This window comes from Clostridium tanneri, assembly GCF_033659955.1.
Lineage (GTDB): Bacteria > Bacillota > Clostridia > Clostridiales > Clostridiaceae > Clostridium_AM > Clostridium_AM tanneri.
Genome location: NZ_JARUJP010000001.1, coordinates 173,015 through 230,685, shown reverse-complemented (window position 1 = coordinate 230,685; position 57,671 = coordinate 173,015). Strand labels below are relative to the sequence as shown.

Genomic DNA, 57,671 nt, shown 5'->3' with positions numbered 1-57,671 from the left:
AGAATAAAGAGGGATTTACAAACTATGAGTATGAAGGAAATAGAAAATTTGGAGTATATACTACAAACCAATCTACAACTTGGAAAATATTTGCTTCATTAAATGAATCCGAACTTACTAAGGATACAGGTGAAATAAAATTTTTGACTTTTATATTGGTACTTATAACATCAGTATTGAGTGCACTTCTGTCTATTCTTATAAGCAGAACAATATCTAATAATATAAATAAATTAAGTCATTCTATGAATGTAGCTTCAGGAGGAGATTTAGTCACTCTAGCTGACGTGAAATCAAAGGATGAACTAGGAAAACTATCAAAGGATTTTAATTTGATGACAAAGAACATAAGAGAAATGATGGTAGGAGTGGAGAATTCATCAAAAGTTGTACTTGACACATCCTCTAATCTAAGTGCTATGTCAGAGGAAACTACTGCTTCTGTTGAGGAAATATCAAGGGCTATTGAAGAAATTTCTCAAGGTGCAACACAGCAAGCTTCAAGTACCCAGGAAGTAGCTTTTGGAATGGAGCAGTTAGCACAAGGCTTAGATAACATTGCTGAAGCTACAGAGGAAATGAACGAGCTATCTAGTAATGCACAGGAGCTTAGCAACAAAGGATTACAAATGGTTCAAGTTCTTGCTGATAAATCAGATGAAACTAAGGTTTCGGCAGTAACTGTTACAGAAATAATAGAAGATATGAATGTAAGTACACAAGAAATTAACAAGATTTCTGATACTATTACACAAATTACTGATCAGACAAACCTCTTATCTTTAAATGCAAGCATAGAGGCTGCACGTGCAGGAGAGGCTGGTAAGGGATTCGCTGTTGTAGCAGATGAAATTAGAAAATTAGCGGAACAGTCAAGAAAATCTACTGACGAGATAAAGGTTATAGTAGAAGCTATTAAATCAAAGTCTTCAACAGCAGTAAAGGCAATGGAAGAAGCAAGTACTATGATAACAGATCAAGGTAAGACTGTTGAAGAAACCACAGAAATATTTAATGAAATCTATCGCTCAATAAATAATTTAATCTCTATGGCAGGTCAGATAAGAAGTAGTATTTTAACTATTAATGATCAAAAAGGTGTTATTGTAAATCAAGTAGAGAGTATATCTGCTGTTTCTGAAGAAACTGCTTCTTCTACAGAGGAAGTAAATGCTTCTATAGAAGAAATCACCGCTATGATGTGTGAATTTACAAAAAATGCTACGGAACTTCAAAGCTTATCTCAAGGCTTGGAAAAGGAGTTAGGCCAGTTTAGGATAAAATAATTCAATAGTAAATTAAGTAAGAAAAATTATTATAATTATTAAAGTTTATTTTGACCTAGAAAAGTAACAGTTCTAGGTCTTTTTGATGTATTTTAAAGGTAGAGACAAATAGTAAAAGCTGTTGACATAAATTTGAAAATATGTTATATAAAAAAATAGAACTTAGCACTCAAGAGAAGACAGTGCTAATAATTATCATGGGAGGAGAGATTTACTTGGAAACAAAACAGTTTAAGGCAGAATCTAAAAGACTGCTGGATCTTATGATTAATTCAATCTATACCCATAGGGAAATTTTTCTAAGAGAGCTCATTTCTAATGCCAGTGATGCAATTGACAAGGTTTACTATAAAGCATTAACAGATGACTCCTTGAGCTTTGATAAAGATAACTATTATATTAGGGTGAGCTGTGATAAGGAAAATAGAATATTAAAGATTTCAGACACCGGTATTGGCATGACAAAAGAGGAATTAGACGACCACCTAGGGGTTATAGCAAAAAGTGGGTCTTTAAAATTTAAAAAAGAAAATGAATTAAAAGATGGATATGATATAATTGGACAGTTCGGTGTAGGATTCTATTCTGCCTTTATGGTAGCTGACACTGTTACTGTTATAAGCAGAGCCTTCGGAAACGATGAAGCATACAAATGGGAATCTAAAGGAGTAGAGGGCTATACTATAGAATCTTGTGAAAGAAACTCCTTTGGCACAGATATTATACTTAAAATAAAAGAAAATACAGAAGATGAAAATTTTGATGAATATCTAGAAGAATATAGACTAAAATCAATTATAAAGAAATACTCTGACTTTATTAGATATCCTATAAAAATGGATGTTACTAGAAGTAGGCTTAAAGAAGGCAGTGAAAAAGAGTATGAGGAATACACAGAGGAACAGACTGTAAACAGTATGGTTCCTATATGGAGAAAGAATAAGAATGAGCTCACAGAGGAGGATTATAACAATTTCTACTCAGAAAAGCACTACGGCTTTGATAATCCAGTAAAGCATATTCATATTAGTGTAGATGGAGCAGTAAGTTATAACGCAATCCTATTTATTCCAGAAAAAATGCCATACGATTTCTATACTAAAGAGTATGAAAAAGGATTGGAGTTATATTCAAATGGTGTTTTAATAATGAACAAGTGCTCTGACTTGCTGCCTGACTATTTCGGGTTTGTAAAAGGAATAGTAGACTCAGAAGACTTATCTCTTAACATATCTAGAGAGATGCTGCAGCATGACAGGCAGTTAAAACTTATTGCTAAAAACATAAAAACTAAGATAAAAAATGAATTAGAAAATCTATTGAAAAATGAAAGAGATAAGTATGAGGAGTTCTATAAATCCTTTGGAAGACAATTAAAGTATGGTATATATAGTGACTTTGGCAGTAACAAGGATATCTTACAAGATCTATTGATGTTCTATTCATCAAAGGAGAAAAAGATGGTTACCTTAGAAGAATATGTTTCTAGAATGCCAGAAGAACAAAAGTATATTTATTATGCTTCAGGAGAGTCAAATGAAAGAATAGAGAAAATGCCTCAAACAGAACTTGTATTAGACAAAGGATATGAAATTTTATACTTTACTGATGATGTAGACGAGTTTGCTGTACGAATGATAATGAAGTATAAAGATAAGGAATTTAAATCTGTATCTAGTTCTGATTTAGGTATAGAAGTAGAAGAAAAGGAAAATGCAGATAACAAAGAGAGCAAAGAGCTCTTTGAAAGTATGAAGAGTATTTTATCAGGTAAAGTAAAAGATGTTAGAGCATCAAAAAGATTGAAAAATCATCCGGTATGTTTATCAAACGATGGTGAACTTACAATTGAAATGGAAAAGGTACTAAACTCAATGCCTAATAACCAAAATATAAAGGCAGATAAAGTTTTGGAAATAAATGTAAATCATGACGTATTTGAATCCTTAAAGGAAGCTTATGAAAATGATAAGGATAAGTTAAATTTATATACAGATTTATTGTATAATCAAGCGTTACTTATTGAAGGATTACCAATAAATGATCCATTAGAGTTTACAAACAATATATGTAAGATAATGAAATAGAGAAAAAGCCACTTTCAAAAGATACTCATTGAAAGTGGCTTTTTTATGTTTATTTATTGAATTAGGTTATTCAGTTATAAGTTGTATTATATGATATGTTGTTGCAGGACTGTAATATAATCTTATGTAGATATAATTTTAAAATAAGTTGGGCTTTATTTTAAAAAATAAATGAAATATTCTAATAAATGTGTCATAATTAAGTATAAAAACTAATTGATTAGCTACATAAACAGGAGGAGATACTTTGAACTTTAAGGACAATTTTAAGATATTAATTGTAGATGATGAAGTGGACTATCTAAATTCAATGAAAAAGTTATTAGATGAAAAAAATTATAATTCAGAAATAGTCCTATCAGGAATAGAAGCTGTGAGAAAGCTTAAACAGGAAAGTTACAATTTGGTAATTACAGGACTAAGAATGCCAGAAATGAATGGAATTGAACTTACTGAAAAGATAAAAAAGGATTTTTCTAATATAGAAGTAATAATCTTAACAAGTTACGGCTCCATTGAGACAGCGGTGCAAGCAATGAAAAAAGGAGCCTTCAGCTACTTTGTTAGAGATAATGGTGCGGAAGAGTTATTAATGGAGATTGAAAAAATCAAGAAGTTCTGGAAGTTAAAATATGAGAATGAATTTTTAAGAAACCAGCAAAATAGTACAAGTTATATTTTGCAAACTTACAATGAAAAATACAAAGATGTACTAAATATAGTAAGAAAGGCAGCACAAAGCAATGTGAATATACTTATTACTGGTGAATCAGGTGTAGGAAAAGAGGTTTTAGCCAGATATGTTCATGAAATAAGTGAAAGAAGACAACAACATTTTGTTGCTGTAAACTGCCAAGCCTTATCAGAAAATTTGTTAGAATCAGAACTTTTTGGACACGAGAAGGGGTCCTTTACTGGTGCACTTGAAAGAAGAATAGGAAGATTTCAGCAGGCTAACGGAGGAACATTATTCTTAGATGAGATTGGAGAAATGCCTGTAAATGTGCAAATAAAACTTTTAAGGGTTTTAGAGTCTAGAACTATTGAGATGCTTGGAAGTAATAAAAGCATAAATGTAGATATAAGACTTATCTCTGCTACCAATAAAGACCTAGAAAATGCAATTATAGAAGGCGTTTTTAGGGAGGATTTATTTTATAGAATTAACACCATAATATTAGAAGTACCTCCTCTAAGAGAGAGAAAAGAAGATTTAAATATGCTTATAGAATTTTTCTTAAGAAAGTGTGAGAAAGAACAAAAGAAAAAGATAGTTAAGGTAGAAAAGGATGTTATAGAATTTTTACTGTCATACAACTATCCTGGGAATATAAGAGAACTGAGAAATATAATTGAGAGATTAGTTGTCTTATCTGAAAATGGTGTTATAAGGTTTGAGGACTTGCCCCAAAGGAAAAAAACTACTATAAGTGATGTTAGCAAAGTGGAGGATGTAGTATCCTTAAGAGACTTTAGAAAAGATATTGAGAAAGATTATATTGTTAAGATTTTAGATAAATGTGAGGGAAATATATCAAAAGCAGCAGAATGCCTTCAAATAAGCAAAAGACAATTATTTAATAAGATTGCTGAGTACGACATAAAGTAAAGTTTCATTATTTAAGATTATTATAAAGTGAATTTTTTTTCACGGTAAAAGTGAAAAAAAATTCACTTTTATTTATGCAAAAAAATACATAGCCATCAAAACAATAGGTAAAATCTATATTCTAAAGTTTTATTTATAGTGAAAGAGTAGTGGCACGGAAATTGCTATTATAATATAGTGAAAACACAAATAAAACAAATAAAAAAATATAAACAAGGGGGAGACTACAATGGAAAAATCAAAAGAAAACACAACTGCTCTAAAAAGGGATATCAATATGATGCAAGCTACATTGCTTGTAGTTGGTATAGTTATAGGTAGTGGAGTTTTTTTCAAGCCATCAGCAGTTTTTAAGAATGCAGGAGCGCCAGGTCTTGGAATACTTGCTTGGGTAGTTGGATGTATAATAACTGTAACAGGGGCACTTACTATCGCAGAAATAGGCTCAGCTATACCAAAGGCCGGTGGACTATTTGCTTATTTAAAGGACCTATATGGAGAAAAATGGGCGTTTTTACTTGGATGGATGCAAACTGTTATTTATTATCCAGGAATGAGTGCTGCATTAGCAGTAGTTTTTGCAACACAATGCACAAGTTTTATTGATATATCACCAACAGGACAAAAAATTGTTGCAGTAGGGATAATTGCCTTTTTAACTGCTGTAAACCTTATTTCAGCAAAATTTAGTGCTAAATTTGCATCTTTATTTACAATAGGAAAACTAGTACCAATAGGTGTCATTATTATTGCTGGTCTTGCAATGGGAAAGGTTCATGACTTTACTCCACTTACAACATCAGCTAGTACTGGAGCAGGATTTGGAGCTGCATTACTTGGAGTTTTATTCGCTTACGAGGGATGGATTGCTGTAGCGAATATGGCAGGAGAAATGAAAAACCCTGCTAAAGACTTACCTAAAGCAATAATACTTGGATTAACGATTATTACTATAGCATATCTAGGTGTTAACCTAGCTATAATAAACACAATGCCAGTAGAACAAGTTGCTGCATCACAAAAAGCAGCTACAGATGCTTCTGTTATATTATTTGGACCAATAGGTGCAAAACTTATTGCAGCTGGGATTTTAATATCTATTACTGGATGCTTAAGTGCATTTATAATGACTGGTGGAAGAATGCCTTATGCTATGGCTGCAGATAATTTATTTGTATTTAAAGGTTTCTTTGGCAAGTTAAGTGAAAAGTCAGCTACACCTGCAAATGCAGTTATATTCCAAAGTGTACTTGCGGCTGCATATGCTTTATCTGGTTCTTTCGAAGCTTTAACTAACTTGGCTACTTTTGCTATGTGGTTATTCTTTATTCTTGGTATAGCTGGAGTATTTGTATTAAGAAAAAAATTCAAACATTTAATAACAGAAAACTCATATAAGGTTCCACTATATCCAATAGTTCCTTTAATAGGTTTAGTTGGAGCGTTATATGTTGTTATAAGTACTTTATTAACAGGAACAATGAATGCATTGTTTGGAATAGGACTTACTTTAATAGGATTGCCTATTTATGCACATATTAAGAAATCTCAAGTTAACGAAAAAATCTCATTAGATGCCTAAATATAGATTTGTTACTAGCCAAAAAATACTTTCTAGAAATAGAAAGTATTTTTTGCAATTATCTTACTAACTGGCCGAGTAAAAAAAGCATGATTTTATTCACCATAATTTTGTTCATAGATTTAGATTTTTTTACAATAAATAAAATTTGCATAATAAATATATTACTAATATAATAGTTATAGACTTTAATTTACCTTCATAAACACCTTTCAGCAGAGGAGGGTGTTTTTTGATGTGTTATAGTTGCTGTAGGGTGAATAAGTTTTAGATAATAAATAATTAGATTACGTATTAGTTATAAGTAAATGTTTATATATAAAAAATAGAATGGTAGGTAAATAGTATGCTTTTAATGAAAACTATAGAGTATTCTCAAATTGATGAAGATAAGAATGATGGTAATTGTGTTTTAATTGATGTAAGAAGCCCAGAAGAATTTACGAATTCCACTATACCTGGAGCAATTAATATACCTCTCTTTGATGATGAAGAGAGAAAGAGTATAGGCACTACTTATGTGCAGGAAAGTGTTGAAAAGGCTAAAAAAATGGGAGTAGAGGCAGTTGCAAAGAAGCTGCCTGCAATATATGAAAAAATAAATGAACTTCACAAGAAATATAAATCATTAGTATTCTTTTGTGCAAGAGGTGGTATGAGAAGTGGATCTATAGTTTCTCTTTTAACTGCATTAGGGTTAAGGGTTTATAAGTTAGAGGGTGGATATAAGGGATATAGATCCTATATAAACAAGAAGTTGCCAGAGGTAATGGAAGAGATAAGGTTTGTAGTAATTCATGGTAATACAGGTATGGGAAAAACTAAGATGTTAAAAACCTTATCAGAACAAGGGTATGATACCTTAGATTTAGAAGGTTGCGCAAATCACAGAGGTTCTCTCTTAGGTAGTGTAGGACTTGGAGAACAGTATAGCCAAAAACAGTTTGAAAGTCTTGTTTATGAAAGCCTAAAGAAAAGAAAAAGTAACTTAGTCTTTGTGGAAGGTGAAAGTAAAAGAATAGGCAAAATAATTATGGCTGATTTCATTTTTTCAAAGATGGTAGAGGGAAAGCATATAAGGGTAACCGGTGATATAGACTTTAGAGTAAAAAACATCACAGAGGATTACGTTGAAAGTGGTAATTCTGAGCTTATAGAAGCTCTAAATAAGCTCAGAAGATATATTAGTGACAAAAATATTGATAAGTATATAAGTGAAGTAGAAGCTTTTAACTATGATTGGGTAATTAAGGAGTTAATGGTGAAATATTATGATCCAATGTATGAAAATAATAAATATGATTGGGATTTAACTTTAGAGGTTCAAAGTATAGAGGAAGCTTGCAGTAAGATAATCCAGTGGAGCAGAGAGCTTATTGACTTAAGTGTTAAGGAAGCTGCACTTACTGTGGAATAATTGATACCTGTCTACTTTTCAATGATATATTAAAATTTTGCAAAGGCAAGACATAAAGGTAGTCCCTCTTATATAAACTCTGCATATAAAGATAGTAACAAGGTATTTGCAGTAATATATAAGGAGGGAGAATTATGACTTATATAGTTATTCAATATGTTTTTGTTGTTCTTTTAGTTGTTGGAGTTGGATATCTTTTATACCTTTTAAAGGAAAAGGGGCATAAGTTTAATGAAGATTATTTCGGCATAACCCACAGCATATTGAACTCCCTGGGACAGGAAGAAAGAACACCAGATAACGTAAAAAGCATATTAAGATTAGTTTCAAAAGCTGTAACCTATGTGGAAGATAACTATAAAAATGAGGATAATGCCATAAAAGAAGATAAGGCTCTACAGCTTGCAAAGGAAGCAATGACAGAGTTGAATTTTAGAAGAGTCATTGATGATGACAATATAAGATGTATTATAAGGATAGCTGCAGCATTGTTAACAAAAAAGGAATAGGATGGCCACAGAAATGCTAACAAGATATATCTAGGAAAAAAGTTTATCATCTAAAAAACCAAGCTAAACTCATATTTATAAGGGGTTTAGCTTTATTTTATTTTAATAATTATTTAGCTTATAAATTTGAAAACTAGCTGATTCTACTGTATAATCAATGAAAGTCTGGAAAGTACCAATTTTAATTTATGAGAACATTTGTTTTTGATTTTTTTTTCTGTTATAATAGTGACAAAATGGATAAATTAAATATTATTTAACAAACTGAAATTAAGTTTAAAATCTTTCATATAAAAACTTAATAATGTTTATATAATTATTTAAATGACTAATCTAAAAAGTTTGGAGGACGGTTATGGAACAAAGAGAAGAACAAGTGCAGGTTTATGATGTCACAGCCTTAACTTCCTTAGAAAAATTAGAGCCTGTCCGAATAAGACCAGGGATGTACATAGGTTCTACAGGAAGCAAAGGTCTTCATCACTGCATATGGGAGATATTGGATAACGCTATTGATGAAATATCCAATGGCTTTGGAGATAAGGCAACAATTATATTAAACAAGGATAAAAGTGTAACTGTTATAGATAATGGCAGAGGAATACCCACTGGAATACACCCTACAAAGAAAAAGTCTGGTGTAGAAATGGTTTTTACAGAGCTTCACACCGGAGGAAAATTTAATAATGATATTTATAAAACCTCTGGAGGACTTCACGGAGTTGGAGCAGCAGTAGTTAATGCTCTTTCAAAGTGGCTGGAGGTTGAGGTAAAGCAAAATGGCAAAATTCATAGACAGAGATTTGAGTATGCTTATGATAAAACTGTCAAAAGAGAAATGCCGGGAACACCGATAACTACCCTTAAAGTAGTAGGAGAAACAGAAGAAACTGGCACAAAGATAACCTTTATGCCAGATAAAGAGGTTTTCGGAGCTTCAGAATTTAAGTTTGAAGTAATAGATGAAAGACTTCAAGAGCTGGCTTTCCAAAATAAAGGTATAAGGCTAAAGCTTATTGATACTAGAAAAGATGAAACAGTGGAGAAGGAGTATCATTCAGAAAGAGGGCTTTTAGATTTTATAGACTATTTAAACGAAAGTAAAACTGTTCTTCACAGTCCACCGATACTCTTTGAAGGTGAAAGAGAAGTAAATGGTTTAAATATGTATGGAGAGGTCTGTATTCAGTTTACCGACTCTACTACAGAATATATAGCTAGTTATGTAAATAATATTCCTACCACAGAATCAGGGACTCACGAAAGCGGATTTAAAACTGGTATGACTAGAGCTTTTAAGGAATGGGCTAAAAAGCTCAATCTAGTTAAGGAAAAAGATAAGGAATTTGAAGGCGATGACTTAAGAGAAGGTATGACAGCCATAGTCAGAATTAAGATAAGCAATCCTATATTTGAAGGTCAAACGAAAACAAAGCTTGGAAATACAGAAGCCTATACCATGATGAATGATTTGGCTTATACTAAATTTTCAGAGTGGATAGAGGATAGTAAGGATACCGCAGCAAGTATAATAAATAACGCAGTGGAAGCAGCAGCAAGACGGGAGAAGATAAAAAAGATAAATGAAGCAGAGAAAAAGAAAATAGGAAAAGGTACTGCACCACTTGCAGGAAAAATAGCAGTATGTACCTTGAAAGATCCTTCTGTATGTGAATTTATTGTAGTTGAGGGAGATTCAGCGGGGGGGTCTGCAAAACAGGCTAGAGATAGAAGGTTCCAGACAATTATGCCTTCTAAAGGTAAGATTATGAATACAGAAAAGCAAAAGCTGGAGAACGTACTTGGCAGTGAAGAACTTAAGATATTCAATACAGCTATAGGTACAGGAGTATTGGATAACTATGATGAAAGTGATTTGAAGTATGATAAGATAATTATAATGTCAGATGCGGATGTAGACGGGTACCACATTAGAACATTATGGATGACATATATATACAGGTATATGAGACCATTGATTGCAAATGGGCATCTTTATTTAGCTCAACCACCACTATACAAAGTGTATAAACAGGCAAAGGGTAAAGAAATACTAAAATATGCTTACAGTGATGATGAGTTAGAAAAGGCAATGAAAGAAGTAGGAAAAGGTGCATTACTTCAAAGATACAAAGGCCTTGGGGAAATGAATGCAGAGCAGCTTTGGGAAACTACATTAAATCCTGAGACAAGAACTCTACATCAAATAACCATAGAAGATGCAGCAAAGGCAGAAAAAATGGTGTCATTGCTTATGGGAGATGTGGTAGCACCAAGAAAAAGTTATATGTATAAATACGCAGAGTTTTAAAGGGAGGAATTAGTATAATGGCGAAAAAGCAGACAGTAATTCCACGTGATAATAATATAGTAAAAGTTTCTATTGAAGAAGCTATGCCAGAGAACTATCTTCCTTATGCAGTTGAAGTAGCTAAAGACAGAGCACTTCCAGATGTAAGGGATGGATTAAAGCCAGTACATAGGAGAATAGTATATGGTTCCTATATGCTTAAGGCTTTTCCAGATAAACCTTACTACAAGTCAGCAAGAATAGTAGGGGACATATTAGGTAAATATCATCCACATGGAGATACATCAGTATATGATGCCATGGTTATATTAGCTCAAGATTTCAATACAAGAAAACCATTGATAGATGGACAAGGAAACTTTGGAAGTATGGATGGAGATAGTGCTGCGGCAATGCGTTACACTGAAGCGAGACTTACACCTATTGCAATGGAAATGATAAGGGACATAGAAAAAGGAGTAGTTAATATGGTAGATAACTACTCTAACTCAGAAAAAGAACCTGAGGTTTTGCCAGCAAGGTATCCTAACCTTCTTGTAAATGGAGCCTTTGGTATAGCGGTAGGACTTGCCACCAATATACCACCCCATAATTTAGGTGAAGTAATAGATGCAACTATTGCAGCAATTGATAACCCAGAGCTAAACACCAAGGAACTAATGGAGTACGTAAAGGGACCAGACCTTCCTACAGGGGGGATTTTAATAGGAAAGAATTCTTTAATTTCTGCCTACGAAACAGGAGAAGGAAGGGTTACTTTAAGAGCAAAAACTTTAATAGAGAAACTAGAAAACGGAAGAGTTGGAATAGTTATAACAGAGTTTCCTTTTAGAAGAAGCAAGGCAAAGCTTCTTCAAATTATTTCAGAAATGACTGCAGATAAAAAACACTCAAAAGCATTGGAAGCTATTTCTGATATTAGAGACGAATCGGATAGAACTGGAATTAGAGCAGTAATAGAGTTTAAGAAATCTGCTGATGAGGAAACTGCTGATAAGGTTCTTAAATACCTATTTAAGAGAACGGATTTACAGTGTAATATTTCCTTTAATATGGTTGCAATAGCGGAAGGAAAACCTCAGACCTTGGGGTTAAAGTCAATACTACAGCACTACATAAATCACCAAAAGATAGTTGTTACAAAAAGATCCGAAAGAGAATTGCAGATAGCTGAAAAAAGATTTCATGTAATTGAAGGATTCATAAAAGCCATAGGAATAATGGATGAGATTATAGAAACTATAAGGGCTTCAAAATCTAAAAAAGATGCAGCTAACAACCTGATGGAAAAATTCAGCTTTACTGAAGTTCAAGCAGAGGCAATATTAGAGCTTATGCTTTATAGGCTTACAGGACTTGAAATTGTAGCCTTTGAAAAGGAATATAAAGAACTAGAGAAGGAAATAAGAAGACTTAACAAAATACTAGGAAGTGAAAAAGAACTTCTAAAGGTTATAAAAAAAGAGCTGCTGGAAGTAAAAGAAAAATATGCTGATAGTAGAAAAACAGCTATAGTTGAAAATGATGAAGAAGCGAAGATTGATATAGAAGAGCTTATAGTAGAAGAGGATATAGTAGTAACTATGTCTAATGAGGGTTTTATTAAAAGAATTCCACTGAAGACATATAACCGTTCTAATGTGGAAGTGGAGGACATAGAATATAGAGAAGGGGATTATAATAAACTCCTTATAAATTCAAATACTAAGGATATTTTAATGTTCTTTACCGATAAAGGAAATATGTATCAGCTTAAAGGGGTAAATATTCCTGAATTTAAGTGGAAGGAAAAGGGAGAAAGGTTAGACTCCTTAATAAGAGGTTTGGATTTAACCCAGGAGAGAATTATAGCAGTTCATCCTATTTCTAGCTTTTCAGATGAGAAAGATTTTATGTTCTTTACCAGCACTGGGGTTATGAAAAAGACGAGTATAGATAAATTTATAACAAACTATACAAAAATTATGGCCCTTAAGCTTAAAGCAGAGGAAAACTTAATAGATGTTAGGTTATTTGATAAAAATAGGGATGAAAGATTTATAAATGTAATCACTGAAAAGGGATTGTATTTTACTGTAGAAGAGCCAAAAATTGAGTCTGTAGACAGAAATATAATAGGTACTCAGCTATTTGCCTTACCTTCAAAAGATAGAGTAGTTAAGATAGAATTTGTTGCTGAAGCTCTTCATAGAAGCTTTAGTATATCTATAGATAAGTTAGGTGTAATTAAGGTTTCTGAAAGGCAGCAATCTGGCAGAGTAATTAGCACTTTAACCAACACAGCAAGTAGAATTTTAATTTTTTCTAAGGACGGTATGGTATACTCAATACCAGCAGTGATGCTTCAAAATTTAGATAAAAAAGGTATAAGTATAAACGAGCTTTGGGAGGATATAGACAGAAAGAACATAATAAATATGCTTTCAGTAGATAACTTTAATGAAGCCTCAAGTATTTACTTTTTTACAAGTAAGGGTATGGTAAAGAAAACAGCCTTAAGTGAATTTGACGGAGACTACTTAAAAACTTTATGCTATAAATTTAAAAGTGATAAAGATACTTTAATAGGTATTAAGTATGTTAAGAATGGCGAGGAAGAGGTTGTTTTAATAACTAAAAAGGCTATGGCTATAAGATTTTCGGGAGAGAGCGTAAGTTATATGGGTAAAATTGCATCAGGGGTAACTGGTATAAGCCTTAAGGATGACGATGAAGTAATTTACGCTGATATACTTCAGAATGAAAAGGATAAAGATAGGGTATTTATGCTAAAGTCAGAAAAAGGTAGTGAAGGAAAGATAAGTATTAAGGAACTTAAGATTCAGAATAGAGCAGGAAGAGGAAAAAGCTTAATGCTTGTAGTTATGGATGATGTAATAACCGAAATAAAGTTATAATATTAATATGAAATTGTTAAAAAGTTAACCAAATTTTCAGATAAAAAACTGTTGCAAATTGTAGAACAGGTAATTATAATTAAACTATAATGTTAATATTGAGGCAGAGAATTAGAGAGCCGCATTTAAAAGGGTATGTTAGTGTACTTTTTTAAGTGTGGCCTTTTGTGCTAGTACAAGCCTTAAAAATTGGTCTTAATGTAATCGATTACCAATATTTTCATTAAAAATTAAATATATATTTTGGGAGGGAATGTTATGTCAAGTTTAATGGCGGAGTTCATTGGAACAATGATCCTGATACTTTTAGGAGATGGAGTTGTAGCAAACGTCTTACTTAAGAAAAGTAAGGGAGAAAATAGCGGATGGATAGTTATAACAACTGGCTGGGCTTTAGCGGTAATGATACCAGCGTTCATATTTGGAAGTGTAAGTGGTGCACACTTTAACCCAGCACTTACAATAGCTTTAGCGGCTATAGGTAAATTCTCATGGGCTCAAGTTCCTGGCTATATAATAGCACAAATGTTAGGAGCAATTGTTGGAGGAGCTTTAGTATGGTTAACTTATCTTCCTCATTGGAAGGAAACAGAGGACAAGGGTGCAAAGCTTGGAATATTCTGCACAGGTCCTGCTATTAGAAGCTATGGAGCTAACTTTTTAACAGAAGTAATTGCAACAGCGTTATTAGTATTCGCTATATTAGGAATAGGTACACAAAAACCAGCTGAGGGACTATCAACTTTTGTTGTAGGTGGATTAATTTGGGCATTAGGTTTATCCCTAGGAGGACCAACAGGATATGCATTAAACCCAGCTAGAGATTTAGGTCCAAGAATAGCTCATGCTATATTACCAATAGCAGGAAAAGGAGATTCTGATTGGGCATACTCTTGGGTTCCAATTTTAGGACCAGTTGTAGGAGGCGTTTTAGCAGCACTAGCATTTGTAGCAGTGTTTTAGTAAACAAATTACCTAAAATTATTACATCAGCATCATACCCTTGCAAGAAGATTCAAAAGTGATAAAATTATAGGATATACTAAAGATAGAATATAATTAAAAGGGGTGCTGAATATGAATATGTTAAGAGAAATGTTGATGGAAAATCCCATCATAGCAGCTATAAGAGATAACAAAGAGTTAGAAAAGGTTTTTAAAAGTAAAGCAAGTATAGTTTTTGTACTATACGGTGACATTTTAACTATTCCAAAGATATGTCAACGTCTTAAGGAAAATAAAAAAACTGTATTTATTCATGTGGATCTTATCGAGGGGCTAAGAGGAGATTCTGCAGGAATCAAATATGTGAAGGAATATGTCAAGCCGGATGGAATAATAAGTACTAAAACTTCAAATATCAAATATGGCAATGCACTAGGAATGTACACTATACAAAGAATTTTTGTTATAGATTCACTTTCTTTAAAAACAGGGATAAAAAACATTCTAGATATAAAGCCTAATGCAGTAGAAGTAATGCCTGGGGTTGCAAGTAAAATAATAAGCTTTTTAAATAAGGAAGTTAGGACTGATATTATAGCAGGCGGCCTTATTAAAAATAAGAAGGATGTTATGGATTCCCTTGCAGCAGGAGCTATTGCTATATCTACTACTGAACAGGAGTTATGGGAATTATAAGTATTTTAAATTGTTTTAAAAATAGTAACTGAGTATTATTGCTATAAAAGGTTTAGGTGTTGATTTCTTCTTTATTAAGTTTTGTATAGGGATTATTAGAAATCAACACTGATAAAATAAGTGAAAACGTTATTAATATTGGAGGGTGTAAAATGGCAAAATATATTATGGCATTAGACCAAGGAACAACTAGTTCAAGATGTATCTTATTTAATGAAAGAGGTTTAGTTGTTAGTTCAGCACAAAAAGAGTTTAAGCAAATATATCCAGAAGCTGGATGGGTAGAACATGATCCAATGGAAATATGGGCAACTCAGTTCAGCGTGGCAACAGAAGCATTATTTAAAGCTAATATAAGTGCTGAGGATATTTCAGCCATAGGTATTACAAACCAAAGGGAAACTACAGTAGTTTGGGACAGAAGAACAGGCCTACCAGTTTATAATGCAATAGTATGGCAGTGTAGAAGAACAGCAGGCATTTGTGATGAGTTAAGGGAAAAAGGTATAGATAAAGTTATTAAAGATAAAACTGGTTTGATTTTGGATGCATATTTTTCAGCTACTAAAGTAAAATGGATACTTGATAATGTACCAGGAGCAAGAAGAGAAGCTGAAAAAGGAAATCTTGTATTTGGTAACGTAGATACATGGCTTATTTGGAACCTAACAAAAGGAAAAGTTCATGTGACAGACTATACAAATGCATCAAGAACAATGCTATTCAATATACATGAATTAAAGTGGGATAAGGAACTATTAGAGATTTTTGATATACCAGAATCAATGCTTCCAGAAGTAAAACCTTCAAGCTGCGTTTATGGAGAGACTGATCATGCATTATTCAACACATCAATTCCAATAGCAGGAGATGCAGGAGATCAACAAGCTGCATTATTCGGACAAACTTGCTTTAAACCAGGAACAGCTAAAAATACTTATGGTACAGGATGTTTCCTTCTTATGAACACAGGAGAAAAAGCAGTTGAGTCTAAGAATGGACTTTTAACAACCATAGCTGTTGGTATAGATGGAAAAGTTGAATATGCCCTTGAAGGAAGTATATTTATTGGAGGAGCTTCTATTCAATGGTTAAGAGATGAGCTTAGAATGATAAAATCAGCATCTGAGACAGAAAAATACTGTACAGCTGTAGAAGATACAAATGGAGTTTATATGGTTCCAGCCTTCGTTGGAATAGGTGCACCATACTGGGATCAGTATGCTAGAGGAACTATTGTTGGTTTAACTAGAGGAACTAAAAAGGAGCATTTTATAAGGGCTACGGTAGAATCATTAGCATATCAGACTTATGATGTATTAAAGGCTATGCAGGAGGATTCGGGAATAGAACTTAAGGCATTAAAGGTAGATGGAGGAGCATCAGCAAACAACTTCTTAATGCAGTTCCAATCTGATGTATTAGGAGTACAGGTAGATAGACCAGAGGTTATTGAAACTACTGCATTAGGTGCAGCTTATCTTGCTGGTATTGCTGTAGGATACTGGAAGGATAGAGATGAGGTAGCTAAGAACTGGGCTATATCTAAGAATTTTGAGTCAAATATGGCTGATGAAAGAAGAGAAGAATTATTAAAAGGATGGCATGAAGCTGTTAAGAGATCTATGGGATGGGCTAAATAATAGTCTGTGATGTGGACGTAACTTAGGGGGATACCTTAAGTTACGTCCTTTTTGTTTTTAGGTTTAACAAGAGTTTTGTAATTAATTAACTATTTTATGATATGCTTAGTATATATTAAATAACATAGTGAATGGAGGTTTCAGCATGGAAATTAATTTCAGCCAGTTTATCGTCACAATTGTTAACTTTGCTATACTAATTGGTATAATATTTATTATAGTAAAAGTAGTTAAGTCTATAGTAAATATTTCTAATTCTGTAGCTAATATAGAAAAAAAGCTAAATAGCATATTACAATTGCTAGAAAAGGAAAAAATATAACTTAAAAAGGAGAGATCTACATGAAAAAGGCAATAGTTTTACTAGCAAAGGGTTTTGAGGAAGTGGAAGCTCTTACGGTAGTAGATGTTTTAAGAAGAGGAGGAGTACACTGCATTACCTGTTCAATAAATGAGGATGCTGAAGTTCTAGGTTCCCACAGCATACATGTAAAAGCTAATAGCCTATTAGAAAAGGTTGATTTCCACAAATATGATGTATTAGTTATTCCAGGAGGTATGCCTGGAGCTGCTAATCTTAGAGATAGTGAAAAGGTAACTGAGCTTGTTAAGAAGTTTAATAGTGATAATAAAATCATAGCTGCAATATGTGCAGGACCAATAGTTCTAGGTAGAGCAGGAGTATTAACTGGCAAGAAAGTTACATCTTATCCTGGCTACGAAGGAGAACTAGGAGATATAAGATATTGTGAAGAGATTGTAGTTCAAGATGGCAACATTATAACTAGTAGAGGACCTGCAACTGCTATGGATTTTTCCTTTAAAATATTAGAGAACTTAACAGATAAAGAAACTGTAGAACAGCTTAAAGAAGCTATGCTCATAACTTTTGTGCAGAACAAGCTAATAAATGAATAATAGAAAACATTAATTGTAAAGTTTTGAAAATGCTGATAATAGATCTATAGCTAGAAACTTTGATTAAGATTTATAAAGAACAAACCTATACCTTTAATTGGAGATAACTGACTTAAAACAAGCTAAAAACATAAAAAATAGGATTATGAAATAAATTTAGGATGGTATATAATCATTCCATACCTTAAAAGTTTATAAAAAATTAATATTTAGAGGTGTGGAAAATGGAATTTAAATTAGGAAGACTACTCATAGGCAGAACCTTAAAAACGGAAGAATTGAAGGATGAAAAGTTCAATAAGTTTTGGGGGCTGCCTATTTTATCTAGTGATGCTATATCTTCAGTAGCTTATGCAGGAGAGGAAATCTTGTGGGTACTTGTACCTATTATAGGGCTAATGTCATATAGATATATGTTCTATGCTGCTCTATGTATAGTATTTCTTATGTTTATGTTAGTATTTTCTTATAGACAAACTATAGACAGTTATCCAAATGGTGGAGGGGCTTATATAGTTGCTAAAGAAAATCTGGGAACAGTGCCAGGGCTGGTTGCTGGCGGAGCACTTACTATTGACTATATATTAACCGTTGCGGTAAGTACCAGTGCAGGAACGGCAGCAATAACATCTACTTTTCCGGCATTATTAACCCATAAGATCTCCATAACCTTAGGACTTATATTGCTTATGACCATAGGAAACCTTAGAGGAATAAGAGAATCTTCAAAAATCTTTGGTATTCCTACCTACTTTTTTATGATTTCGGTACTAGCTATGATAGTTACAGGGGTTGTTAAAGTATTTGTATTTGGCTATACTCCTCAAACCTTATATGAAGTTCCTAAGGTGACAGGGGATATAACAATTATACTATTTCTTAAAGCATTTGCTTCCGGGTGTACTGCTTTAACAGGTATAGAAGCTGTAAGTAACGGTATACCAAGCTTTAAAGAGCCAGCACAGAAAAATGCAAAAATAGTTTTAGGCTTACTTGCATCTATTGTTTTAATGATATTTGGCGGATTATCTTATTTAGCTACCTTATATCACGCAGTTCCAAATTCAGAGGTTACAGTTATTGCTCAAATAGCTGCTCAGGTATTTGGTACAGGTTTTATGTTCTATGTAATCCAGGCAACTACTGCAATAATATTAATAATGGCAGCAAACACTGCCTTTGCAGGACTTCCATTACTTTTAGCTCTTATGGCTAAAGATGGCTTTGTACCAAGACAGTTTACAAAAAGAGGTAAGAGACTAGGATTTTCTAATGGTATTATAGTTTTAGCAGTTTTAGCATCTATCCTAGTAATACTATTTAGAGGAGATACGCACCTTCTTATGCCTCTATATGCTGTAGGTGTATTTGTATCCTTTACCTTATCTCAAACTGGAATGTTTACTAAGTGGGTTACAGAAAAGAAAAAGGGCTGGAGACATAAGGCCTTTGTAAATGGGCTAGGGGCATTGGTGACTTTTATCACTGTAATAATAATTGGAGTAACAAAGTTCTTTCATGGAGCATGGATTGTGTGTATATTAATACCTATATTTGTGACTACAATGTTAAGGATTAGGGCTCACTACATCCATGTTGCTGAACAGTTAAGGCTTACTGTTTATGAAAGACCAAAGGCAGTAGATTTAGCGGAACAAAAAAGATATGTTATAGTTCCTATAGATACTTTAAATAAGTCTTTTTTAAAGGCATTAAACTATGCCAGAACTATGTCAGAAAATATAATTGTCTTCCACGTATCTGTAGATGAAGAGTGTACAGAAAAACTTCTTAAAAAGTGGGAGGAATATGGAGTAGGTATCCCTATAGTTGTTAAAAAGTCTCCATATAGAAATATAGTTGGACCTTTAGTTAAGTTTATAGAGTCTGAAGAATATGCAGCAGGACCGATGGATACAATAACCGTTGTAATGCCGCAGTTTGTAGTTACAAAGTGGTGGGGAAATATACTTCATAATCAAACAGCACTACTGGTTAAAACCATGCTGCTTAGAAGGAGAAATATTGCCATGGTTACTATACCTTATATAATAGAAGAATAAGGTTTTACTAAAAAGTAAACAAATATGTAACAGTGACGACACAAATATGTAACAATTATCATTTATAATAATAAGTGACCTAGGTAAGCAGCTTAGGAAAAACAATATAATGAGTCCCCTTGTTATATAGAGAAGATAAGCACTGGTATAGATACTGGTGCTTATTTTATTTTTGATTTAGAGAGGTGGAAATGAATTTGAATAAATACACATTAGATAATGGAGTGAAATTAATTTATGAACATCGTCCAGCAGGTATAACATCCTTTTGTATAGGTTTTAATGGTGGAGCTATAGAGGAGACTGATGAATTTCCATTAGGAACTGCTCATGCTGTAGAGCATATGGTATCAAAAGGAACAAAAACAAGAAGTGAAAAAGAAATAAATAACCTATGCGACAAAATATTTGGCTTTGAGAATGCTATGACCAACTTTCCCTATGTTATATATTATGGAACTTCCCTATCAGAGGATTTTAAAGCAGGTTTTGAACTTTATTCAGATATAGTTTTAAATCCTGCTTTTAGAAAAGATGGTTTTAAAGAAGAGATGAACATTATATTAGAAGAACTTAAGGAGTGGAAGGATGACATATATCAGCATTGTGAAGACAGCCTTCTTTATAATGCCTTCAGTAATAAGAGAATAAAAAATTTGATAATAGGAACTGAAGAAAGTGTGAAGTCTATTACCTTAAAGCATATAAAAGATTTTTATCAAAAGTATTATGTTCCAGAAAATTGCGTTATAAGTGTATGTTCTTCTTTAAGCTGTGAGCAGATATTGTCAGTGGTAAAAGAATATTTTGGACAGTGGTTAGGAAAAAATGAGGTAATCTCTACAAATATAGATAAGAGTAAAAGTAACATAAAGATGGAAAGGAATATGGCAGGGATATTTGAAGAAAAATCAGGATCTATAGGAGGAGCTAAAATTCAGTACTTATTTAATATTGAAGAACTAGAAGAAAATGAATTAAAGGCTTTAACTTTGTTTAATGCTGCCTTCGGAGAGGGAACAAGCAGTGTACTTTTCGAGGAGATAAGAACAAAAAATGCTCTTGCCTACGATGTAGGGAGCTACATAAAAAACGAAAGAGGAATTAAAATTTTCACCATTAATCTAGGAACTTCAGAGGATAAAGTGCAAAAGGCCTTGGATATTATAGGTAATAAGATTGAAGAATTAAAAAAATTAAAGGGATATTTTAACGAAGAGAGAATAAAAGAATTAAGCAAAAATATCAAGCTTAAAAGACAGCTTAAACTGGAAAAGTCCATTCAGCTATGCAAAGAGCTTACTACCTATGAGCTTATGTATGGTAGAGCAGAAAGGATTTATGAGGAGGTTGATGGATTACAAAGTATTAGTGAGGAAAATATACTAGAGGTTATAAGAAAGGTATTAATAAATCCAACTATACAAATTATAACAAAAGGTTAAAGGGCTAGGTGATTATAATAGTTCCTTGGAACAGAGTTATAACAAAAATAATATTATAGTAATACATTGTAAATTGTTATAAAACCTGTAAAATTGGATAAAACTATTATTTAAAAATACAATAAAAAGGGGCGAATAAAAATGAAAAAGATATTAACTATTGAGGGAATGAGCTGTATGAAGTGCGTAAGACAGGTTCATGATGCATTGGTAGAGCTCCCTGGGGTAACCTCAGTAAACATAGATTTAAGAACAGAAACTGCATTTGTAGAAAGCAGAACCAGTATAGATGATAATAAAATTAAAGAGGCAGTGGATGACACTGGTTATGAAGTAACAGATATAGAGAAAATATAAATAGTAGTCTTTGGCAAATGGGGCATTTGCCCCAATTAATTCTGCATTTCAGCAGCCTATAATCTACACAGATTTACTTTACTTTTCCTACTGCAGCTAAATAGATAGTGAATTCATTGTTTCCATCTACACCAATTAGTCTATCCATTTGATCTTGGTCATAAGCAGCTATAGCACAGGTACCAGCATTTATGGACTCTGCTGCAAGGTAAATATTTTCGCACACATGACCAGCATCTATAGCAATAAGTTTAGCGGAAGCTACGCTATATCTCCACTCCATTCTGTAAGGAATAGTAGACCATATAAAAGTTACTGCACTGTTTGATACAAACTTTTGGTTTAAAACAGCAGAATTAAGCTTATCTGCAAGGTCAGTGTCAGAGTATAAAAATAGTAGCTTATGTTCTAAGGGTAAGTATCTATAAATTCCATTTTCCAAGCCTTCTACGTTTAATACTGCCAGATAAGTCTCAAAGGAATGTCTAGCACCAGCAGAAGGTACTGTTCTTAAAGTTGCATAACCTTTATTTACTATTTTCTTAACTCCCTGAGCGCTCCATAGAAGATAGGATAATTCTTCTATAGTTAAAGTATCTTCTGAAAAAACTCTTCTACTTTTTCTGAATTTTAAAGAATCCAAGATGCTCATAGAACCACACTCAAAGGCATCAGCAGAAACTAAGTCTATTAATTTAGGTGAGGCTGGACAGCTCTTTTGAACAGCTGGTTGAGGTAATTCCTTATCCTGGTCTGTTTCAATCTGTTTTAATTCTTCAAAGGCATCTGCTTTTAAAAAATTTTTTAAAGTTTCTTTACTCATAGGTACCATCCACCTTTCTATTTTATTATTTACTAGTAATACATATTATATTTGTATTATACCACTATAGTAATAAATTTCCATATTATAAATAAAAAGATGATTTATTTATTAATCAATATTATTATTAACATGGTATAATATTTACGGAAAGAGGTGATACATAAAATGGCTAGATGGATGTTAAAACAAAGAGCTGTTAACATAAAAAAGCTTTCTGAAGCTACTGGAATAAGTGAAACATTAGTAACTATATTAGCGAATAGAGATATAAAAACTGAAGAAGAAATAATCAAATTTATGAATCCCAGTATAGAAAACCTACAAAATCCCCTTCTCATGAAGGATATGGATAAAGGAACTGGTATAATAAAGGATGCTATAGAAGAGGGAAAAAAGATAGTTGTTTATGGAGATTATGATGCAGATGGCATAATTAGTACATATATTTTATACTCAGCACTTTTACGTTGTGGGGCAGAGGTAAAATATCATATACCGGATAGAATTATGGAGGGCTATGGAATAAATAGTGATAGTATAAAAACTTTAAAGGAAGAAGGATATGAAGTAATTATTACCTGTGATAATGGTATATCTGCCATAGAACAGGTTAAGTTTGCTAAAGAACTTGGAATGACAATAGTAATTACCGATCATCATGATATTCCTTTTATGGTTAAGGATAATGGTGAAAGGGAATTTACCATACCAGAAGCAGATGCAATAATAAATCCTAAGCAACAGGATTGTAAATATCCCTTTAAAATACTTTGCGGAGCTGGTGTAGCTTTTAAGTTTGTGCAAGTTTTATATGGCAAAATGGGAATAGATAAAAGGGAGGCCTATAAATTTATAGAGTATGCAGCTATAGGAACTATCTGTGATGTAGTTGATTTAATTGGAGAAAATAGAATTATTGCTAAAAGTGGACTTGGATTATTAAATTCTACTAGTAATATAGGAATAAAAGCACTTATAAAAGAAAATTCTTTAGAAAATAAAAATATAGTATCCTATCATATAGGTTTTGTTATAGGACCTTGTATAAATGCTACAGGAAGACTAGATAGTGCAGCCTTAGCCTTAAAATTACTATTATCGGAAGATGAAAAAGAGGCGCAGGATCTTGCAAAGAAGCTTCGTCAGTTAAATATAGAAAGACAAAATATGACGGTAGATAGCGTAAATCAAATCATCGATATGATAGAAAATTCTAATATGAAAGATGATAAAGTTTTAGTTGTATATAAGCCTGATGTTCATGAAAGTATAGCAGGTATAGTTGCAGGAAGGTTAAAAGAAAGATATAGTGTACCGGCCATAGTTCTTACACAAGGAGAAAAGACGCCTAAAGGTTCAGGAAGATCTATAGAGGAATATAATATGTTTGAAGAACTTATAAAGTGTAAAGATCTAATGGAGAAGTTCGGAGGACACCCTTTAGCGGCAGGATTATCTATAAAAGAGGAGAATATTGATAAGCTTAGAAAAACTTTAAACGATAACTGTACTCTTACAGAGGAAGATATAATACCTAAGATAAGAATAGATAAACGGATTCCATTAGAGCAGCTGTCTTTTAAGCTTATAGAAGATATAGAAAGATTAGAGCCCTTTGGAAAAGGAAATTCATCACCAATTTTTGCTGAAAAAGAGGTAACTGTATTTAGAATATACTTAATGGGAAAGGAAAAAAGTGTGTTAAAACTTTTTGTAAGACCAAAGGGCAGCATGGAAAAAATAGATGCAATATCCTTTGATGGAGCAGATAAGTTTAAGCAGCTCATAGAAGAGGTCTATGGAGAAGAAAAGCTTATAGAAATTATAAATGGAGCTTTTACAAATCTAAAAATGGACTTAATATTCTCACCATCTATCAATGAGTATAATGGTAATGTTAGCCTGCAGTTAATAGTAAAAGATTTTAGGTTATCAAGCAGTTAATGATTAATGAAAGCACTATAAATATCAGCTGATTTAATGATATCTATAGTGCTTTTATTAGTGTCTGCTTATTCCTTTAAAAATTTTTTAATTCTCTCATAGGTATTTTCGTCACCTATTACTATAAAAATATCACCGGCATTAAAGGTAGCATAGGGCCCAGGGGACAATATTAAGTTGTTATTACGTCTGATTCCTATTATTGTGCCACCGGTATTCTGCCAAAATTTAATTTCTGATATAGTTTTTCCAAGTAATCTTGAATTCTTATTTATTTCAAATTCAAAGGGAATAAAGGGATTGCTATTTTTAAAACGATTTGAATAATCTATAAGATTATTAATCAAAATCTCTAATTTGTTTTCCTTTTCCTGTTTTTCTGCAATTAAATCTGATATCTCCTTTTTTAAGGAGCTTATAGATTCTATATCTCTAAATTTATCTATAAATTTTAAAGAATTATCAATAGATTTTACTATAATTCCGCTACCTTTAGCAACTTCCACTATATTCATATCTGAAAGCAAAATTACTGCACGTCTAATGGTTTCAGGAGAAACATTATAGTATCCAGCAAGGGAAGACCTGCCATGAAGTTTTGTACCTATTTGAAAATCTCCAGAGATTATTTTGTTCGCTATATCAATCGCTATTTGCTGATAAACAGGTTTTATTATAGGTTCATGTGTCATTTAAAATACTCCTAACTAAATTGCAATCTATATTTATGCAAGTATTAACCAATAATTCTAAAATCATTTTAAGTTGTTAACTAAAAAAAATCAAGTTTTACTTAAAAAGTTATCACTTTATCGCATTGGAACTGATAACAATATTTATTGTTATGTAAAATTTGGAAAAATGCAAAAATGATGAGGTTTTTTGGTGTAAAAGGATATATTTATGATAAAATACATAATAGAAGGAATTTATTTATTAAGTATAGAATTAGTAAACTATTAAATTTTTGGGGGAAGGTTATTAATGCAAAAATGTACAATTGATGTATTGAAGAGTAGTGATTTAACAATAAAGATAGTAGAGTCTTTGCCATACTTTGTATACATAACAGATGAAGAAGGAAATATAATTTATATTAATAATAAAGGTAATATGACACTAGAGCAATTAAAAATTCCAGTTATAAAAAATGGATATGATTTTTTATATAATTACAATGGCTGTTTGGAGGATGATGTTAAGATTAATGAGCAGGACTTCCCTCTGTATAAATCCTTAAAAAATAAAGAGGAAGTTAAAAACTTAATAGTAAAGTTTAATATAAGTAGTGAGGACCTGTATTTTTCCATATCTAGCTTTCCTTTGCTTGAAGGAGAAAGGGTTATAGGAGCTGTTGTAACCTTAAGAGATGTAACGGAAGATTACCTGTACAAAATAAAAAATGAAAGACAAAAGTTTCTTGAGCTGTCTACAGAATTAAAAGCTAAATGTGACATAATAGAAATACTAAGAAGCAGAGAAAAAGAGCATCTTATGCATTTAAAAGATGTTATAAACAATATTTCAGAAGGAATAATGGTTTTTGATAAAAATAGAAGAATGAGTCTTTGTAATAAATCAGTATTTGATATATTAAATTTAAGAGCTATAGACATCGTTAATAAGAATAAAATCTTTGAAAAATATGAAGTAATACCGATAGAACAGGAAGAGACAGACTGTGCTAAAATACTAAAACACTATATTAAAAGCAAAAGTCCCATGAAGAATGCCATATTTAAGTTAATAGAAAGAACTACTTTGCAAACTAAATATATAGAAATAAATAGCGCTCCTATAATTAACAAAAATGATGAGCTTTTGCATACTATATTAACTATTAAGGATGTAACGGAAATTAAGCTTCATCAAATAAATGCAGAAGTGCAGGCAGAGTTTATTAGTGATGTAGTCAACACAGTAAGTGTTCCTATAGCCGTAGTGGACTATCCAAATACAACCTATAGGCTTACAAATAAAAAATATGAAGAAGTAATTGGAAAAAATCAAGTACTAGAAGAAGAGAATGAATACGGTAAACAAATTAAATATATAAATGAGGGGCTATATAAAATAATCAATAATGTGGGAGAAAATTATAAATCTTACACCGTAAGCCCTTATAGGGTGAAAAATCATAAAGGAGAGGAAAGATTCTATAAAATAAAATTTATACCATGTAAGAACAAGGACAACACTACAAGAATACATATTCATGGATCAGATATCACAGAAGAAGTGAATCACAACATAGAACTTGAAAAAATAACCAGATTAAAAGATGAATTTTTCACTATAATTTCTCATGAGTTAAGAACTCCGCTAACTATAATATATTCTTCTCTTCAATTGGCTTATGATATATATGGTAAAGAGATAACTCCTAACATGGATAAAACTTTATCAAGGATTAATCAAAATTGCAGCAGATTACTTAAGCTTATTAATAACATATTAGACATATCTAAAGCAGAAGCTGGCTTCTTGAGTTTAAGTACCACGGAATTTGACATAGTATACGTAAGTGAGGCAATAGTAAATTCAGCTAATTCTTATGCAACTAGTAAAGGAATAGAACTGATATTTGACACAAATGAAGAGGAGTGTAATGTAAAGCTTGATAGAGATAAGTATGAAAAGGTGCTTTTAAATCTATTATCAAATGCAATCAAATTTACTCCAGAAGGAAAGCAAATTATAGTATCTTTAGTAATAGAAGAGGAATACTTTTACCTCAATGTAAAGGATTATGGTGTTGGAATACCAGAAGATAAAACAGAGGCAATATTTGATAGATTTGCTCAAGTTGATAGTTCTCTATCAAGAAGGGCAGAGGGAACTGGTATAGGCTTGGCACTAGTAAAAAAGATTGTAGAACTAATGGATGGAGAAATAAAAGTAATAAGTGAAGTTGGAAAAGGAACAGAGTTTATAGTTAAAATTAAAAAGGTAGGTGCAGATAGCAGCAATATAAACAGTTATGCTATTCTATCTGAAAATATTGATAGGATAAATATAGAGTTTTCAGATATAAACTAGGACAAACATCTGTCGTATTTATAATAAAGCGGCAGATGTTTGTTTTGTATTTATTTTTATTTTCCAATTAGGTTTTTCTCATATTCTGCTATCATCTTTATAATTGTAGAACTATTTGTGTTGTAAGTTAAGTTATCCTTATATTCAGTATTCATATCTTCACCTAGCTCCATTAAAGTATCAATTCTAACTTTATTTAATCCTGTTCTAGATTGGTTTTTTAACATACAACTCCTCCTTTTATTCTTAAATTATTTCTTACTATTGTAACCAATTATGTATTTAATATAATTCACAATGTATAATTGTTTACCTAAAAAAAATATAGTATGATATAAGTTGGGAATTAAGGTTGCAGATGAGATATAAGGAATGATTTTCGTTCTAATTTTCAAATCTCAATTTTTGATTCTAATTTCTAAGAAGTTGGGAGGATACACCTTGAAAAAGATTATAATGACTGGTGGAGGTTCAGCAGGACATGTTACACCAAATCTTGCGCTTGTACCAAAGCTTAGAAAAATGGGATATGAGATAGAATATATAGGAACTAGGGATGGTATAGAAAGAAAAATTATTGAAGGAGAAAAAATCAGGTATCATATTATATCCAGCGGAAAGCTTAGAAGGTACTTTGATATAAAGAACTTTACAGATCCTTTTAAAGTAGTAAAGGGGATACTACAGGCTATTTTTATAATGAAGAAAGTGAAACCTAACATAGTATTTTCAAAGGGAGGTTTTGTATCTGTACCGGTAGTAATAGCTGCTCATTTAAGCAAAATTCCTGTTATTGCACATGAATCAGATATAACTCCAGGACTAGCAAATAAACTGGCGGCACCATATTGTACAAAGGTATGTGTTACATTTCCTGAGTCTATAAAAAATATCAAAGGTGATAAAGCAGTGCTTACAGGAACTCCCATAAGAGAGGAACTCTTAAAGGGGGATGCAGCACAAGGAAGAGAAATATGCCAATTTATAGATAAAAAACCAGTGTTGCTAATAATTGGTGGGAGCTTAGGTTCAAAGTATATAAATGACACTGTTAGAGGCATACTGGATAAAATACTTGTAAGGTACAATGTAGTTCATATATGTGGAAAAGATAACTTAGATGAAAAACTTAGTGGAAAAAGTGGATATAAACAATTTGAGTATGTAAGTGAAGAACTTCCTCATATAATGAGTTCTGCTGATATAGTTATATCTAGAGCTGGAGCTAATGTGATATTTGAACTTTTGACGTTGAAGAAACCTAATTTATTAATTCCTCTTTCAAAAAAATCAAGTAGAGGAGATCAAATTCTAAATGCTGCTTCCTTTGAGAAAAGTGGATACAGTATGGTTATTCAAGAAGAAGAACTTAACGAAGAAATTCTTGCGGATAAATTAGAGGAACTTTATAGGAATAAAGATAGATATATAAGTAAAATGTCTTCAAGTCCTCTTAAAAATGGAGTTGATGAAATAATTAGACTTATAGAAAAGCATAGTTTATAGAAAAAAGAAACCTTCTAACAAATTAAGTAGAAGGTTTTTTTATACTAAATGATGAAATATATTTCATGATTGTTAATAAAAAATTAAATCTTTCGAAAAATCAACAAAGACCTATTGAATTATTAAGCAGAAAAGGTATAATTATACTTAAGGATTTGAATAAAAAGCATTCATTGCCAAATGTTAAATTTTTATTTTTGAATAAAAAACCTTCTAGTTAGCGTCATGTTGTGAGAAACAGTAATGAAGCATAAGTAATACAGTTGTTTAAGGCTAGTAAATATCTTACTAAAAAGATGAACAGTTCAATCTGATAAACTAAACACTGTTATAATTTATTAAATTAAAGCGTCTTTTAAAGTAATACAAGTTTAAATTATACTAGATTACTTTTTAGGCATAAAAATTGCTTAAATGAAGTTTTACATAGTGGAAAATTTGTTGTATAGTAAAAATGTAACTTTTATTGCAAAATTACTTAAGTTTTTTGTTGTATTAAAGTTAATTTTGTAACTTTATAGTGGTATGATGATAAGATGAGTAATTCTTAGATAATCAGATTGAATGTTTTAAATCTATTCAATTAATTAAACTAAATTATAGATTTTGGCTCCGGTTAATTGCCTATAATGAATATGCAGCTGTTGTTTTGTTGCATATTCTTAATTTATAGAAAAATATAAGATTGAAGAAAGAAGGGAATTTTTAATGAGAAAAATGAAGACTATGGATGGAAATACCGCTGCAGCTCATATTTCTTACGCATTTACAGATGTAGCTGCTATATTTCCTATAACTCCATCCTCACCAATGGCTGAACACGTTGATGAGTGGGTGGCACAAGGAAGAAAGAATATTTTTGGACAAACTGTAAAAGTTATGGAAATGCAGTCTGAAGGAGGAGCAGCTGGTGCTGTCCACGGTTCATTACAGGCAGGTGCATTAACTACTACATATACTGCATCACAAGGTCTTTTACTTATGATTCCAAATATGTATAAGATAGCTGGAGAACTTCTACCAGGAGTTCTACATGTATCAGCAAGAGCTCTTGCTGCAAACTCACTTAATATCTTTGGTGACCACCAAGACGTTATGGCTGCAAGACAAACTGGATTTGCATTACTTGCAGAAAGTTCAGTACAACAGGTTATGGACTTATCAGCTGTAGCACACTTATCAGCAATAAAAGGAAGAGTTCCTTTCGTAAACTTCTTTGATGGATTTAGAACTTCACACGAAGTACAAAAGATTGAAGTTTTAGAATATGATGAGTTAAAAGGTTTAGTTGACATGGATGCTGTTAACGCATTTAGAAGAAACGCATTAAACCCAGACCACCCAGTAACTCGTGGTACTGCTCAAAATCCAGATATATACTTCCAAGAAAGAGAAGTTTCAAACAGATACTATGATGCACTTCCAGAGATAGTTGAAGGCTACATGCAAGAAATGACAAAGCTTACAGGAAGAGAATATCATCTATTTAACTACTACGGAGCACCAGATGCTGAAAGAATGATAATAGCTATGGGTTCAGTATGTGATACTATAGAAGAAACAATAGATTACTTAATGGCTAGAGGAGAAAAAGTTGGTTTATTAAATGTTCACTTATATAGACCATTCTCATTAGAGCACTTCTTCAAAGCTATACCAGAAACAGTTAAGAGCATAGCTGTTCTTGACAGAACTAAAGAGCCAGGTTCAATCGGTGAGCCATTATACTTAGATGTTAAGAATGCATTCTACGGAAAAGAGTTCCAGCCAGTAATAGTTGGAGGAAGATATGGATTAGGTTCAAAAGACCCAGTTCCAGGACAAATACTTCCAGTATTCGAAAACTTAAAGTTAGCTAATCCAAAAGACAGATTCACAGTTGGTATAGTTGATGATGTAACTAACACTTCATTACCAGTTGGAGAAGATATAGATACAACACCAGCAGGAACTACTGCTTGTAAGTTCTGGGGTCTTGGATCAGATGGTACTGTTGGAGCAAACAAGAGTGCTATAAAGATCATTGGAGACCATACAGACATGTATGCACAAGGATACTTTGCATATGACTCTAAGAAATCAGGTGGAATAACAGTTTCACACTTAAGATTTGGTAAGACTCCAATCAAGTCCCCATACTTAATAAACAAAGCTGATTTCGTAGCTTGTCACAACCAATCCTACGTTTATAAATATAACGTATTAGAAGGATTAAAGAAGAACGGTACATTCTTATTAAATACTATCTGGACTCCAGAAGAAGTAGAAGCGAATTTACCAGCAGCTTATAAGAAGTTTATAGCTGAAAACAACATTAAGTTCTACACATTAAATGCTGTTAAAATAGCTCAAGAAATTGGACTAGGCGGAAGAATTAACATGATAATGCAATCAGCATTCTTCAAGCTTGCTAACGTTATTCCAGTTGAAGATGCTATAAAATACCTAAAAGATGCAGTTGTAGCTTCATATGGTAAGAAGGGACAAAAAGTTGTTGACATGAACAACGCTGCTATCGACAAAGGTGTTGAATCAATAGTTAAAATAGAAGTTCCAGCTTCATGGACAGATGCGGTAGAAGAAGCTGCTGCAACTACTGAAGTTCCAGAATTCATAGAGAAGATTGTTTACCCAATGAACAGACAAGAGGGAGACAAACTTCCTGTAAGCGCATTCGTAGGAATGGAAGATGGTACATTCCCACACGGAACTGCTGCTTTTGAAAAGAGAGGAATAGCTATAAGCGTTCCAGAATGGCAAATGGACAAGTGTATACAATGTAACCAATGTTCATTCGTATGTCCACACGCTGCAATAAGACCAATACTTGCAGATGAAGAAGAAATGGCAAAAGCACCAGCTACATTTGTAGCTAAAGATGCTACAGGAGCAAAAGGACTTAAGTTCCACATGGCTGTATCACCACTTGATTGTTCAGGTTGTGGAAACTGTGCTGACATCTGTCCTGCTAAAGAAAAGGCTCTTGTTATGAAGCCACTTGATACTCAATTAGAGAAAGCTGAAGCTTGGGATTTTGCTATGACAGTTAAGACTAAGGAAAACCCAATGAACAAATTCAGCGTAAAAGGAAGCCAATTCGAACAGCCATTACTTGAGTTCTCAGGAGCTTGTGCTGGATGTATGGAAACTTCATACGCTAAACTTGTAACTCAATTATTTGGTGACAGAATGATGATAGCTAATGCTACTGGATGTTCATCAATCTGGGGAGCATCAGCACCAGCAACTCCATACACTAAAAATCAAAAAGGACATGGTCCAGCTTGGGCTAACTCATTATTTGAAGACAATGCTGAGTTCGGTCTTGGAATGTACTTAGGAGTTCAACAAGTAAGAGAAAAATTAGCTATGACTGCAAAAGAAGCTTTAACTAACGCTCCAGAAGGAGAAGTAAAAGTAGCTCTTCAAGATTGGTTAGATAACATGACTGTAGGAGAAGGTTCAAGAGAAAGAGCTGACAGAGTAATAGCTGCAATAGAAGCTGCTAACTGTGACTGTCCTACATTAAAAGAAATATATGAAAACAAAGACTTCTTAGTGAAGAGATCAAACTGGATCTTCGGTGGAGACGGATGGGCTTATGACATCGGATACGGCGGATTAGACCACGTTCTTGCATCAGGAGAAGACGTAAATGTATTTGTATTTGATACAGAAGTTTACTCAAACACTGGTGGACAATCTTCAAAAGCTACTCCAACAGCTGCTATAGCTAAATTCGCAGCTAGCGGTAAGCAAACTAAGAAGAAAGACCTTGGTATGATGGCTATGACTTACGGATATGTTTACGTAGCACAAGTATCAATGGGAGCAGATAAAGCTCAAACATTAAAAGCTATAGCTGAGGCTGAAGCTTATCCAGGACCATCATTAATCATTGGTTACTCACCATGTATCAACCACGGATTAAAAGGTGGAATGGGCAAGAGCCAACAAGAAGGTAAGAAAGCTGTTGAGTGCGGATACTGGGCTATGTACAGATTCAATCCAGCATTAAAAGAAGAAGGAAAGAATCCATTCATCCTAGATTCAAAAGAGCCAAAAGGAGACTTCAGAGAGTTCTTAATGGGCGAAGTAAGATATGCTTCACTTGCTAAGCAATTCCCAGAAGCTGCTGAAGCATTATTTGAGAAAACTCAAAGAGATGCTATGGAAAGACTTGAAGGCTATAAGAAGCTTGCAAATCAATAGTATATAATAAGAAGATGAGGTGCTTTGCACCTCATCTTTTTGTGTTAAAGAAAGTGATGTAGTAAAATTATAAGGCAGGGGCTAGTACTTATATAGAATTATTACTAATAATTTTAAAATTAATGTTTATAAATATAATATTTGTTTAGAATATAAAAAGTGAAATTTGATAAAATATACTTAGGTACTACGTATGCTTAATATTGAATTTTATGTAATAATTAAATTTAAATAATAAATTTAAAAAAAACTCTTTCTTTATTTCGAAATTAAGGGTAAAATTAGAACATAATACTAAAAGGAGGTGTAAGTCCTGGATAGACTAGATGATAGTATCAATTTTACTATCTAATGGTTCAGGATGTTTATAAAGCCTGTATACTTATACTAGATTAATTCCAGGGATATATTATGGATAAGGATAAATTAAATGAATGCGGCTGTGGCTGCGGAGAAGAAAATAACGGTGGCTGCGGATGCGGTGGACACGATCATGAGCATGAGTGTGGATGCGGATGCGGAGAAGGAGATCACGAATCTTTAATAGTTGATTTAGAAGATGAAAACGGAAACGTTGTTCCATGTGAAGTAGTAGATGGATTTGAATATAAAAATAGTGAATATGCTATAGTGCAAAATCCAGAAAATGGAGCTGTATACTTATTTAAGGTAGTAGGCGAAGGCGACGAAGGAGAACTTGTAATTCCTGATGATTCAGAGTTCGAAGAAGTTTCAGCTTACTATGAGCAATTAATGGATGAACAAGAATAAAAAATTGAATTAAGAGAAAATTATAAGAAAGTCGATGCTAAGTAGCACCGGCTTTCTTTGTGATAAAGACAATATTAGTGACTGTTTGGAAAGGAGTACTTTAAATGGATAAACTAGCTATATTTGATGTAGACTATACACTAACAAAGAGAGAAACTTTGGCAGAATTTTATCTGTTTATGATAAAGAAATATCCAAAGCTTATAGTCCATGCACCGAGAGGAGTTTTTTCTGCATTTTTGTATGCAATAAAGGTGTTAGATTCTCAGAGAGCAAAGGAGAATTTTATAGCTTTTATAGATGGAGTTCATGAAAAGGATATGCAGAAAATAGTAGAAGAATTTTATGAAAAGAGATTAAGCAGAATATTTTATAAGGATGCTATGGATACCATGAAAAAGCTGAAGTCAGAGGGGTATAAGGTATATTTAATATCTGCTTCTGCTGAATTTTACTTGAATGAATTGTATAAGATAAAAGAAGTAGATAAAGTAATAGGAACTAGGTTCACACAGGTTGGAGGAAAATACAGTAGAAAGATTGCAGGTAAAAACTGCAAAGGTGAGGAAAAGGTAAGAAGACTTATGGAAGTTCTGAAAGAAGAAAATATAGAAGTGGACTTTAACAATTCCTATATGTTCTCAGATTCACTGGCAGACTTACCGCTTTTTAACCTTGTGGGAAATCCTTACCTTATTAATTACAAGAAAGGACATGACAAAATAAAAATACTAAACTGGAAATAAAGCAAAGGGAGGGACATATAATGGGTGAGTGTATTAATAAGTATTTTATATATAATAATGAAATAAAAAATTCTAATGAATTTGATGAAAAAATCCTTAGTGAAGGAAAATCCTTATATGAAGTAATAAGAATAATAGATGGAAAACCATTATTCTTGCAAAAGCACCTTAAGCGTCTTGAAAATTCCGCTGCAGTAACTAATATGGATTTGTGGATTACAATTGATGAGTTAAAGGAGAAGATAACTGAGCTCATAAAAGTAAATGACACAGCAATTGGTAATGTGAAATTTATATTTAACTTTAATAAGGACAATACTTTTGCTGCTTACTTTGTAAAACACCACTACCCATCTACAGAGGATTATGAAAAGGGAGTAAGGACTATTCTCTACCATGGAGAAAGAAAAAATCCTAATGCTAAGGTTATAAATATGGGATTTAGAGAAGCGGTAGATAAGGAAATAAGAGAGAAGGAAGCTTACGAAGCCATACTAGTTGATAATAAGGGCTATATAACAGAGGGAAGTAAATCTAATATATTTATGATAAAAGGTGATAAAGTAATAACATCACCCCTAGAGGATGTATTACCTGGAATAACGAGAAATGTTATAATAGAGAAGTGTAAGGATATAGGGTTTGAAGTTGCAGAAGAGAAAATACACTATGAAGTTCTAAAGGATTTGGATGGATTATTTATATCTGGAACATCACCTAAGGTTTTACCTATAAGAGAAGTAGACAATATGAAGTTTGACTCTGCAAAAAATGAAGTGATTCTAAAAATTATGAGGGGATATAATATACTAGTAGATGAGGATATTACCAATTCGTAAGGAGTAGAGTGGAGTAGGATGGAAGGTTATAAGATAAGAAAAGTTTTGAATAACAACGTTGTAATAGCAGAAGAAGATGCTGAGGAATTGATATTAGTAGGTAAAGGTATAGGTTTTGATTTTGGAAAAAGCGGTGTAATACCTAAAGACAGAGTTGAAAATGTATTTATAAAGAAGACTTCAAAGATAGGAGAGAACTATCAAAAGGTATTAAAGAATATAGAAAGCAGCATAGTTGGTATATCAGAAGAAATTATAAACTACGCAGAGAAAGAATTGAAAGTAAAGTTAAATGAAGCAATACATATATCTTTGCCGGATCATATAAGTTTTGCGTTAAATAGAATAAACAAAGGTGTAAATATAGAAAATCCTTTTAAGAGTGAGCTGAATGCATTATATCCTGTAGAATATAGAATATCTGTAGAGGCTGTAGAGGCTATAAATAAACGATTTAACATCAATTTTCCAGAAGATGAAGCAGGTTTTATATGTCTGCATATAAGAGCAGCACTAACAAAAAAAGAGGTGTCAGAATCTTTAGCCTATACAAAAAAGATAGGTCAGGTAATGGAATTAATTCAAAGACTTACAGGTAAAAAATTGGAGAAAAGCTCTCTAGCCTATATAAGAACAATGAACCATATAAACTTTATGATAGAAAGAGTTGAAAAAGGTAAGCCAATTAAAAATGATTTATTAGAAAGTATAAAAACAGGGTTGGCAGCTCAATATAGTGTAGGTATTAAAATAGCTATGAAAATTGAGGATTTATTTTCTATAACAATTCCTGAAGACGAAATTGGATACATTGCTCTACATATCAAAAGGCTGGTAGAATAACTAGGTGATATATATGAAAAAATTATTTGCAGTATTTCAGAAGATAGGAAGGTCACTAATGCTTCCTGTTTCAGTATTGCCTGCAGCAGGACTTTTATTTAGACTTGGACAGGAGGACTTGCTTGGAAGATATGGCGCGGCCTTTAAATACTTAGCCACTGCAGGAGATGCTATTTTTACTAACCTGCCAATGATTTTTGCAGTAGGAGTGGCAATAGGTTTTTCAGAAGGAGAAGCAGTTGCAGCTTTAGCAGCGGTAGTAGGTCAAATAATTTTGCAGGCTATTATGGCTGCTGGAAGTAAAAACATAGGGACGGTTATAGATATGGGAGTATTTGGAGGAATATCAATTGGATTGATTTCAGCGACTCTTTACAATAGGTATTATAGTATAAAGCTCCCACAGGTTCTTGGTTTTTTCTCAGGTAAAAGATTTATACCAATAATAACTTCAGTGGCAGTCTTAATATTTGCCTCTGTAGGTGTAAGTTTGTGGCCTGTTATGCAGCAGATAATAGATACATTTGCAGGTTGGGCATCAACTTCTATATTAGGTCCCGCTTTTTATGCAGCAGGAAAAAGGCTTTTGATACCTATAGGCCTTCATCACGTGTACTATCCTGTATTTCTATATCAGTTTGGTTCCTTTACAGCAGCAGATGGAATAACTTATTTTGGAGATACTGCTAGGTATTTTCATGGAGATAAGACAGCAGGAATGTTCATGGCGTCAGAATATCCTATACTTATGTTTGGGCTTCCTGCAGCAGCATTGGCTATCATAGCAGCAGCTAGAGAGGAAAACAGGAAGAAGATATCAGGAATTATGATTTCCGCAGCACTTGTGTCTTTCCTAACAGGTATAACGGAACCAATAGAGTTTTCTTTTATATTTGTTGCACCAATACTTTTTCTATTTCATGTAGGAGCAGCTTTTTCCGCAGGAATAGTTACAAGTCTTTTAAATATAAGGTTAGGATATACCTTTTCTGCATCGGCCATTGATTATGTTTTAGGGTATAAGTTTGCAGAACATCCACTGCTAATATGGGCCATTGGAATGTTCTATTTTATTACCTATTTTATAGTATTTTATTTGACAATTATAGGAATGAATATAAAAACTCCAGGTAGGGAAGATATAGAGATTTCATTGGATAACATAAAAGCCGCTAGTTCAGAAAGAGCGTCTATGATTTTGGAGGCGGTTGGAGGAGCAGATAATGTGGAAATGATTGACGCCTGTATTACAAGGCTTAGACTGACTTTAAAAAATCGAAAAGCTGTTAATAAAGTCTTGCTAAGAAAAACAGGATCATCTGGTACACTGGAATTAGGGGATAGTATACAGATAATATATGGAACAGAAGCGGAAAGCATAAAGGATGATGTAAAAGCAGAAATTATAAAGAGTAGGCATTATAAGCAGAATATAGGTGAACTACAAGAAACTGCTGAAGGGCTAAACTTATCAATTCAGTTGGAAAACCCAATAAAAGGAGAGGTGATTCACCTGGAGACAATACCGGACGAAGTGTTTTCTGACAGGATGCTTGGAGATGGATTTGCTATAAAGCCAAAGGATAACAAAGTGTATTCGCCAGTTAGAGGAATAGTAAAGGTTTTATTTCCTACTAATCATGCAGTAGCGGTAAGAACTGAAGAGGGTATTGAAGTGCTTATTCATATAGGAATAGATACTGTTGCTTTAAAAGGAGAAGGTTTTACTGCCTATGTTAAACAGGGTGATAGAGTTGAAAAAGGAGATTTGCTAATAACCTTTAACAGAAAACTAATAGAAGAAAAGGCAAAAAGTAATCTTACACCAGTAATAGTAACTAATATGGAGAAGGTGGACAGATTAAATGTTACGTATGGCAAGATGGAAAAGGGAAAAATTGCAGCTGAAATAATATTGAAAAGCCAAGACTAAAACTACTGCCTATGCGGTAGTTTTTATTTGATTAGTAGTTAGAAGCTAATAGGTAGAATAGAAGTGGAAGGATTTTAATACCTGTTTCTAAGTGGCTGTTTACATGGTATAATGATTTTATAAAACCAGTAATTTACTAAAATAACATTTTATTTGATTTTCGAGATACTTTACATGAAAACAATATGTGAAGATTAATTTGGGAAAAGATAATCTATGAAAATTTAGAAAAATGGGGGATTTAATGATGAAAAAGGTATATGGGGCGGCTACTGTAGAACTGTGTATAGAAAAGGCATGTGAAGATTTGGGGATATTAAGAGAAAATTTAGACTATAAAGTACTAGAGGAAAAAAAGTCTTTATTCAGAAAAAAGGCTTTAATAGAAGTAGAAATTCCAGAGGAGAATATAGGATTAGAGGCAGATAGAGTTCTAGAAGAAGATGAAAACTTTAAGGAAGAAGATGGAACTGTAACAATAGCTGACGGAAAGATAATAGTTAAAAACCCTGAAAAAGATGGAAAAGCAGCAGAGATTTTAGTGTCTAATAACTTAAAGGTAGTTATCAATGGAGAAGAGGTTAAAGTCAGAAAAGAAGTGTATGAAAATGATAATATAGAAATATTTTTTCAAGAAAATAAAGCCTCGAGAGAGCTTAAAATATCTTTATCAGAAAACTATACTGAGGCCTATGCTACAATTATTTATGAACCTAAAAATATATACAAGCTTAAGGATAAAAGGGAAAATAAATTAGTAACTTTAGAACCAGAAATAGTATCACAAATCAATCCACCTAAATATAATATAGGAGAAGTTAAAGAAGAATTATTAAATAATAATGTAGTTTATGGTATAATAGAAGAAAACTTGAAGCAATGTGTAGAAAATAGTTGTAAAAAGTTTTTAATAGCTCGGGGTCAGCAGGTAAAAAATGGACAAAATGATACCGTAGAGATAAAATTTAAAATGGAAACAGACCTCAAAAAATTAGAAGAAGATAAGGTAGGAAATATAGATTTTAAAAGTATAGGATCAGTAGAAGCGGTTCATAAGGGTGATGTAATTGCAGTAAGACACATCGGTGAAGAAGGACAAGACGGGTATGATATTACAGGAAAGGTCAAAAAGCACAAAGTGGGAAAGAAGCTTAAGCTGAAGGCGGGAGAAGGGTGTATACTCGTTGATGAAAATACAATAGCTGCTGCTATAGATGGAAAGCCTTGTGTGAAAAATAATACTTTTTACGTATATCAGCTCCATGAAGTAAGAAGTGATGTGGATCTGAAAACAGGAAATATTAAGTTTATTGGTGATGTAATAGTATATGGTAGTGTTCAAGAAGGTATGGAAATCCAGTGTGGCAATGCTCTAAACATAGAAAAGGATGTTGAAAGAGCTAAAATAAAAGCCAACGGAAATATAGAAATTAAAGGTAATGTTATTGCTTCTAAAATATTTGCAGGAGGGGAAGATGTAAAAAAAATTAAAACACTTAATGATTTGCAAGCTTTAAAAGATAGGATTAATGCTTTAATGCAAGCTGTAGAAGAAATAAAAAAATTTAATCTCTTAGGTGTTGATAGAAAAGACGGAGAGATAGTAAAAATTCTTATAGAAAATAAATTTAGGATGCTGCCTAAATTATGTATTAATGTTATTACTGATATAAGATTATTGGATGATAGCATGGGTAGTTCAGATAGTAATAATTTAACTGATTTAATAAAAGGAAAACTTCTTGGTATATCTCCAATTACTATTAAGCATTATTCAGAATTAGACTTGATAATAAACTATATAGATGAAATAATTACAATCCTTAATGCCACCTTATCACTTCCTGTAAACGTAAAAGTAGCCTACTGTCAGGATTGCAGCATAAATAGTTCTGGAGATATATTTATAACAGGAAGAGGGGAGTATATATCTGACATTACCGCCAATGGAAGTATATACTTTACCGAAGAAAAAAGTGTTGCAAGAGGTGGAGTATTAAAAGCTAAGAAGGAAATTAAATGCAGAACTGTTGGGAGTACAGCAGGGGTAGCTACAAAGCTCCAGGTGGAAAAAGAAGGACATATATGGATAGATGTGGCTTACCAAAATACTATAATTGCAGTGGGATCAAGGGAGCTAGTTCTTGATGTTCCAAGTAAAAATGTACATGGTTATTTAGATAGCAGTGATGACATAGTTGTAGATAGGTTAAATTTATAGAAAAACCACTGTAGATACTTATTAATTACAAACGGACAGTTAAATAAATTCTTACTACAGACGATACTTTATTATATAATGAAATTATAACTCATGTTACCACAGAGTTAACGGGGAGGAGTCATTATGGAAGGTAAGGAAATAAAAGTTTTAATATTTAGTATAAATGGAGAGCATTATGCTACAGATATAATGGAAGTGGAGAGAATTTTAGGTTATGAGGAACCAACAAAACTTCCAGATTCACCAATGTTCGTTGAAGGGGTTATTAATTATGAGGGTAGTATTCTGCCAGTTATATCCCTTACTCACAGATTTGGCCTTGTAAATAGTGATAAAAAGGATGAATCAAAGATAATAGTAGCTAAGCAATCAGGCAGTAAGATTGGAATTATAGTTGATGTGGTGTCAGAAGTAAGAGATGTAAATGAAAAAAATATAGAAGCACCACCAGAAATAGTTTCAGGTATTTCAAGAAGATATATAAAAGGACTAATTAAAATAGATGGTAAAATAATTATATTCCTAAACCTAGGTACAATATTAACAGAGGAAGAAAAAATGTTTATTTAGTATAAATTGAAAGGTGCATATTTATGGAAGTAAAAGAAATAAAAGTAGGGATTGCAGACATGAATACTGCCTCCGCCCCTGATAGAATAATAACAGTAGGACTGGGTTCATGTATTGGAATAGCTATATACGATAAAACAAAGGGTTTGGGGGGACTAGCACATATAATGCTGCCAGACAGCACCCAATTTAACAATGTTACTAACCCCCTGAAATTCGCAGACTTAGCCATTCCTATGCTTATAGATAAATTAGAAAAATTGGGAGCATCAAGAAGAACTATGAAGGCAAAAATAGCTGGAGGTGCTTCTATGTTTAATTTCTCAGATAAGAGTATGATTATGGATATAGGAAATAGAAACAGCATTGCAGTAAAGAATTCACTTAAACAGCACTCTATTCCAATAATCGCCGAAGATGTAGGTGGAAACAAAGGTAGGACAATGATACTCAGCAGTTCTGATGGATTAGTTCAAATAAAGACTGTTGGAATGGGAGTTAAAGAGCTTTAGTTAAGAGGTAATTTTAATAAAAATGGAGTGATACTAACTTGAAAAAAATAAAAGTTTTAGTAGTAGATGATTCCGCTTTAATGAGAAAAATAATCTCTGATATGATAAATGAGGAGATGGATATGGAAGTAATAGGTACAGCAAGAAATGGAGAAGACCTATTAGCTAGACTTGATACTAGTTTACCAGACATAATAACTTTAGATGTAGAGATGCCTAAAATGGATGGTATCACCGCCCTTAAGGAACTAAAAAAAAGAAATATGAATATCCCGGTAATTGTCTTAAGCAGTATTTCTAAAAAAGGACCTCATATGACTATGGAATGTCTAGAAGCAGGAGCTTTTGATTTTCTACCTAAGCCCTCTGGAGCTATATCATTGGATATAAACAAAGTAAAGACTGATTTAATTGAAAAGATAAGGTTGGCATATGGAAAACTTGCTGTTCAGCCTAAAGATACTGTAAAGGTTGCAGAATGTAATAACAGCAAAAGCCATAGAAGAGGGAAGGTTGGCAAAATAGATGCAATAGTTATAGGCGCTTCTACAGGAGGGCCAAAGGCATTATATACGGTAATAACCTCTTTTCCAGAGCGTTTAGGAGTTCCTGTTTTCGTAGTACAGCATATGCCTGTGGGCTTCACAAAGGCCTTTGCTGAGAGGCTTAATTTAAATAGTAAACTAAAGGTAGTAGAAGCATCAGATGGAATGAGTATAGAAAAAGATACAGTTTATATTGCCCCAGGAGGATTTCACATGGAAGTAGGCTGTGACCAAAAAATACACTTAAATACAGAGCCTACTCTATGGGGAGTGAGGCCAGCAGTTGATAAGCTATTTATATCAGCGGCAAAAACCTATGGAGCTCATATTATAAGTGCAGTGCTTACAGGTATGGGAAAAGACGGAGCTCAGGGAACAATGGAAATTAAAAAATGCGGTGGAACTACTATATCAGAAGACAAATCTACCTGTACCATATATGGTATGCCAAAGGCAGCTTTTGAAACAGGTATGGTTGATATGGTACTTCCGATAGATAGTATAGCACAGGAACTTATAAAAGTAGTAGCTGGGAATGGGAGGTAAGCTTTATGGATATGGCCTATTTTGAGCAGTGGGTACTGAAAGAGTTTAATATAAACTTATCAGCTTATAAGTCAAATCAACTGCATAGAAGAATAGGGAGTTTAATGTCAAGAGTAGGTGCAAAAACCATAGATGAGTATATAACACTGTTAAAAAAGGATCCTGCTCAAAAACAAAAATTTCTAGATTTTATAACGATAAATGTTTCAGAGTTTTTTAGAAACCCAGAGATATTTGAAGATTTAAAAGAAAAGCTAAAGAGTGAATTGTTGAAAAACAGCAACTCACTTAAAATATGGAGTGCTGCCTGTTCTATTGGAGCAGAACCTTATTCTATAGCTATGTACTTAGACGAGTTATCACCATCAGGGCGGCATAAAATATTAGCTACAGACTTAGATAATACTATACTTGAAAAGGCTAAAAAAGGGGAATATGTTTCCTCAGAACTTAAAAACGTAAAAAAAGAATACTTGGGTAAGTATTTTGCAATAAAGGACGATAAATATAATATAAGCCCGAAAATAAAGAGTATGGTAACCTTTAAAAAACATGACCTTATACTTGAAAGTTATGAACGAGATTTTGATTTAATTGTATGCAGAAATGTGGTAATATATTTTAATCAGGATGTGAAAGATCAAATTTATAAAAAATTTAGTCAATCCTTAAAAAAAGGTGGGCTGCTGTTTGTAGGCGCCACTGAAAGTATATATAATTATAGAGATTATGGGTTTGAAAAAGCTTCCACCTTCATATATAGGAAGCTGTAAGGAGGGAATATAATGGATACATCACAGTACATGTCGATGTTTTTAGAAGAATCAATGGACAACCTACAGACATTAAATGATTCTCTACTCCAACTTGAGCAAGAGCCAGATGATATAGATAAGTTAAATGAAATATTTAGGGTAGCTCATACAATAAAGGGAATGGCGGCAACAATGGGATTCAACCAGATGGCAGAGCTTACTCATAAAATGGAAGATGTGCTTTCTGAATTTAGAGATGGACAGCTTAAGGTTACAGAGAAGGTTGTTACAGTATTATTTAAGTGCCTAGATACTTTAGAGCAGATGGTTAATAATATTTCTGATGGGGCAGAAGATGAAATGCCTATTGATGAAATAATAAAGGAACTAGAGTCTATTACTGAGGGGAAGGCAGAGGAAGCACAAACTAAGGAAGAAATTCAAGAAGAAAAAGTTGATGGAACACCAGTTGAGTTAAACGAGTATGATATAAATGTGGTAAAGCAGGCTGAGGATAGAGGTTTTCATTCTTACCAGATAAAAATAAAGCTAAGTGAAAATACTCTATTAAAATCTGCTAGAGCATTTTTAATATTTAAGAGTTTAGAAGAGTTTGGTGAAATAATAAAATCTATACCAAGTGCAGAGGATATAGAAAATGAAAACTTTGACTTTGAAATAGATTTAATATTCCTATCTACAAAGGATAAAAACGAAATATACGAAACACTGATGAATATTTCAGAAGTAGACAAGGTTTTAGTAGGTAGTGTAGATGTAAAGGCAGAGAAAGCTAAAAAGATTGAACAAGAGCAAACTAATGTTGAAGAAATCAAAACTAAAATAGAGCCAAAACCTGTAGTTACAGCCCCACAAAGCAAGAACAATAACATTGCTAAGCCAGTACAGAAGGAAGTTCATAAGAAGACTCATCAATCTGTAAGAGTAGACTTAGAGAGACTTGATAAGTTTATGAATATGGTATCAGAACTTGTTATTCATAGAACAAGACTTGAACAGATAAGCAGCAATCATAGATTAACAGATCTAAATGAAACTTTAGAGCAGGTTGCAAGAACTACATCTGACCTTCAGGATTTGGTTATGAAGATTAGAATGCTTCCACTAGATACTGTATTTAATAGATTCCCAAGAATGATAAGAGATCTTTCCGTTGAACTTGAGAAGGAAATGGAGCTATTAATTCAGGGAGCAGATACTGAACTTGATAGAACAGTAATAGATGAAATAGGAGAACCTCTTATCCATTTGATAAGAAACGCAGCAGACCACGGCATAGAGTCAAAGGAAGAAAGAGTTGCAAAAGGAAAAGATCCAATAGGAAAAATAAAGCTTATAGCTTACCAAGAAGGAACTAAAGCTGTAATAAAGGTTGAAGATGATGGATCAGGAATACCTGTAGATAAAGTTAAGGCAAAGGCAGAAAGACTTGGCATAAATACAGACGGAATGACTGATAATGATATTAGAAACTTGATCTTTATGCAGGGGTTCAGTACAAACGAGCAGGTTACAGATATCTCAGGAAGAGGAGTTGGTATGGATGTAGTTAAAACAAAGATATCAGCTCTAGGCGGAACTGTAGATGTAATAAGCGAAAAAGATAAGGGTTCAACCTTTATAATAAGACTTCCACTAACATTACAGATAATCCAAGCTCTTCTTGTAAATGTTGGTAGCGAAACTATGGCTATATCTCTAGGGTATATTGATAGAGTTATAGACTACAGTGATGATTTAGTAAAAATGACTAATAATAAAGAAGTGATAATATATAATGGTAATGTTACGCCGCTTATAAGACTTCACAATAGATTAGGAGTTGGAAAGTCTGACAGCATTAAGAACTATATAGTAATAGTGAAAGTCGGAGAGAAAACGGTGGGACTTATGGTAGATGGATTGCTGGGACAGAAGGAAATTGTTATAAAACCACTAGGAAAAACACTTCAAGGACTTAGAGAATATATAGGGGCAACGATACTAGGGGATGGATTGGTAACTCTAATACTTGATGTTGCTGCTTTGGTGTAAGGAGGTAAGAATCATATATGAGCTATCAAAACCTTAGTCCACTACAGCTTGACGCTCTTAGGGAAGTAGGAAATATAGGTACGGGAAATGCTGCAACAGCTCTATCACAGCTTATAAATAAAAAAGTAGATATGACGGTACCAAATATAAATATAGTTCCTTTTGATGATATATTTTCAAGCATAGGTGGAGATGAAATAGTTGTAGGAGTTATAGTTAGAGTACTAGGAGAGACCCCAGGCAATATATTATTTGTATTTGAAAAGGATACAGCTTTAAGTTTAGTTCAAATTTTAACAGGAGAAAAAGAAGAATATCTAAGTGAAATGGGTAATTCTGTAATATGTGAAATAGGAAACATTATATCAAGTTCCTATATGAATGCTATATCTAAATTCACTGGACTTACTATAATGCCTTCTGTTCCAGCTGTAACTTACGATATGCTTGGAGCAATACTATCTACAACTTTTATTGAGTCAGGACAGTTTGATGATTATGTACTTGACATAGAAACTGTATTTATAGAAAATAACGCAGAAATAAGTGGGCATTTCTATTATGTACCAATGCCTGGCTCACTTGAAAAAATATTAAGCACTTTAGGAATTAGTTAATAACACTAGATGTGAAGGATTTTGGAGGGAATAAAATGTCAAAAATATTAATTGTTGATGATGCTGCTTTTATGAGAATGATGATAAAGGACATATTAGAGAAAAATGGATACGAAGTTGTTGGAGAAGCAAACAATGGAATAAAGGCTGTAGAATTATATAAAAAAGAAAAACCAGATGTAGTTACAATGGACATAACTATGCCAGATATGGATGGTATAGAAGCAGTAAAAGCAATAAAAGCTTTTGATCCAGCAGCAAAAATAATAATGTGCTCAGCAATGGGACAGCAAACAATGGTTATGGATGCTATAAAAGCAGGGGCAAGGGACTTTATAGTAAAACCATTCCAGCCAGACAGAGTACTAGAAGCTATAAAAAAGGTTATAGGTTAAAAATTAAATATTAAACTAAGTCAAGGTATCTATGTGCCTCTATCTTATGTACTATTAATTATCATTGCTGATTTTAAAAATCCTAGGAATAATTGAGTATACATCAGATAGAGGTACATAAATTAAAGCTTATTTAAATTTTCAATAATGAAAATTTGCTTTTGGGATTGAGAATTGAGAATTGAGAATGATAGAAATAGGTAAATTTAATATTTGATGTGGGATGAATTTAATTTAGAATTTATACAGATAATTACTTATAACCTCTAAAGATAATTAAATTATGGTCGAAAATTATCAGGTAATAGTAAATATTTTATTATAACTAAAAACTAAATTAAAAATACTCCATATTATAAATATAAAAAGAATTTCACATTCTGTTTTATGAAAATAGATTCGTTCTCAATTTTCAGTTCTCAATTGAACTATTTAGAATTTTAAGTATATGTTATGGATAAAAATTATGATAAATATTTACTATATGGAGGTGTAGCCATGCAGGTTGTTATATTTAAATTAAATAATGAACAGTTTGCTGTAGAAACTGTTAAAGTTCAAAGCATAAATGATGCTATGGAAATAACAAAGGTGCCAAAGGCTCCAGCACACATAAAAGGTCTTATTAATTTAAGAGGGAATGTAATATCACTTTTAGATATAAATTTATTACTTGATGTACCAAAGGAAGAAGAAAAACAAAGTAATATAATTATTTTAGAAATGGAAGACGAACTTGTTGGAATAACTGTAGATCAAGTAGATGAAGTTTTAGATGTTGAAGAAGATATAATCGAAAAGATAAGTGATGAAAGTAAAAAAGCATATATAGAAGGAGTTATAAACTTTAAAGACAGAATTGTAACACTTATAGATATTGATAAATTACTTTCAGCATAATATAAGAAATTGTAATTAGAAATGAGGGAAAAAGATGGCAGATGTGTTATCACAGAGCGAAATAGACGCCCTTTTATCTGCGTTATCCGCCGGAGAACTAACACCTGACGAAGTGCCGAAGGAAGAGGAAAAGCAAAAAGTAAAACCTTATGACTTTAGAAGTCCTCAGAAGTTCTCTAAGGATCACATAAGGACTCTTGAGCTTATCCATGATAATTATGCCAGAATAATTTCAAACTATTTAACTGCGCAGATGAGAACTAACGTAAAAGTTAAAATAGAATCCGTTCAGCAGATAACCTATGAAGAATTTATTCATTCTGTGCCGAACCCAACTATTTTAACTGTATTTAGAATGCCTCCTTTAAGCGGTTCTGTATTATTTGAAACAAATCCTCAGTTTGTTTTTGAAATAATAGACGTGCTTCTTGGCGGAAAAGGTGGAGGAAAGCATAGATTAAGAGAATTTACTGATATTGATAAAAATATCATTAAGGTTGTAAACTCAGGATTAATATCAAACTTAAGACTTGCTTGGGAGGATGTACTGGAAGTTCAGACAGAAATAGAGGGTCTGGAAACTAATCCAGCTCTAAACCAAACTCTAGCACCAAATGAACCAGTGGCTTTGATAACTTTTTCAGTAGAATTAGGTAGGGGAAGTACCTTTCTTAATATATGTATACCATATCTAAGTATAGAAAAGGTTCTAGACAAGTTAGTTGTTCAATATTGGTTCCAGGAAAATGATGAAGATATCGTAAAGGAATCAAGAGAAAAGTTAAGAGAAAGATTAAATATAGTAAGTATGGAGCTTTCCGCGGTACTTGGTACTGCCACTATTACTGTAGACGAGTTTTTGAATTTAAATATAGGTGATGTAATAACTTTAAATGAAAAGACCAGCAGCCCTGTTAAACTAATGGTAGACGGTAAACCATATTATTACGGTAAGCCTGGTACACTAGGTAAAAATATGGGGATACAGATACTTGATATTATAGATAAGGATGTGGAAAATTATGGGTAATGGGTTTCTTTCACAAGAAGAAATAGATGCACTTTTAAATGGAGGAGAAGATACGCAGCCAGACCCTTCATCAACTACTGCAGCTGCAGCAGAATTGGACTTGCCGGAGTTATCGGATTTAGAGAAGGATTTACTAGGGGAAATTGGTAATATATCAATGGGATCTGCTTCCACGGCACTTTCTCAGATTATAAATCAGTCAGTAAATATCACTACTCCAGTAGTAAGTGTAACCTCACTTAGAAATTTAAAAGGCGAGTTTGAGATACCAAATATTGCCTTAGAAGTTAAATATACAAGCGGTATAGTTGGTGAAAACCTTCTTGTAATGAAAATTACAGATGCGGCGGTAATTGCAAACCTTATGATGGGTGGAGAAGGTATTGTTGCTGCAGATACAATGACAGAGTTAACGGAAATAGAACTAAGTGCTGTATCAGAGGCTATGAACCAGATGATAGGATCTGCAGCTACTTCAATGGCAACTATGTTTATGAGGGAAGTTAACATATCCCCACCGTTATCCAAAATATGGAATGACTTGACGGCCCCTCTAGCAGAAGGTATATCAGATGATGAGCCTATAGTAAAGGTGTCCTTTTCTCTAACCATAGGAACTTTAGTAGATAGTTATATGATGCAGTTACTTCCAATAAAAACTGCTAAAAAGATAGTTTCAATAATGATGGGACAGGAAGAAGCAGGAACACAGCAGACACAAACACAAAATATATCAGAGCCTCAGGTAGTGTCACAGCAGTATTCACAATCAGCTGCTCAACAGGTTGCATATGAAAATACACAACAACACAATAACTATTCTCAGTCAGTGTATGAAAAGCCGATAGAAACACATAGACAGCCACAAGTAGAGATAAATCAAGCTACTTTCCAGCCACTAAATTCATTAGGTGCAAGTCAAACTGTGCCTAAGAATATAGATTTAATTTTAGATGTACCTCTAGAAATATCTGTAGTTCTTGGTCGTACAAAGAAGAATATTAAGGATATATTAAGCTTAGGAACTGGTTCACTTATAGAACTAGATAAACTAGCAGAAGAACCGGTAGAAATATTGGTAAATGGTAAGAAAATAGCTTATGGTGAAGTTGTGGTAGTTGATGAAAACTTTGGTGTAAGAATTACAAGTATCATTAGTAACGAAGATAGAATTAAGTCTTTGGGAAAATAAAGACAGCCTTTTACAAAGGGCTGTTTTCTTTTTTAGCAAAGATAAGTGGAAAATATAAAGTTTTAACTGTCAATTTAATTGAATTTGTATTTTCACTAAAATAGTAAAAAAAAGGATTTTACACTGAAAATAAGGTTCTAAGGTATAAACATTAAATTCATTTACCCGATAATATTAATAGTAGGGATGCAATAATTTTTATTGTAGATTAGGAGTGTAATTAGTATGAAGATTAATGGAGTTAGTCCGAATAATATAGTAGGTTTATATTCAAATAATAAAATGGCTGTAGAGAAGAAAATGGAACTTTCACAAAAGGATTCTATTCAGATTTCATCTGTTGCAAAGAGTCTAAGTTCGTATTCAATAGACGATAAGTTTGTTACTTCAAAAGAGAAAATAGAAAGATTAAAAAGTGAAATATCTAATGGTACTTATAATAGAGACTCAAAATTGGTAGCGGCAAAGATATTAGAAGAAATGAAAAGAATTTAGTTAACATTAACATATTCCCTGAAACTTAAATAACGTCAAGTTAGGTGAAAGTTATACACTGCCAATTAAATAAACGGAGGTATGGTATGGTAAGTGATTTGAACAGAGTTATATTAGAAGAGCATAAAGCACTTCAAGCTCTTCTTTCTGCTTTAGATGGACAATTTGAATATCTGACCAAAAGAGAAGTCTTTGCTCTAGATAAAATTGCAGCTACAATTGAAGAATGTGCAAAAGAGGTCGCTAAATTTGAGATTCAGAGAAGAAAGTTAACTAATGGTCAAGGAATGAGTGAAATAGTTAACCAGTTAAAAAACGAAGAACTAGAAAATAATTATAGAAATATAAAAAATCTTTTAGAAGAAATACAGCTTCAAAAGGATACCAATGAGCTTTTAATAAGGCAGGGTCTTGGCTTTACAACTCAAATGCTTAATGTTTTAAACCCTGACAAGGGACCTAAGACCTATAATCCTTATGGGAAGAAAAGATAGAAGGAGTGAATTAAATGTCCGGTTTATTTGGGACTTTTCATGTAGCAAAAAGAGGGCTCTTTGCGCAACAGAGAGCTATAGATGTAACATCACATAATATTGCTAATGCTAATACGGAGGGATACTCAAGACAAAGGGTTCAGCTTGAAACTACAAGGCCTTTTCCAATGCCAGCTATGAATAATGCCGCTGAACCAGGCCAAATTGGTACAGGGGTAGCAGTAGCAGCTATTAATAGAATAAGAGACTCCTTCCTCGATTACCAAGTAAGAGTTGAACTAGGAGTTGATGGTCAGTTTAAAGGAAGAGATAAGTTTTTAAGTGAAATAGAAAATATCCTTAACGAGCCTTCAGATACAGGTATGTCTACACTTATTGGTAAGTTTTTTGATTCGTGGAATACCCTTGCCACTTCTGCAAAAGAGTCTAATGCCAGATCAATAGTTGCTCAGCAATCTTTAGCACTTACTAACGAGTTAAATCATACCTATGCAAGACTTGAAAATCTTAAGGACAATACACAAACCATGATAAAAGATACAGTCTTTGACATAAACAGTATGCTTGGACAATTAAATCAAATAAATCAACAAATAAAGCAGGTAAAAGTAGCAGGAAATATTCCTAATGATTTAATGGACAAACGTGATTTGCTATTAGATAAGTTAAGTACTAAGTTTGGCATAAAAATAGACAAGAAAGACTTTGAAGGAATCGATGTCACTACAGCAAATGATGGGAAATATGCGGGTGTAGGTGATAACGGTACTGCACCACTTGATAAAAATGGTAAGCCTTTAAATATAGTTCAAATATTAAATCCAAATAATTCTGTTAAGTTTTCCTATATAAAGAGTATCGTTAAAGAAGGCTCCTCAGAAGAAAAATTTGAAGGATCAGGAAGCTATACCGTTACCTACTACAAAAATGGAGACACTACTTCAGAAAACAATAAGGTAACTATAAAGGTTAAGCTTGAGGATACAGGGAAGCCAGGAGATGAAGGTTATATAAGTGCAGCAGATAAATTTAAGCAACTGGACGAATCTAGGGTGCTTTGGGCTAATAATAATGGCATAGCTCTAAAGGTTGATGGTGCAAGAACAGTAGCTGATACAGCAGATAAGAGCAATTTAACTGACAAACAAAGTTGTAGCTTTGAAGAATTAGCTCTGTTTAAACCGCCAACTGGTGAGTTAAAAGGATACATGTCTGTACAAAGTGATGTAGACACTTATGAAGGACAGTTAGACAAATTTGCTAAGGCCTTAGCTTTCGCAGTAAACGGAATAATTAGTCAAAATAAAGGTTCTGTTAAAGATAACGGGGAAGACATAAACAACTTTTTCGTTAATGGAGATGCAGCTAAAAATGGTGTTTATACAGGAGACGAAAGTGCAATAGCTGAAGCAGAGCAAAATATAACTGCAGCCAATATTACTATAAATACGGCTATATTAGATAATCCTATGAGAATTAAAACTGCAGCTAAATATGATGAGAATGGAAAGCCGTTAAGTGGTGAAAGTGATGGAAAAAGAGCCTTAGCAGTAGAAATGCTTAGAGACAAATTGATGAAAATTCAGGATGTAAATACTGAAACCACAAAGTCAGGATTTTTAAAAGACATATTTAGTTCTGATCCTAATTTAGGTGGTTTAAATGTAATAACAAATGATATCGGCGGTATGACGTTAGATAGCTATTTCAAGGACACTGTAAATAGGCTTGGAATACAAGAACAGGAAGCAAGAAGAATGGTAGAAAATGAAGCAAAGGTTTTAGCTGGATTTGAAGAATCAAGGGCTTCAGTATCAGGAGTATCTCTTGATGAAGAAATGGCAAATCTTGTTCAGTTTCAGCACTGCTATCAAGCCAATGCTAAGATTATTTCAACGGTAGACGAACTTTTAGATGTAGTCATAAATGGACTTAAAAGATAAAAACTATTACTAAATTAGTGGCACAGAAACAGTCTTTGTGCTGTGTCAATTATTTTAATTAAAAGAGGTGATTATACTTTGAGAGTTACAAATAAAATGCTTGCTAATAATTATCTAAGTGATATGCAGACGAATTTAGGAAAAATGAGGCAACTTCAGCAGCAGATGTCATCAGGAAAGAATTTTAGTAAACCTTCAGATGATCCTTTTAACGTATCAAGATCAATGCAGATGCACACACAAATAGATGCGAATAAACAGTATAATAAAAATATAACAAATGTAATAAACTGGCTTGATACTACAGATACAGCACTTGGCCAGCTAGGAAATGTATTTCAGTCGATAAGAGAAAAAATGGTATCAGCAGGGAATGCAGCCTATGGTTCTGATGAAAGATTAAAGATAAAGGATGAGATAAATCAAAGAATTGGGCAAATATCACAGGTTTTAAATACAAGCTTTGATGGTGAGTACATTTTTGGTGGTACTAAGGGGGCGTCGAAGCCTGTAAACGCTGAGCTTGATAGTGCTCAAAACAATAGGTTAATATATACCAGCAGTGGTGGCAAGGAGTTGAAAAAGCTTCCAAATGTCACATCCGAAACTGTTACTCCGAAAAACTGGTCAGGAAAAAAAATAACCTTTAATATAGATGGAAAAGATGTAGAAATAACTTTAGATGCTTTTACAGATAAATCTTCTGTAGATGATGTAGTAAATAGCATAAATAAAAAGATAAGTGAATCGGAGACTGGTACTCCACCAGAAAAACTCCTAAGAGGGAAAATTATAGCAGAAAAAAGTGCAGATGGAAAGAAAATATCATTTTTTACTCAAAATAATGATAAAGTAGCTATTTCAGCAACGGATATTGATGCTGCTGAATTTAATAGCAAAAATCAGGAGTTTCCTAGTATGCAGATGAATATGATATCTGGCAGCCGCGAAACAGAACTTTCACAAGGAGTAATAATAAAATATAATGTTTCAGCTGTAGATGTTGTTAACTATGGCAATTCAGATAAAGATAATATAATGGGTTTAATGCAAAGAATATTAAATCACTTAGAGGGTAAAGATGATAATGGAAATACAGATGCTGAAGCTGGAACAAAAGCTTTAACAAATCAGGATTTAGTAGATATAGATGCTGCTATGTCTCAAATACTAAAGTTCCGCTCTGAGGTTGGTGCAAAGCAAAAGAGAATGGAAGGCGCCAAGGAACAAAATGAACAGTCAAACCTAGACATGACTGATATCCTCTCTAAAACAGAAGATATAGACATAACAGAAAAAACCATGGAATATGCAGTTATGCAAACAGTTTATTTAGCATCATTGCAAACTAGTGCTAAGGTTCTTCAGCCAACACTAATGGATTATATGAGATAAGTATTCAATGGACAATGAGGAAAACTATCATTGATAGCCATAAACTTTCAGTTGTCCACTGATAAAAGAGGTGTTAAAAGGATGAAACTAAATACAAAATATCATGGAGTAAGAGAATTCGAAGAAAAAAATGTTATAAATTTTAAAAAAGGTATTCCTGGTTTTGAGGAATTAAAGAAATTTATTCTTTTCAACGTTGAAGATAATGAAGTATTCAGCATTCTTCAATCAATAGAGGATATGGCTATAGGGCTAGTAGTAATATCACCTTTTAATTTAGTAAAGGACTATGAGCTTAAATTAGATGAAGAAAAAGTTAGTGAACTTAAGATAGAAAAACCAGAAGATGTTTTAGTTTTAAATACAGTTACTTTAAACTCTAAAGTAGAAAATATAACTGTAAATTTAAAGGCTCCAATAATAATAAATATAAAGAATAATTTAGGGGAACAAATAATACTAGATAACCCTAATTATGTTATAAAGCATCCATTGTATAAAAATAATATGATAAGAATATAGAAGATTAGGAACTTATAAAACTAAGATGTCCTTTAAAAAGTATACCCTTAGTTTTGGGAGTGAATAGAGCATCCGAGGAGATGGTTAGATGTTAGTCATAAGCAGAAAGAAAGGTGAATCACTTCTCATAGGAGATGATATAGAAATAACAGTAGTAAAACTGGATGATAACTCTGTAAAACTTTCTATATCCGCACCTAAGAGTGTAACAATTCTTAGAAAAGAACTATATAAAGAGGTAGGACAGGAAAATAAAAATTCTGTAGCTTCTGATATTAGTGTTTTAAAAAACATAAAGAAGTAAAACTAAGAAATTGTACAAAATTAATTACTATATTAGGCAGATCATTAGTTTTTACTAAAGTCTGTCTAATACATATTATTTATATACAGTTTAACACAAATAAAATATAGAATTTAAAGTGAGAGGTGTTTACGCATGGAAGTTAACAATATAGGTCAAGGAAGACAGGCATCTTTGAATTTAAACACAGGTTCTATAGATAACAGTAATGAGGATATACAAGGGATTAGTCTAAATAATAACTTATCTGATACAGATTCTAAAAGCAGCGAATTAGGTTACCAGTTAAACAATAATCAGGACATATCAGAAAAGGATATAAAAAAAGCAATAGATAAATTTAATAAACTGCTAGAAGATAACGATACTCATGTAGAATATGAGTTATATGGAAAAACAAAAGAATTAACTATAAAGATAATAAATAATAAAACAAAAGAAATAGTAAAAGAACTACCACCGAAAAGGCTTATAGATATGATAAACAAACTTTGCGAATTAGCGGGAGTATTTGTAGATCAAAAAGCATAGGTGTTTATAATGCTATAATTTTATTATAAACAGTTTATCCATATCAATTATCTGTTTAATGAGGGGTGGTAGATTTATGGAATATAGGTTAAATAAGATTGACCCAGAATTACGACAGAGAATAAAGGAAACCACAAAATCGGGAAAAATTCATAATAAAGCTAAAATAGCTGTAAATTCAGATAGCAAAAATAAAGATAAAAAAGGTGGAGCAGACTTTAATTCTGAATTGGAAAAACAAAAGAAAGAAAGGGATAAGAATAAGAAAAAATTCACTGTGGAAGCAATAAAGATTGAAGAAGTTCAAGTCCCAGCTTATAAGGAAGCAGAACCTTCAAAAGATGAAATGAAGGGAAATCTTCTGGATGTAAGAAAGTAGAACTAGAAATAATTGAATTAGCAAAGTCATATTTAAGTTGAAGTTTATAGATAATTAATATTAGAATTCTGAACTACTAAAGTAAAAAAGGGGTGTATGAATGTGTATGCTTCAAATGCATATAATGCGTATAAAACTAATAGTGTAAATTATGCTTCAAAAGACCAGTTACTATTAATGTTAGTAGACGGAGCAGTTAAGTTTGCAAAAGTGGGTAGACAAGCGATTATTGACAAAGATATAAAGAGGTCCCATGAAAATATAGTCAGGACTCAGGACATATTTTATGAACTTATGGCAACTCTTGACGTAAATAAAGGTGGACAATGGGCTCATGGATTAATGAGTATTTATGATTTTATTGTAAGAAGACTTATAGATGCCAACATAAAAAAAGATGTATCGATAATGGACGAGGTTATTGCTCTAATAGAGGATGTTAGAGATACTTGGCACGAAGCTTATAAGATTTCGAAAATGACAAAATAAGGAAAATTTATTTCCAGAGGGGGGAGTAAGTTATGAGTAGCATAACTAATGCTAGTAGCAAATTTAGGTTAACAGGGATGGCAACAGGTATTGATACTGATGCCGCAATAAAACAGATGATGTCTGCTTACTATAGTAGAGTAGATAAAGTAAAACAACAACAGCAAGTACTTCAGTGGAAACAGGACTCGTATCGAGATTTTATTGGACAAATTAATTCTTTTAAAAGTAAATATTTAGATCCTTTATCAAGTAACTATATACTTTCAGGAAGTAAGATATCTACTTTTGATGTGAATACCACAGATACTAGTAATGCAGTTAAGATGACAGCAGGTACAGGAGCAGCGGAGGGAAATTATTCTGTTAGTGTTGGTAATATGGCAACTAAAGCATCTTCATTGTCAGGATCAACACCTTATATCAATTTAAAAGAAGCAACAAATAATTTAACCTTTCCAGTAGTGTTGGACAATTCAAATAATCAGATAACAGTGGATGGCAAAAGCATAACCCTTGATACAGGTAATTACAGTAGTTTAAGTAATGTTGCTTCAGCTATAAATACAAAATTAGCAGCAACTGATGATGGAAGCGGCAAGCTAAGTGATAGTATACAAGCTGTTGTAAAAGATAACGCTATAAAGTTTTATCACAAAGTAAAAATAGATGACACAAATAACAGCTTGAAGGTAACTGTACAGGGCAAAGATTATAATGTTACTGTTTCAAATGGAAACTATACAATGGAAAGCTTAGCATCACAAATTAATAGTAAGCTGTCAGGGGCTACTGCTACAGATGGAGTTACTAAATTTCCAACAGGAGTGAAAGCACAATCAACAGATGGCTTAAATATATCATTTGTAGACGCTAGTAATAGTTCTGTAGCTGGAAGTGTAAATTATTCAAATAGCGGTGCAGCAGTATCAACTACAGCAGTTTCATTAAGTAGCACAGGAGTAGCCAGTACTACTGTATCTACTCCTAATGTTTCAGGAAACACATTATCTTATGATCAAAAAATAATAAAAGATGTAAATGATACATTAACTGTGAAGATATTTGATGGAACTAGTACTACAACTAAAACGGTGAAACTAGCTGAACAAACATTCCATTGGGATTCGGCAACATCAGAGTTTAAAGATGCCTCAAATAACAACGCCATAAGCACTATAGCATCACAAATTACTACTCAGTTATCAGGAACAGGTATAACAGCAGATAAGTCTGTAGATGGTAAGTTAATATTTAAATCCACTTCAAAAAACCAAATCACTATAACAGGAAATGGGGCTAGTACCGTAGGGCTGCCTAGCTCATTTACTGTAGATCAGAGTATTAGTGATAA

49 protein-coding genes (2 of these 49 running past the window's edge) are annotated in these 57,671 nt (G+C 32.8%); 46 read left to right on the top strand and 3 right to left on the bottom strand.

Annotated features, from left to right (window positions below):
* From P8V03_RS01085 to P8V03_RS01010, 16 genes are all read left to right on the top strand, one after another.
* Positions 1–1,286, top strand: partial view of a methyl-accepting chemotaxis protein gene (locus P8V03_RS01085; protein WP_318796435.1) — the 3' portion only. Its footprint begins 730 nt before the window's first position; 1,286 of the gene's 2,016 nt are visible here — the last part of the coding sequence; the start codon falls outside the window, past its left edge; its stop codon occupies positions 1,284–1,286.
* A 215-nt stretch (positions 1,287–1,501) separates the two neighbouring features.
* Positions 1,502–3,373: a molecular chaperone HtpG gene (htpG, locus tag P8V03_RS01080; RefSeq protein WP_318796434.1), complete on the top strand. Its 1,872-nt coding sequence runs from the start codon at positions 1,502–1,504 to the stop codon at positions 3,371–3,373.
* A gap of 247 nt (positions 3,374–3,620) precedes the next feature.
* On the top strand, positions 3,621–4,982 hold the full coding sequence (locus tag P8V03_RS01075; RefSeq protein WP_318796433.1) for a sigma-54-dependent transcriptional regulator: 1,362 nt from the start codon (positions 3,621–3,623) through the stop codon (positions 4,980–4,982).
* 229 nt (positions 4,983–5,211) lie between these two features.
* Positions 5,212–6,564: an APC family permease gene (locus P8V03_RS01070; RefSeq protein WP_318796432.1), complete on the top strand. Its 1,353-nt coding sequence runs from the start codon at positions 5,212–5,214 to the stop codon at positions 6,562–6,564.
* Between the two features lie 346 nt (positions 6,565–6,910).
* On the top strand, positions 6,911–7,981 hold the full coding sequence (mnmH, locus tag P8V03_RS01065) for a tRNA 2-selenouridine(34) synthase MnmH (protein ID WP_318796431.1): 1,071 nt from the start codon (positions 6,911–6,913) through the stop codon (positions 7,979–7,981).
* 134 nt (positions 7,982–8,115) lie between these two features.
* Positions 8,116–8,490 carry a hypothetical protein gene (locus tag P8V03_RS01060; RefSeq protein WP_318796430.1) on the top strand — a complete coding sequence of 125 codons (375 nt, stop codon included), beginning with the start codon at positions 8,116–8,118 and terminating at the stop codon, positions 8,488–8,490.
* Positions 8,491–8,845: 355 nt separating this feature from the next.
* Positions 8,846–10,801, top strand: a complete 1,956-nt coding sequence (locus tag P8V03_RS01055) for a DNA gyrase/topoisomerase IV subunit B (RefSeq protein WP_318796429.1) — start codon at positions 8,846–8,848, stop codon at positions 10,799–10,801.
* 17 nt (positions 10,802–10,818) lie between these two features.
* Positions 10,819–13,698 carry a DNA topoisomerase IV subunit A gene (locus tag P8V03_RS01050; RefSeq protein WP_318796428.1) on the top strand — a complete coding sequence of 960 codons (2,880 nt, stop codon included), beginning with the start codon at positions 10,819–10,821 and terminating at the stop codon, positions 13,696–13,698.
* A gap of 258 nt (positions 13,699–13,956) precedes the next feature.
* Positions 13,957–14,661 (top strand): MIP/aquaporin family protein, encoded by a 705-nt coding sequence (locus P8V03_RS01045; RefSeq protein WP_318796427.1) that lies wholly within the window; start codon positions 13,957–13,959, stop codon positions 14,659–14,661.
* A gap of 114 nt (positions 14,662–14,775) precedes the next feature.
* Positions 14,776–15,339, top strand: coding sequence for a glycerol-3-phosphate responsive antiterminator (locus P8V03_RS01040; RefSeq protein ID WP_261670875.1), 564 nt, complete (start codon positions 14,776–14,778; stop codon positions 15,337–15,339).
* 152 nt (positions 15,340–15,491) lie between these two features.
* The gene (gene glpK / locus P8V03_RS01035) at positions 15,492–16,982 is read left to right on the top strand and encodes a glycerol kinase GlpK (RefSeq protein ID WP_261670874.1); all 1,491 of its coding nucleotides are present in this window, start codon (positions 15,492–15,494) and stop codon (positions 16,980–16,982) included.
* A gap of 145 nt (positions 16,983–17,127) precedes the next feature.
* Positions 17,128–17,304 carry a DUF4083 family protein gene (locus P8V03_RS01030; RefSeq protein ID WP_318796426.1) on the top strand — a complete coding sequence of 59 codons (177 nt, stop codon included), beginning with the start codon at positions 17,128–17,130 and terminating at the stop codon, positions 17,302–17,304.
* 20 nt (positions 17,305–17,324) lie between these two features.
* Positions 17,325–17,900 carry a DJ-1 family glyoxalase III gene (locus P8V03_RS01025; RefSeq protein ID WP_318796425.1) on the top strand — a complete coding sequence of 192 codons (576 nt, stop codon included), beginning with the start codon at positions 17,325–17,327 and terminating at the stop codon, positions 17,898–17,900.
* 224 nt (positions 17,901–18,124) lie between these two features.
* The gene (locus P8V03_RS01020) at positions 18,125–19,963 is read left to right on the top strand and encodes an APC family permease (protein WP_318796424.1); all 1,839 of its coding nucleotides are present in this window, start codon (positions 18,125–18,127) and stop codon (positions 19,961–19,963) included.
* A gap of 197 nt (positions 19,964–20,160) precedes the next feature.
* Positions 20,161–21,408 (top strand): M16 family metallopeptidase, encoded by a 1,248-nt coding sequence (locus P8V03_RS01015; protein WP_318796423.1) that lies wholly within the window; start codon positions 20,161–20,163, stop codon positions 21,406–21,408.
* A gap of 141 nt (positions 21,409–21,549) precedes the next feature.
* On the top strand, positions 21,550–21,765 hold the full coding sequence (locus P8V03_RS01010) for a heavy-metal-associated domain-containing protein (RefSeq protein WP_261670869.1): 216 nt from the start codon (positions 21,550–21,552) through the stop codon (positions 21,763–21,765).
* Positions 21,766–21,838: 73 nt separating this feature from the next.
* Here P8V03_RS01010 and P8V03_RS01005 read toward each other — a convergent pair whose 3' ends face one another.
* Positions 21,839–22,588, bottom strand: coding sequence for a SagB/ThcOx family dehydrogenase (locus P8V03_RS01005; protein WP_318796422.1), 750 nt, complete (start codon positions 22,586–22,588; stop codon positions 21,839–21,841).
* Positions 22,589–22,756: 168 nt separating this feature from the next.
* On the opposite strand from P8V03_RS01005, the gene recJ reads away from it, so the two are divergent.
* Positions 22,757–24,535: a single-stranded-DNA-specific exonuclease RecJ gene (recJ, locus tag P8V03_RS01000; protein WP_318796421.1), complete on the top strand. Its 1,779-nt coding sequence runs from the start codon at positions 22,757–22,759 to the stop codon at positions 24,533–24,535.
* Positions 24,536–24,603: 68 nt separating this feature from the next.
* On the opposite strand, the gene P8V03_RS00995 is transcribed toward recJ, so the two are convergent.
* The gene (locus tag P8V03_RS00995; RefSeq protein ID WP_318796420.1) at positions 24,604–25,227 is read right to left on the bottom strand and encodes a GntR family transcriptional regulator; all 624 of its coding nucleotides are present in this window, start codon (positions 25,225–25,227) and stop codon (positions 24,604–24,606) included.
* A 292-nt stretch (positions 25,228–25,519) separates the two neighbouring features.
* Here P8V03_RS00995 and P8V03_RS00990 point away from each other — a divergent pair, with 292 nt between their 5' ends.
* Complete coding sequence (locus P8V03_RS00990) at positions 25,520–27,574, top strand: ATP-binding protein (protein ID WP_318796419.1); 2,055 nt, start codon at positions 25,520–25,522, stop codon at positions 27,572–27,574.
* Positions 27,575–27,630: 56 nt separating this feature from the next.
* On the opposite strand, the gene P8V03_RS00985 is transcribed toward P8V03_RS00990, so the two are convergent.
* Positions 27,631–27,801: a hypothetical protein gene (locus tag P8V03_RS00985; RefSeq protein WP_318796418.1), complete on the bottom strand. Its 171-nt coding sequence runs from the start codon at positions 27,799–27,801 to the stop codon at positions 27,631–27,633.
* A gap of 229 nt (positions 27,802–28,030) precedes the next feature.
* Between P8V03_RS00985 and murG the strand changes: the two genes are divergently transcribed.
* The 28 genes from murG to fliD all read left to right on the top strand — a co-directional run.
* Positions 28,031–29,080: an undecaprenyldiphospho-muramoylpentapeptide beta-N-acetylglucosaminyltransferase gene (murG, locus tag P8V03_RS00980; protein WP_428978959.1), complete on the top strand. Its 1,050-nt coding sequence runs from the start codon at positions 28,031–28,033 to the stop codon at positions 29,078–29,080.
* A 708-nt stretch (positions 29,081–29,788) separates the two neighbouring features.
* The gene (gene nifJ, locus P8V03_RS00975) at positions 29,789–33,292 is read left to right on the top strand and encodes a pyruvate:ferredoxin (flavodoxin) oxidoreductase (RefSeq protein WP_318796416.1); all 3,504 of its coding nucleotides are present in this window, start codon (positions 29,789–29,791) and stop codon (positions 33,290–33,292) included.
* A gap of 411 nt (positions 33,293–33,703) precedes the next feature.
* Positions 33,704–34,063: a DUF1292 domain-containing protein gene (locus P8V03_RS00970; RefSeq protein WP_318796415.1), complete on the top strand. Its 360-nt coding sequence runs from the start codon at positions 33,704–33,706 to the stop codon at positions 34,061–34,063.
* 104 nt (positions 34,064–34,167) lie between these two features.
* Positions 34,168–34,809: an HAD-IB family hydrolase gene (locus tag P8V03_RS00965; protein WP_261670860.1), complete on the top strand. Its 642-nt coding sequence runs from the start codon at positions 34,168–34,170 to the stop codon at positions 34,807–34,809.
* Between the two features lie 20 nt (positions 34,810–34,829).
* Complete coding sequence (locus tag P8V03_RS00960) at positions 34,830–35,648, top strand: aminotransferase class IV (RefSeq protein WP_318796414.1); 819 nt, start codon at positions 34,830–34,832, stop codon at positions 35,646–35,648.
* Positions 35,649–35,666: 18 nt separating this feature from the next.
* Positions 35,667–36,491, top strand: coding sequence for a PRD domain-containing protein (locus P8V03_RS00955; RefSeq protein WP_318796413.1), 825 nt, complete (start codon positions 35,667–35,669; stop codon positions 36,489–36,491).
* A 13-nt stretch (positions 36,492–36,504) separates the two neighbouring features.
* Complete coding sequence (locus P8V03_RS00950; RefSeq protein WP_318796412.1) at positions 36,505–38,424, top strand: glucose PTS transporter subunit IIA; 1,920 nt, start codon at positions 36,505–36,507, stop codon at positions 38,422–38,424.
* 247 nt (positions 38,425–38,671) lie between these two features.
* Entirely contained in the window at positions 38,672–40,645 is a 1,974-nt protein-coding gene (locus tag P8V03_RS00945; protein WP_318796411.1) for a flagellar assembly protein A, read from the top strand.
* Positions 40,646–40,771: 126 nt separating this feature from the next.
* Positions 40,772–41,218, top strand: coding sequence for a chemotaxis protein CheW (locus P8V03_RS00940; RefSeq protein ID WP_318796410.1), 447 nt, complete (start codon positions 40,772–40,774; stop codon positions 41,216–41,218).
* A 23-nt stretch (positions 41,219–41,241) separates the two neighbouring features.
* Complete coding sequence (locus P8V03_RS00935; RefSeq protein WP_318796409.1) at positions 41,242–41,730, top strand: chemotaxis protein CheD; 489 nt, start codon at positions 41,242–41,244, stop codon at positions 41,728–41,730.
* A 38-nt stretch (positions 41,731–41,768) separates the two neighbouring features.
* The gene (locus tag P8V03_RS00930) at positions 41,769–42,821 is read left to right on the top strand and encodes a protein-glutamate methylesterase/protein-glutamine glutaminase (protein WP_318796408.1); all 1,053 of its coding nucleotides are present in this window, start codon (positions 41,769–41,771) and stop codon (positions 42,819–42,821) included.
* A gap of 5 nt (positions 42,822–42,826) precedes the next feature.
* The gene (locus tag P8V03_RS00925) at positions 42,827–43,594 is read left to right on the top strand and encodes a CheR family methyltransferase (protein ID WP_318796407.1); all 768 of its coding nucleotides are present in this window, start codon (positions 42,827–42,829) and stop codon (positions 43,592–43,594) included.
* A 12-nt stretch (positions 43,595–43,606) separates the two neighbouring features.
* Positions 43,607–45,631, top strand: coding sequence for a chemotaxis protein CheA (locus P8V03_RS00920; RefSeq protein WP_318796406.1), 2,025 nt, complete (start codon positions 43,607–43,609; stop codon positions 45,629–45,631).
* 17 nt (positions 45,632–45,648) lie between these two features.
* The gene (locus P8V03_RS00915) at positions 45,649–46,248 is read left to right on the top strand and encodes a chemotaxis protein CheC (protein WP_318796405.1); all 600 of its coding nucleotides are present in this window, start codon (positions 45,649–45,651) and stop codon (positions 46,246–46,248) included.
* Between the two features lie 35 nt (positions 46,249–46,283).
* The gene (locus P8V03_RS00910) at positions 46,284–46,643 is read left to right on the top strand and encodes a response regulator (protein WP_261670849.1); all 360 of its coding nucleotides are present in this window, start codon (positions 46,284–46,286) and stop codon (positions 46,641–46,643) included.
* 498 nt (positions 46,644–47,141) lie between these two features.
* Positions 47,142–47,543 (top strand): chemotaxis protein CheW, encoded by a 402-nt coding sequence (locus tag P8V03_RS00905; protein WP_318796404.1) that lies wholly within the window; start codon positions 47,142–47,144, stop codon positions 47,541–47,543.
* Between the two features lie 34 nt (positions 47,544–47,577).
* Positions 47,578–48,573 carry a flagellar motor switch protein FliM gene (gene fliM / locus P8V03_RS00900; protein WP_318796403.1) on the top strand — a complete coding sequence of 332 codons (996 nt, stop codon included), beginning with the start codon at positions 47,578–47,580 and terminating at the stop codon, positions 48,571–48,573.
* Positions 48,566–49,765, top strand: a complete 1,200-nt coding sequence (gene fliY / locus P8V03_RS00895) for a flagellar motor switch phosphatase FliY (protein WP_318796402.1) — start codon at positions 48,566–48,568, stop codon at positions 49,763–49,765. The genes fliM and fliY overlap by 8 nt, the downstream gene beginning before the upstream one ends.
* Before the next feature lie 225 nt (positions 49,766–49,990).
* Positions 49,991–50,260, top strand: coding sequence for a flagellar biosynthesis anti-sigma factor FlgM (gene flgM, locus P8V03_RS00890; RefSeq protein WP_318796401.1), 270 nt, complete (start codon positions 49,991–49,993; stop codon positions 50,258–50,260).
* Between the two features lie 86 nt (positions 50,261–50,346).
* The gene (locus P8V03_RS00885) at positions 50,347–50,754 is read left to right on the top strand and encodes a flagellar protein FlgN (protein WP_318796400.1); all 408 of its coding nucleotides are present in this window, start codon (positions 50,347–50,349) and stop codon (positions 50,752–50,754) included.
* A gap of 14 nt (positions 50,755–50,768) precedes the next feature.
* Positions 50,769–52,697, top strand: coding sequence for a flagellar hook-associated protein FlgK (flgK, locus tag P8V03_RS00880; protein ID WP_318796399.1), 1,929 nt, complete (start codon positions 50,769–50,771; stop codon positions 52,695–52,697).
* 78 nt (positions 52,698–52,775) lie between these two features.
* Complete coding sequence (gene flgL / locus P8V03_RS00875; protein ID WP_318796398.1) at positions 52,776–54,092, top strand: flagellar hook-associated protein FlgL; 1,317 nt, start codon at positions 52,776–52,778, stop codon at positions 54,090–54,092.
* Positions 54,093–54,173: 81 nt separating this feature from the next.
* Entirely contained in the window at positions 54,174–54,614 is a 441-nt protein-coding gene (fliW, locus tag P8V03_RS00870) for a flagellar assembly protein FliW (RefSeq protein WP_318796397.1), read from the top strand.
* A gap of 88 nt (positions 54,615–54,702) precedes the next feature.
* On the top strand, positions 54,703–54,918 hold the full coding sequence (csrA, locus tag P8V03_RS00865) for a carbon storage regulator CsrA (RefSeq protein WP_318796396.1): 216 nt from the start codon (positions 54,703–54,705) through the stop codon (positions 54,916–54,918).
* A 135-nt stretch (positions 54,919–55,053) separates the two neighbouring features.
* Positions 55,054–55,449 (top strand): flagellar protein FlaG, encoded by a 396-nt coding sequence (locus P8V03_RS00860; protein WP_318796395.1) that lies wholly within the window; start codon positions 55,054–55,056, stop codon positions 55,447–55,449.
* 76 nt (positions 55,450–55,525) lie between these two features.
* Positions 55,526–55,828 carry a hypothetical protein gene (locus tag P8V03_RS00855; protein ID WP_318796394.1) on the top strand — a complete coding sequence of 101 codons (303 nt, stop codon included), beginning with the start codon at positions 55,526–55,528 and terminating at the stop codon, positions 55,826–55,828.
* Positions 55,829–55,930: 102 nt separating this feature from the next.
* Positions 55,931–56,317, top strand: a complete 387-nt coding sequence (gene fliS / locus P8V03_RS00850; protein WP_318796393.1) for a flagellar export chaperone FliS — start codon at positions 55,931–55,933, stop codon at positions 56,315–56,317.
* Positions 56,318–56,349: 32 nt separating this feature from the next.
* On the top strand, positions 56,350–57,671 hold the 5' portion of the coding sequence (gene fliD / locus P8V03_RS00845; RefSeq protein ID WP_318796392.1) for a flagellar filament capping protein FliD. The gene runs 1,219 nt beyond the window's last position; the window shows 1,322 of its 2,541 coding nt (coding positions 1–1,322); the start codon lies at positions 56,350–56,352; the stop codon falls past the right edge of the window.

Excerpts from the sequence above, each read along its gene's own strand:
- P8V03_RS01070 (WP_318796432.1), top strand. The coding sequence starts at position 5,212 with ATGGAAAAATCAAAAGAAAACACAACTGCTCTAAAAAGGGATATCAAT.
- P8V03_RS00905 (WP_318796404.1), top strand. The coding sequence starts at position 47,142 with ATGCAGGTTGTTATATTTAAATTAAATAATGAACAGTTTGCTGTAGAA.
- P8V03_RS01020 (WP_318796424.1), top strand. The coding sequence starts at position 18,125 with ATGGAATTTAAATTAGGAAGACTACTCATAGGCAGAACCTTAAAAACG.
- P8V03_RS00995 (WP_318796420.1), bottom strand. The coding sequence starts at position 25,227 with ATGACACATGAACCTATAATAAAACCTGTTTATCAGCAAATAGCGATT.
- P8V03_RS01030 (WP_318796426.1), top strand. The coding sequence starts at position 17,128 with ATGGAAATTAATTTCAGCCAGTTTATCGTCACAATTGTTAACTTTGCT.
- fliW (WP_318796397.1), top strand. The coding sequence starts at position 54,174 with ATGAAACTAAATACAAAATATCATGGAGTAAGAGAATTCGAAGAAAAA.
- P8V03_RS00970 (WP_318796415.1), top strand. The coding sequence starts at position 33,704 with ATGGATAAGGATAAATTAAATGAATGCGGCTGTGGCTGCGGAGAAGAA.
- P8V03_RS00885 (WP_318796400.1), top strand. The coding sequence starts at position 50,347 with ATGGTAAGTGATTTGAACAGAGTTATATTAGAAGAGCATAAAGCACTT.
- csrA (WP_318796396.1), top strand. The coding sequence starts at position 54,703 with ATGTTAGTCATAAGCAGAAAGAAAGGTGAATCACTTCTCATAGGAGAT.
- P8V03_RS00945 (WP_318796411.1), top strand. The coding sequence starts at position 38,672 with ATGAAAAAGGTATATGGGGCGGCTACTGTAGAACTGTGTATAGAAAAG.
- P8V03_RS01005 (WP_318796422.1), bottom strand. The coding sequence starts at position 22,588 with ATGAGTAAAGAAACTTTAAAAAATTTTTTAAAAGCAGATGCCTTTGAA.
- P8V03_RS00855 (WP_318796394.1), top strand. The coding sequence starts at position 55,526 with ATGGAATATAGGTTAAATAAGATTGACCCAGAATTACGACAGAGAATA.
- flgK (WP_318796399.1), top strand. The coding sequence starts at position 50,769 with ATGTCCGGTTTATTTGGGACTTTTCATGTAGCAAAAAGAGGGCTCTTT.
- fliM (WP_318796403.1), top strand. The coding sequence starts at position 47,578 with ATGGCAGATGTGTTATCACAGAGCGAAATAGACGCCCTTTTATCTGCG.
- P8V03_RS00910 (WP_261670849.1), top strand. The coding sequence starts at position 46,284 with ATGTCAAAAATATTAATTGTTGATGATGCTGCTTTTATGAGAATGATG.
- P8V03_RS01025 (WP_318796425.1), top strand. The coding sequence starts at position 17,325 with ATGAAAAAGGCAATAGTTTTACTAGCAAAGGGTTTTGAGGAAGTGGAA.
- P8V03_RS01010 (WP_261670869.1), top strand. The coding sequence starts at position 21,550 with ATGAAAAAGATATTAACTATTGAGGGAATGAGCTGTATGAAGTGCGTA.
- P8V03_RS00965 (WP_261670860.1), top strand. The coding sequence starts at position 34,168 with ATGGATAAACTAGCTATATTTGATGTAGACTATACACTAACAAAGAGA.
- P8V03_RS00960 (WP_318796414.1), top strand. The coding sequence starts at position 34,830 with ATGGGTGAGTGTATTAATAAGTATTTTATATATAATAATGAAATAAAA.
- P8V03_RS00860 (WP_318796395.1), top strand. The coding sequence starts at position 55,054 with ATGGAAGTTAACAATATAGGTCAAGGAAGACAGGCATCTTTGAATTTA.
- recJ (WP_318796421.1), top strand. The coding sequence starts at position 22,757 with ATGGCTAGATGGATGTTAAAACAAAGAGCTGTTAACATAAAAAAGCTT.
- P8V03_RS01050 (WP_318796428.1), top strand. The coding sequence starts at position 10,819 with ATGGCGAAAAAGCAGACAGTAATTCCACGTGATAATAATATAGTAAAA.
- murG (WP_428978959.1), top strand. The coding sequence starts at position 28,031 with ATGACTGGTGGAGGTTCAGCAGGACATGTTACACCAAATCTTGCGCTT.
- P8V03_RS00940 (WP_318796410.1), top strand. The coding sequence starts at position 40,772 with ATGGAAGGTAAGGAAATAAAAGTTTTAATATTTAGTATAAATGGAGAG.
- P8V03_RS00985 (WP_318796418.1), bottom strand. The coding sequence starts at position 27,801 with ATGTTAAAAAACCAATCTAGAACAGGATTAAATAAAGTTAGAATTGAT.
- flgM (WP_318796401.1), top strand. The coding sequence starts at position 49,991 with ATGAAGATTAATGGAGTTAGTCCGAATAATATAGTAGGTTTATATTCA.
- P8V03_RS00915 (WP_318796405.1), top strand. The coding sequence starts at position 45,649 with ATGAGCTATCAAAACCTTAGTCCACTACAGCTTGACGCTCTTAGGGAA.
- P8V03_RS01040 (WP_261670875.1), top strand. The coding sequence starts at position 14,776 with ATGAATATGTTAAGAGAAATGTTGATGGAAAATCCCATCATAGCAGCT.
- P8V03_RS00925 (WP_318796407.1), top strand. The coding sequence starts at position 42,827 with ATGGATATGGCCTATTTTGAGCAGTGGGTACTGAAAGAGTTTAATATA.
- P8V03_RS00955 (WP_318796413.1), top strand. The coding sequence starts at position 35,667 with ATGGAAGGTTATAAGATAAGAAAAGTTTTGAATAACAACGTTGTAATA.
- P8V03_RS00920 (WP_318796406.1), top strand. The coding sequence starts at position 43,607 with ATGGATACATCACAGTACATGTCGATGTTTTTAGAAGAATCAATGGAC.
- mnmH (WP_318796431.1), top strand. The coding sequence starts at position 6,911 with ATGCTTTTAATGAAAACTATAGAGTATTCTCAAATTGATGAAGATAAG.
- P8V03_RS00950 (WP_318796412.1), top strand. The coding sequence starts at position 36,505 with ATGAAAAAATTATTTGCAGTATTTCAGAAGATAGGAAGGTCACTAATG.
- fliY (WP_318796402.1), top strand. The coding sequence starts at position 48,566 with ATGGGTAATGGGTTTCTTTCACAAGAAGAAATAGATGCACTTTTAAAT.
- P8V03_RS00990 (WP_318796419.1), top strand. The coding sequence starts at position 25,520 with ATGCAAAAATGTACAATTGATGTATTGAAGAGTAGTGATTTAACAATA.
- P8V03_RS01045 (WP_318796427.1), top strand. The coding sequence starts at position 13,957 with ATGTCAAGTTTAATGGCGGAGTTCATTGGAACAATGATCCTGATACTT.
- nifJ (WP_318796416.1), top strand. The coding sequence starts at position 29,789 with ATGAGAAAAATGAAGACTATGGATGGAAATACCGCTGCAGCTCATATT.
- P8V03_RS01060 (WP_318796430.1), top strand. The coding sequence starts at position 8,116 with ATGACTTATATAGTTATTCAATATGTTTTTGTTGTTCTTTTAGTTGTT.
- P8V03_RS01055 (WP_318796429.1), top strand. The coding sequence starts at position 8,846 with ATGGAACAAAGAGAAGAACAAGTGCAGGTTTATGATGTCACAGCCTTA.
- glpK (WP_261670874.1), top strand. The coding sequence starts at position 15,492 with ATGGCAAAATATATTATGGCATTAGACCAAGGAACAACTAGTTCAAGA.
- P8V03_RS00935 (WP_318796409.1), top strand. The coding sequence starts at position 41,242 with ATGGAAGTAAAAGAAATAAAAGTAGGGATTGCAGACATGAATACTGCC.